Source organism: Nonomuraea sp. NPDC050733 (assembly GCF_040654215.1).
Classification (GTDB): domain Bacteria; phylum Actinomycetota; class Actinomycetes; order Streptosporangiales; family Streptosporangiaceae; genus Nonomuraea.
On record NZ_JBFAHO010000039.1, the window covers coordinates 1 to 57,671 of the forward strand.

Annotated in this window: 45 protein-coding genes and 2 pseudogenes (1 of these 47 running past the window's edge); 27 read left to right on the top strand and 20 right to left on the bottom strand. The window is 71.0% G+C overall.

The window, feature by feature from the left end; genetic code table 11:
• From AB0H64_RS36650 to fdhA, 4 genes and pseudogenes are all read left to right on the top strand, one after another.
• Positions 1-269 (top strand): annotated as a pseudogene (locus AB0H64_RS36650) (hypothetical protein); the annotation flags it as partial.
• Positions 266-2,428 carry a SelB C-terminal domain-containing protein gene (locus AB0H64_RS36655; protein ID WP_357634081.1) on the top strand — a complete coding sequence of 721 codons (2,163 nt, stop codon included), beginning with the start codon at positions 266-268 and terminating at the stop codon, positions 2,426-2,428. The pseudogene AB0H64_RS36650 and the gene AB0H64_RS36655, both read left to right, overlap by 4 nt.
• 85 nt (positions 2,429-2,513) lie before the next feature.
• The gene (locus AB0H64_RS36660) at positions 2,514-2,828 is read left to right on the top strand and encodes an aquaporin (protein ID WP_357634083.1); all 315 of its coding nucleotides are present in this window, start codon (positions 2,514-2,516) and stop codon (positions 2,826-2,828) included.
• A 59-nt stretch (positions 2,829-2,887) separates the two neighbouring features.
• Positions 2,888-4,111: a formaldehyde dehydrogenase, glutathione-independent gene (gene fdhA / locus AB0H64_RS36665; RefSeq protein WP_357634085.1), complete on the top strand. Its 1,224-nt coding sequence runs from the start codon at positions 2,888-2,890 to the stop codon at positions 4,109-4,111.
• Between the two features lie 121 nt (positions 4,112-4,232).
• Here the strand turns inward: fdhA and AB0H64_RS36670 are convergent, their stop codons facing one another.
• Positions 4,233-6,623, bottom strand: coding sequence for an excinuclease ABC subunit UvrA (locus AB0H64_RS36670; RefSeq protein ID WP_357634086.1), 2,391 nt, complete (start codon positions 6,621-6,623; stop codon positions 4,233-4,235).
• A gap of 289 nt (positions 6,624-6,912) precedes the next feature.
• Between AB0H64_RS36670 and AB0H64_RS36675 the strand changes: the two genes are divergently transcribed.
• Genes AB0H64_RS36675 through AB0H64_RS36685 form a run of 3 tightly spaced genes read left to right on the top strand, consistent with a single transcriptional unit; the run spans position 6,913 to position 8,074 of the window.
• Positions 6,913-7,287 carry a helix-turn-helix transcriptional regulator gene (locus AB0H64_RS36675; RefSeq protein WP_357634239.1) on the top strand — a complete coding sequence of 125 codons (375 nt, stop codon included), beginning with the start codon at positions 6,913-6,915 and terminating at the stop codon, positions 7,285-7,287.
• Between the two features lie 20 nt (positions 7,288-7,307).
• Positions 7,308-7,739, top strand: a complete 432-nt coding sequence (locus tag AB0H64_RS36680; protein WP_357634242.1) for an NAD(P)-dependent oxidoreductase — start codon at positions 7,308-7,310, stop codon at positions 7,737-7,739.
• Positions 7,740-7,744: 5 nt separating this feature from the next.
• Positions 7,745-8,074, top strand: a complete 330-nt coding sequence (locus tag AB0H64_RS36685; protein ID WP_357634089.1) for a hypothetical protein — start codon at positions 7,745-7,747, stop codon at positions 8,072-8,074.
• 39 nt (positions 8,075-8,113) lie between these two features.
• On the opposite strand, the gene AB0H64_RS36690 is transcribed toward AB0H64_RS36685, so the two are convergent.
• Positions 8,114-9,022, bottom strand: coding sequence for an oxidoreductase (locus AB0H64_RS36690; RefSeq protein ID WP_357634091.1), 909 nt, complete (start codon positions 9,020-9,022; stop codon positions 8,114-8,116).
• A gap of 105 nt (positions 9,023-9,127) precedes the next feature.
• Between AB0H64_RS36690 and AB0H64_RS36695 the strand changes: the two genes are divergently transcribed.
• Positions 9,128-9,712, top strand: a complete 585-nt coding sequence (locus tag AB0H64_RS36695) for a GNAT family N-acetyltransferase (protein ID WP_357634094.1) — start codon at positions 9,128-9,130, stop codon at positions 9,710-9,712.
• Positions 9,713-9,852: 140 nt separating this feature from the next.
• Here the strand turns inward: AB0H64_RS36695 and AB0H64_RS36700 are convergent, their stop codons facing one another.
• A complete protein-coding gene (locus AB0H64_RS36700; RefSeq protein ID WP_357634096.1) occupies positions 9,853-11,178 on the bottom strand; it encodes an MFS transporter in 1,326 nt (441 codons plus the stop codon).
• A 166-nt stretch (positions 11,179-11,344) separates the two neighbouring features.
• Positions 11,345-11,869: a DUF4142 domain-containing protein gene (locus AB0H64_RS36705; RefSeq protein ID WP_357634099.1), complete on the bottom strand. Its 525-nt coding sequence runs from the start codon at positions 11,867-11,869 to the stop codon at positions 11,345-11,347.
• 205 nt (positions 11,870-12,074) lie between these two features.
• On the opposite strand from AB0H64_RS36705, the gene AB0H64_RS36710 reads away from it, so the two are divergent.
• Positions 12,075-13,568, top strand: a complete 1,494-nt coding sequence (locus tag AB0H64_RS36710; RefSeq protein WP_357634102.1) for a mannitol dehydrogenase family protein — start codon at positions 12,075-12,077, stop codon at positions 13,566-13,568.
• A gap of 19 nt (positions 13,569-13,587) precedes the next feature.
• Here the strand turns inward: AB0H64_RS36710 and AB0H64_RS36715 are convergent, their stop codons facing one another.
• Positions 13,588-15,009 carry an FGGY family carbohydrate kinase gene (locus tag AB0H64_RS36715; RefSeq protein ID WP_357634104.1) on the bottom strand — a complete coding sequence of 474 codons (1,422 nt, stop codon included), beginning with the start codon at positions 15,007-15,009 and terminating at the stop codon, positions 13,588-13,590.
• 172 nt (positions 15,010-15,181) lie between these two features.
• On the opposite strand from AB0H64_RS36715, the gene AB0H64_RS36720 reads away from it, so the two are divergent.
• The 6 genes from AB0H64_RS36720 to ugpC are packed head-to-tail and all read left to right on the top strand — an operon-like array spanning position 15,182 to position 21,475.
• Positions 15,182-16,651, top strand: a complete 1,470-nt coding sequence (locus AB0H64_RS36720; protein WP_357634105.1) for an extracellular solute-binding protein — start codon at positions 15,182-15,184, stop codon at positions 16,649-16,651.
• On the top strand, positions 16,652-17,584 hold the full coding sequence (locus tag AB0H64_RS36725) for a sugar ABC transporter permease (RefSeq protein ID WP_357634108.1): 933 nt from the start codon (positions 16,652-16,654) through the stop codon (positions 17,582-17,584).
• On the top strand, positions 17,581-18,486 hold the full coding sequence (locus tag AB0H64_RS36730) for a carbohydrate ABC transporter permease (RefSeq protein ID WP_357634111.1): 906 nt from the start codon (positions 17,581-17,583) through the stop codon (positions 18,484-18,486). The genes AB0H64_RS36725 and AB0H64_RS36730 overlap by 4 nt, the downstream gene beginning before the upstream one ends.
• Before the next feature lie 8 nt (positions 18,487-18,494).
• Positions 18,495-19,508, top strand: coding sequence for an NAD(P)-dependent alcohol dehydrogenase (locus tag AB0H64_RS36735; RefSeq protein WP_357634113.1), 1,014 nt, complete (start codon positions 18,495-18,497; stop codon positions 19,506-19,508).
• Between the two features lie 4 nt (positions 19,509-19,512).
• The gene (locus tag AB0H64_RS36740; protein ID WP_357634116.1) at positions 19,513-20,349 is read left to right on the top strand and encodes a DeoR/GlpR family DNA-binding transcription regulator; all 837 of its coding nucleotides are present in this window, start codon (positions 19,513-19,515) and stop codon (positions 20,347-20,349) included.
• 10 nt (positions 20,350-20,359) lie between these two features.
• A complete protein-coding gene (ugpC, locus tag AB0H64_RS36745; RefSeq protein WP_357634118.1) occupies positions 20,360-21,475 on the top strand; it encodes a sn-glycerol-3-phosphate ABC transporter ATP-binding protein UgpC in 1,116 nt (371 codons plus the stop codon).
• A gap of 22 nt (positions 21,476-21,497) precedes the next feature.
• Here the strand turns inward: ugpC and AB0H64_RS36750 are convergent, their stop codons facing one another.
• From AB0H64_RS36750 to AB0H64_RS36770, 5 genes are all read right to left on the bottom strand, one after another.
• The gene (locus AB0H64_RS36750; protein WP_357634120.1) at positions 21,498-22,139 is read right to left on the bottom strand and encodes a TetR/AcrR family transcriptional regulator; all 642 of its coding nucleotides are present in this window, start codon (positions 22,137-22,139) and stop codon (positions 21,498-21,500) included.
• Between the two features lie 126 nt (positions 22,140-22,265).
• The gene (locus AB0H64_RS36755; protein ID WP_357634122.1) at positions 22,266-23,921 is read right to left on the bottom strand and encodes a beta-xylosidase; all 1,656 of its coding nucleotides are present in this window, start codon (positions 23,919-23,921) and stop codon (positions 22,266-22,268) included.
• Between the two features lie 21 nt (positions 23,922-23,942).
• Positions 23,943-24,758, bottom strand: coding sequence for a carbohydrate ABC transporter permease (locus AB0H64_RS36760; RefSeq protein WP_357634125.1), 816 nt, complete (start codon positions 24,756-24,758; stop codon positions 23,943-23,945).
• A gap of 88 nt (positions 24,759-24,846) precedes the next feature.
• The gene (locus AB0H64_RS36765) at positions 24,847-25,785 is read right to left on the bottom strand and encodes a sugar ABC transporter permease (protein ID WP_357634127.1); all 939 of its coding nucleotides are present in this window, start codon (positions 25,783-25,785) and stop codon (positions 24,847-24,849) included.
• 89 nt (positions 25,786-25,874) lie between these two features.
• Positions 25,875-27,188 carry a sugar ABC transporter substrate-binding protein gene (locus tag AB0H64_RS36770; protein WP_357634129.1) on the bottom strand — a complete coding sequence of 438 codons (1,314 nt, stop codon included), beginning with the start codon at positions 27,186-27,188 and terminating at the stop codon, positions 25,875-25,877.
• Positions 27,189-27,363: 175 nt separating this feature from the next.
• Here AB0H64_RS36770 and AB0H64_RS36775 point away from each other — a divergent pair, with 175 nt between their 5' ends.
• On the top strand, positions 27,364-28,407 hold the full coding sequence (locus AB0H64_RS36775) for a substrate-binding domain-containing protein (protein WP_357634131.1): 1,044 nt from the start codon (positions 27,364-27,366) through the stop codon (positions 28,405-28,407).
• A 129-nt stretch (positions 28,408-28,536) separates the two neighbouring features.
• Here AB0H64_RS36775 and AB0H64_RS36780 read toward each other — a convergent pair whose 3' ends face one another.
• Both AB0H64_RS36780 and AB0H64_RS36785 read right to left on the bottom strand, forming a co-directional pair.
• Complete coding sequence (locus tag AB0H64_RS36780) at positions 28,537-29,517, bottom strand: aldo/keto reductase (RefSeq protein WP_357634134.1); 981 nt, start codon at positions 29,515-29,517, stop codon at positions 28,537-28,539.
• A 112-nt stretch (positions 29,518-29,629) separates the two neighbouring features.
• The gene (locus AB0H64_RS36785; RefSeq protein WP_357634136.1) at positions 29,630-30,475 is read right to left on the bottom strand and encodes an SDR family oxidoreductase; all 846 of its coding nucleotides are present in this window, start codon (positions 30,473-30,475) and stop codon (positions 29,630-29,632) included.
• A gap of 150 nt (positions 30,476-30,625) precedes the next feature.
• Between AB0H64_RS36785 and AB0H64_RS36790 the strand changes: the two genes are divergently transcribed.
• Positions 30,626-31,576, top strand: a complete 951-nt coding sequence (locus AB0H64_RS36790; protein WP_357634137.1) for a helix-turn-helix transcriptional regulator — start codon at positions 30,626-30,628, stop codon at positions 31,574-31,576.
• A gap of 60 nt (positions 31,577-31,636) precedes the next feature.
• Here AB0H64_RS36790 and AB0H64_RS36795 read toward each other — a convergent pair whose 3' ends face one another.
• Positions 31,637-32,137: an NUDIX domain-containing protein gene (locus AB0H64_RS36795; protein WP_357634139.1), complete on the bottom strand. Its 501-nt coding sequence runs from the start codon at positions 32,135-32,137 to the stop codon at positions 31,637-31,639.
• Positions 32,138-32,327: 190 nt separating this feature from the next.
• Between AB0H64_RS36795 and AB0H64_RS36800 the strand changes: the two genes are divergently transcribed.
• The 5 genes from AB0H64_RS36800 to AB0H64_RS36820 all read left to right on the top strand — a co-directional run bounded on the left by AB0H64_RS36800 (position 32,328) and on the right by AB0H64_RS36820 (position 38,115).
• Positions 32,328-33,317, top strand: a complete 990-nt coding sequence (locus tag AB0H64_RS36800; RefSeq protein WP_357634141.1) for a LacI family DNA-binding transcriptional regulator — start codon at positions 32,328-32,330, stop codon at positions 33,315-33,317.
• 94 nt (positions 33,318-33,411) lie between these two features.
• Positions 33,412-34,776, top strand: coding sequence for an extracellular solute-binding protein (locus AB0H64_RS36805; protein WP_357634144.1), 1,365 nt, complete (start codon positions 33,412-33,414; stop codon positions 34,774-34,776).
• Positions 34,777-34,781: 5 nt separating this feature from the next.
• Positions 34,782-35,660, top strand: a complete 879-nt coding sequence (locus tag AB0H64_RS36810) for a sugar ABC transporter permease (protein WP_357634147.1) — start codon at positions 34,782-34,784, stop codon at positions 35,658-35,660.
• A complete protein-coding gene (locus AB0H64_RS36815; RefSeq protein ID WP_357634149.1) occupies positions 35,657-36,586 on the top strand; it encodes a carbohydrate ABC transporter permease in 930 nt (309 codons plus the stop codon). Before AB0H64_RS36810 ends, AB0H64_RS36815 begins: the two co-directional genes overlap by 4 nt.
• A gap of 2 nt (positions 36,587-36,588) precedes the next feature.
• A complete protein-coding gene (locus AB0H64_RS36820; RefSeq protein ID WP_357634151.1) occupies positions 36,589-38,115 on the top strand; it encodes an alpha-amylase family glycosyl hydrolase in 1,527 nt (508 codons plus the stop codon).
• A gap of 20 nt (positions 38,116-38,135) precedes the next feature.
• Here AB0H64_RS36820 and AB0H64_RS36825 read toward each other — a convergent pair whose 3' ends face one another.
• Both AB0H64_RS36825 and AB0H64_RS36830 read right to left on the bottom strand, forming a co-directional pair.
• The gene (locus AB0H64_RS36825; protein ID WP_357634154.1) at positions 38,136-38,441 is read right to left on the bottom strand and encodes a hypothetical protein; all 306 of its coding nucleotides are present in this window, start codon (positions 38,439-38,441) and stop codon (positions 38,136-38,138) included.
• 84 nt (positions 38,442-38,525) lie between these two features.
• On the bottom strand, positions 38,526-38,975 hold the full coding sequence (locus AB0H64_RS36830; RefSeq protein WP_357634156.1) for a hypothetical protein: 450 nt from the start codon (positions 38,973-38,975) through the stop codon (positions 38,526-38,528).
• A 429-nt stretch (positions 38,976-39,404) separates the two neighbouring features.
• On the opposite strand from AB0H64_RS36830, the gene AB0H64_RS36835 reads away from it, so the two are divergent.
• Genes AB0H64_RS36835 through AB0H64_RS36845 form a run of 3 tightly spaced genes read left to right on the top strand, consistent with a single transcriptional unit; the run spans position 39,405 to position 50,158 of the window.
• Positions 39,405-42,878, top strand: coding sequence for a LamG-like jellyroll fold domain-containing protein (locus tag AB0H64_RS36835; protein WP_357634158.1), 3,474 nt, complete (start codon positions 39,405-39,407; stop codon positions 42,876-42,878).
• 51 nt (positions 42,879-42,929) lie between these two features.
• The gene (locus AB0H64_RS36840; protein WP_357634160.1) at positions 42,930-49,907 is read left to right on the top strand and encodes a polymorphic toxin-type HINT domain-containing protein; all 6,978 of its coding nucleotides are present in this window, start codon (positions 42,930-42,932) and stop codon (positions 49,905-49,907) included.
• Between the two features lie 5 nt (positions 49,908-49,912).
• Positions 49,913-50,158 (top strand): hypothetical protein, encoded by a 246-nt coding sequence (locus AB0H64_RS36845; RefSeq protein ID WP_357634163.1) that lies wholly within the window; start codon positions 49,913-49,915, stop codon positions 50,156-50,158.
• 197 nt (positions 50,159-50,355) lie between these two features.
• On the opposite strand, the gene AB0H64_RS36850 is transcribed toward AB0H64_RS36845, so the two are convergent.
• A complete protein-coding gene (locus tag AB0H64_RS36850) occupies positions 50,356-50,628 on the bottom strand; it encodes a hypothetical protein (protein WP_357634245.1) in 273 nt (90 codons plus the stop codon).
• Between the two features lie 46 nt (positions 50,629-50,674).
• Positions 50,675-50,815 (bottom strand): annotated as a pseudogene (locus AB0H64_RS36855) (hypothetical protein); the annotation flags it as partial.
• A gap of 381 nt (positions 50,816-51,196) precedes the next feature.
• Between AB0H64_RS36855 and fusA the strand changes: the two are divergent.
• Entirely contained in the window at positions 51,197-53,239 is a 2,043-nt protein-coding gene (gene fusA / locus AB0H64_RS36860) for an elongation factor G (RefSeq protein WP_357634166.1), read from the top strand.
• A gap of 35 nt (positions 53,240-53,274) precedes the next feature.
• Here fusA and AB0H64_RS36865 read toward each other — a convergent pair whose 3' ends face one another.
• The 3 genes from AB0H64_RS36865 to AB0H64_RS36875 all read right to left on the bottom strand — a co-directional run bounded on the left by AB0H64_RS36865 (position 53,275) and on the right by AB0H64_RS36875 (position 56,748).
• The gene (locus tag AB0H64_RS36865) at positions 53,275-54,255 is read right to left on the bottom strand and encodes a helix-turn-helix domain-containing protein (protein ID WP_357634169.1); all 981 of its coding nucleotides are present in this window, start codon (positions 54,253-54,255) and stop codon (positions 53,275-53,277) included.
• 180 nt (positions 54,256-54,435) lie between these two features.
• Entirely contained in the window at positions 54,436-55,188 is a 753-nt protein-coding gene (locus AB0H64_RS36870) for a DUF427 domain-containing protein (RefSeq protein ID WP_357634172.1), read from the bottom strand.
• 219 nt (positions 55,189-55,407) lie between these two features.
• Positions 55,408-56,748, bottom strand: a complete 1,341-nt coding sequence (locus AB0H64_RS36875; RefSeq protein ID WP_357634175.1) for a hypothetical protein — start codon at positions 56,746-56,748, stop codon at positions 55,408-55,410.
• A gap of 143 nt (positions 56,749-56,891) precedes the next feature.
• Here AB0H64_RS36875 and AB0H64_RS36880 point away from each other — a divergent pair, with 143 nt between their 5' ends.
• A protein-coding gene (locus tag AB0H64_RS36880) for an ROK family transcriptional regulator (RefSeq protein WP_357634178.1) crosses the window boundary here: on the top strand, positions 56,892-57,671 show its 5' portion. 432 nt of this gene lie beyond the right edge of the window; only the first 780 of its 1,212 coding nucleotides appear in the window; the start codon lies at positions 56,892-56,894; its stop codon lies beyond the right edge, outside the window.

Consider the following 57,671-nt stretch of genomic DNA (forward strand, 5'->3'; position numbering starts at 1 on the left):
TGGCGACCGTCGCCGCCGTGGGCGGGGGCGGCGCACCCGGCGTGACGCTGCCGAGCGCCGCCGTGAGCCTCCCCGAACGGCTCGCCGCCCCGCTGCGGACCGGCGACCCGCCGGTCGTCGGCCGGGTCGAGGACGGCCGCCTGCTGCTGGACCTGCGCGCCGTCCCGCCCGAACACGACGACGACCTCGTACGGGCCGTGCTGGCGTGCGCGGCGACGGCACGGCCGTCAGGAGGAGCCGGAGGGCGCCGAGGGGGAGCGCCGGGATGACGCACGTCGTCGCCACCGCCGGACACGTCGACCACGGCAAGTCCACCCTCGTACGGGCGCTCACCGGCATGGAGCCCGACCGGCTGGAGGAGGAGCGGCGGCGCGGGCTCACGATCGAGCTGGGGTACGCCTGGACGGTCCTGCCCTCGGGGGAGCGCCTCGCGTTCGTGGACGTGCCGGGCCACGAGCGGTTCCTGGCCACGATGCTGGCGGGGGTGGGGCCCGTGCCGGCGGTGATGTTCGTGGTGGCGGCCGACGAAGGGTGGATGCCGCAGTCGGAGGAGCACCTGGTGGCGCTGGAGGCCCTGGGGGTGCGGCACTGCGTGCTGGTGGTGACCCGGGCGGACCTGGCCGACCCGGGGCCGGCGGCCGAGCAGGCCCGCGCCCGCCTGAACGCGGCCGGTCTGGGTGGCGCCGGTCTGGGCGGCGCCGGTCTGGGTGGGGCGGCTTCTGGTGGGGCCGCGTCGCGGAGGGCTGCTGCGTGGGGAGCTGCTTCTGGAAGCGGCGGTTCGGGCGGGGTCGAGGCGGTGGTGGTCAGTGGGCGTACCGGGGAAGGGCTGGACGGGCTGCGGGCGGCGCTGGACCGGCTCGTGGCCGCGCTGCCGCCGCCCGATCCGGCGGCACCGGTCCGGCTGTGGGTGGACCGGGCGTTCAGCGTGACCGGCAGCGGGACGGTCGTGACCGGCACGCTGCCCGCCGGCACGATCACGGTGGGCGACGAGCTGCTGCTCGGCGGGGAGCCCGTGCGGGTCAGGGCGCTGGAGTCGCTGAAGGAGCCGCGTGACGCGGTGTCCGCGGTCGCCCGGGTGGCGGTCAACCTGCGCGGCCATGACGTCCCCGGACGGGGGCAGGCACTCGTCACGCCGGGCCGGTGGACGTACACGCAGGAGCTGGACGTGCGGGTCTCCCCGGTCGGCGCCCCGCGCCGCACGGACCGTCCCCCCGCGGGTGACGACCTCGGCGCGGACGGCGGTGTGGGCGGTGAGCTGGGCGACGACCTCGACGGCGGGCCGGGCGGACGGCCGGGCGGACAGGTGGGCGGACGGGCGGGGTGGGCGTTGCCGGGGCGGTTGACCGTGCATGTGGGGTCGGCGGCGGTGACGTGCGAGGTGCGGCCCCTCGGCGGGCCGTTCGCGCGGCTGCGGCTGGCCCGGCCGCTGCCGCTTCGCCTCGGAGACGTGCTGCTCCTGCGCGACCCCGGCCGCGACCCCGGGCGGGACCGCTCCGAGGTGCGGGTGCTCGCCGGCGCGACCGTCCTCGACGTACGCCCTCCGCCCCTGCGCCGCCGGTGCGCGGCCCGTCAACGAGCCGCCCTGCTGGCCACAGCCCTCCAGGAGACAGGCCTCCGGCCGACGGCCGCCCCCGGGGGAGCCGCCCCGCGGACGGCGGGGCTCGTCACGGCCGCGCCCGAGGGAGCCGCGCCGCGGACGGCCGGGCTCGACGCGGCCGCGCCCGAGGCGGGCTCGCCGGACGGTGTGGTGCCTGGGGCGGCGTTCGCCCTGCGTCTTCACGGGCTGCTGCGCGCCGCCGACCTGCGCGCCATGGGCGTCGATCCCGCCGCCGTCGAGGAAGGAGCGCCGCGGCCCGTGTGCGACGACTGGTACGCCGACCCCGGCCGCTGGGCCGAGGAGGGCCGGCGGCTGGAGGACGTGGTGCGGCGGCACGCGGCAGCGAACCCCCTGGAGCCCGGCATGCCCGTCGAGGCGGCTCGCCACGCGCTCGGCCTGCCCGACCGGCGGCTGGTCGCCGCGCTGGTACGGCCGCCGCTCAGCGTGGCCGCGGGCCGGATCGCCGCCGGGCCCGCGGGCCTGCCCGCGCCCGTGGCCAGGGCGGTCGAGCGGCTGAGGAGGGAGCTGGCGGACCGGCCGTTCCAGGCGCCGGAGGCGGGCCGGCTGGCCGAGCTGGGGCTGGGCGCGCGCGAGCTGGCCGCGGCCGAGCGGGCCGGGGCGCTGCTGCGCGTGGGGGACGGGATCGTGCTGCTGCCGGGCGCCGACGCGCGGGCGGCGGAGCTGCTGGGGCGCCTGCCGCAGCCGTTCACGGTCAGCCAGGCCAGAACCGTCCTCGGCACGAGTCGCCGGGTGGCCGTCCCGCTGCTCGAACACCTCGACAGGGCCGGGCTCACCGAGCGTCTGGACGACACGCATCGGCGTCTCGTCTGACCTGCTCAGGGGCCCGATCCGGGTATATATTCGAAGTTGAGGGCTCGCCTTTCGGGGATTTGAACCATCGTCATCGGGGGTTGCGATGGTTGGCGACCTACCGTGGCGTCTCGTCGCGGAAGCCATCGGAACGATGCTGCTGGTGCTCTTCGGAGCCGGCGCCGTGGTGGCGGCGCTGCTGATGGGGCGCGGCACGCTCACCTACGCCGCCCTCGGCTTCGTCTCGCTGCCGTTCGCCGTGGTCATCGCGCTCGTCATCTACGCCTTCGGCAGCACCTCCGGCGCCCACATCAACCCGGCCGTCGCCATCCCGGCGGCCCGCAGCCCGGAGCACGACCACATCGACGAGGGCGTGGGGCACGGAATTCGCCGCCGCTGGCGCCACGGCCACGGGAGGTGATGCCCGTCTTCGCACATCACACGACCATTCGCACAAAGCGCTAAGGGAGGGGGCTCGTCATGCCTGGTAACAGGGGCGTTTCCTACGAAGGTCCAGGCAGGGTCGAGGTACGCGAGACCGATTATCCCGATTACGAGCTCAAGGACGGCCCGGGGGTCAACCCGGCCAACGTGGGACGCAAGCTGCCCCACGCGGCGATACTCAAGTCTGTCGCCACGAACATCTGCGGAAGCGACCAGCACATGGTCCGCGGACGCACCACCGCCCCGCACGGGCTCATCCTCGGCCACGAGATCACCGGTGAGGTGGTCGACACCGGTTCCGACGTCGAGTACATCAAGACCGGCGACCTCGTGTCCGTACCGTTCAACATCGCCTGCGGACGCTGCCGCAACTGCAAGGAGGGCAAGACCGGCGTCTGCGAGAACGTCAACCCGGACCGTCCAGGGTCCGCCTACGGCTATGTCGACATGGGCGGCTGGGTAGGCGGTCAGGCCGAGTACGTCCTGGTGCCGTACGCGGACTGGAACCTGCTGAAGTTCCCCGACAAGGAACGGGCGATGGAGAAGATCCTCGACCTGGCCATGCTCGCGGACATCTTCCCGACGGGGTTCCACGGCTGCGTGAGCGCCGGGGTGAAGCCGGGCTCGACCGTCTACGTCGCCGGCGCGGGCCCGGTCGGGCTCGCCGCCGCGTGCTCGGCGTACCTGCTCGGCGCCGCCGTCGTCATCGTCGGCGACCTGAACAAGGAACGTCTCGACCAAGCGCACAGCTTCGGCTGCGAGACCGTCAACGTGGCCATGGGGGAGCCGAAGGACCAGATCGAGCAGATCCTCGGCGAGCCCGAGGTGGACTGCGCCGTGGACGCGGTCGGCTTCGAGGCCCGCGGCCACGGCCACGAGTCGGAGGTGGAGCGGCCCGCGACCGTGCTCAACACGCTGATGGACGTCACCCGTGCGGGTGGCGCGCTCGGCATCCCGGGGCTGTACGTGACCGGCGACCCGGGCGCGGCGGACGAGGCCGCCAAGCACGGCTCACTGTCGATCCGCATCGGCCTCGGCTGGGCGAAGTCGCACAGTTTCGTCACCGGCCAGTGCCCCGTCATGCGGTACAACCGCCAGCTCATGACGGCGATCCTGCACGACCGGGTGCAGATCGCCAAGGCGGTCAACGCCACGCCGATCTCGCTGGACGACGCCCCGCGGGGCTACCACGAGTTCGACGAGGGCGCGGCGCGCAAGTACGTGCTCGACCCGCACGGCATGATCACCTCATCCCGGTGAGGTCCCGGTGAAGTCACGGTGAGGGAGGCGGCCGCGGGCGGCGGAACCCCGTCGCCCGCGGCCGCCTGCTCGGCTCTCCGGTCCTTCTCGCCGCGGGTTCTCCTCGGCGAGGGCCCCTCGGTCAGGCGCCGACGTAGGCCGCGAGATGCCGGCCGGTGAGGGTGGAGCGGGCGGCGACGAGGTCGGCGGGTGTGCCCTCGAAGACGATCCGGCCGCCGTCGTGGCCGGCCCCGGGGCCGAGGTCGATGATCCAGTCGGCGTGCGCCATGACCGCCTGGTGGTGCTCGATGACGATGACCGACTTGCCGGAGTCGACGAGCCGGTCGAGCAGGCCGAGCAGCTGCTCGACGTCCGCGAGGTGGAGGCCGGTGGTCGGCTCGTCGAGGACGAGGACACCGCCCTTCTCGGCCATGTGGGTGGCCAGCTTGAGCCGCTGCCGCTCGCCGCCGGACAGCGTGGTGAGCGGCTGGCCGAGACTGAGGTAGCCGAGCCCGACGTCGGCGAGCCGGCCCAGGATGGCGTGCGCCGCCGGCGTGCGCGCCTCGCCGGCGCCGAAGAACTCCTCGGCCTCGGTCACCGACATCGCGAGCACCTCGCTGATGTCGCGTCCGCCGAGGTGGTGGTCCAGCACCGACGCCTGGAACCGCTTCCCGTCGCACTCCTCGCAGGTGGTGGCGACGCCGGCCATGATCGCCAGGTCGGTGTAGATGACGCCGGCGCCGTTGCAGTTGGGGCAGGCGCCCTCGGAGTTGGCGCTGAACAGCGCCGGCTTCACGCCGTTGGCCTTCGCGAACGCCTTGCGGATCGGGTCGAGCAGTCCGGTGTACGTCGCCGGGTTGCTCCGCCGCGAGCCGCGGATCGGGGTCTGGTCGACCGACACCACATCCGCGCCGGCGGGGATGGACCCGTTCACGAGCGAGCTCTTGCCGGAGCCGGCGACGCCGGTGACGACCACCAGCACCCCGAGCGGGATGTCGACGTCCACGTCGCGCAGGTTGTGCGCCGTCGCGCCGCGGATCTTCAGCATGTCGGTGGGCGTCCGCACCGTCTCCTTCAGGGCGGCCCGGTCGTCGAGGTGGCGGCCCGTGACGGTGCCGCTGGCCCGCAGCCCCTCGACGGTGCCCTCGTAGCAGAGGGTGCCGCCGGCCGTGCCGGCGCCGGGGCCGAGGTCGACGACGTGATCGGCGATCGCGATCGTCTCCGGCTCGTGCTCCACGACGAGCACCGTGTTGCCCTTGTCGCGCAGCCGCAGCAGCAGGTCGTTCATCCGCTGGATGTCATGGGGGTGCAGGCCGGTGGTCGGCTCGTCGAAGACGTAGGTGACGTCGGTGAGCGAGGAGCCGAGGTGGCGGATCATCTTGACGCGCTGCGCCTCGCCGCCCGACAGCGTGCCCGACGACCGGTCGAGGCTGAGGTAGCCGAGCCCGATCTCGACGAACGAGTCGAGCGTCTGCCGCAGCGTCGCCAGCAGCGGCGCCACCGACGGCTCGTTGAGGCCGCGGACCCACTCGGCCAGGTCGCTGATCTGCATCGCGCACGCCTCGGCGATGTTGATCCCGCCGATGCGCGAGGACCGGGCCCCCTCGTTCAGCCTGCTGCCGTCGCAGTCGGGGCAGGTGGTGAAGGTGACCGCCCGGTCCACGAACGCCCGGATGTGCGGCTGCATCGACGCCCGGTCCTTGGACAGGAGCGACTTCTGGATCTTCGGGATCAGCCCCTCGTAGGTCAGGTTGACGCCGTCGACCTTGATCTTGGTCGGCTCCTTGTGGAGCAGGTCGTGCAGCTCGGCCTTGGTGTAGGCGCGGATCGGCTTGTCCGGGTCGAAGAGGCCGCAGCCGCGGAAGATGCGGCCGTACCAGCCGTCCATGCTGTAGCCGGGGATCGTCAGCGCGCCCTCGTTGAGCGACAGGGCGTCGTCGTACAGCGCGGACAGGTCGAAGTCGGTGACCGAGCCCGTGCCCTCGCAACGGAGGCACATGCCGCCGGTGATGCTGAAGCTGCGTCGCTCCTTCACGGACTTGCCGCCGCGCTCCAGCGTGACCGCGCCCGCCCCGCTGATCGAGGCGACGTTGAAGGAGAACGCCTTGGGAGAGCCGATGTGCGGCCGGCCGAGCCGGCTGAACAGGATGCGCAGCATCGCGTTCGCGTCGGTGGCGGTGCCGACGGTGGAGCGGGGATCGGCGCCCAGCCGCTGCTGGTCGACGATGATCGCGGTCGTCAGTCCGTCGAGGACGTCGACCTCGGGCCGCGCCAGCGTCGGCATGAAGCCCTGAACGAAGGTGCTGTAGGTCTCGTTGATCATCCGCTGCGACTCCGCGGCGATCGTGCCGAACACCAGCGAGCTCTTGCCCGAGCCGGAGACACCGGTGAACACCGTCAGCCGGCGCTTCGGGAGCTCGACGGTGACGTCCTTGAGGTTGTTCTCCCGCGCGCCGTACACGCGGATCAGACCGTGGCTGTCGGCGGCGTGCGGCGCGGTCGACGGCGTGTCCGTCCTCGTGGCCATGCTCATCGTGTCTCCATCTGTCTGTCTGTCTGTCGGTCCAGCTGTTGGACGGGCCCGCCTGCCCTGACCTGACGAGCTGTGAGCAGTATGTCTGATTTCCAGCGGCCATCCCGCTCCCGCGCGTGACCGCCATGACGCTCACGTTAGGGGCGGCTCGCCGACCGGCGCTTCTCGATTCCTGACCGGTCCGCGACCTGTCCCGCCCCGCCTCCGGCCGCGGGTGGTGTGGGAAGCTGGTCAGGTGAAACGGCAGGACCTCGGCGACCTCGTGCGGCTGCGGCGGGCCCGCGACCGGATGGACCGCGACTACGCCGCGCCGCTCGACGTCCCGGCGCTGGCGCGTGACGCGCTGATGTCGCCGGGCCATTTCTCCCGCAGCTTCCGCGCCGCTTTCGGCGAGACGCCCTACAGCTACCTGATGACCCGCCGCATCGAGCGGGCCAAAGCGCTGCTGCGGCGCGGCGACCTCTCGGTGACCGAGGTCTGCTTCGCGGTCGGCTGTACGTCGCTGGGGTCGTTCAGCTCGCGCTTCACCGAGCTGGTCGGCGAGAGCCCGAGCGCCTACCGGGCCCGGAGCCATGACCAGGGCGCGGCCATGCCCGCGTGCATGTCCAAGATCCACACGCGACCGGTCAGGAACGGAGCCGCGAGCCCCGCCGCTGAGTCCTGAGATGGACTGCGGCCGGCACCATCGGGCAGGCGCTGAGGCGCGGCCTGCTGCCCGAGATCGCCCAGGTGCGGCTCTCCGACGTCCGTCCCATCGACGGGCTCGCCGCGCACGAGGAGTTCGTCCCGGCCGACCTCACCGACCTGGAGCAGGTGCGAGCCGCCGTGCGCGGCGTCGACGCGGTGGTGCACCTGGGAGGCGTCGCCGACGAGACCGGTTTCGACACCATCAAGGGGCCCAACCTGGAGGGCGTCCACAACGTCTTCGAGGCGTGCCGCAGGGAGGGTGTCCGGCGCGTCGTCAACACCAGCTCCAACCGGATCACCGGCTTCTATCCGATGGGGACGCTGCTCGACGGGCGGGAGCCCCCCGGCCCGACGGGCTCTACGGCGCGGCCAAGGCCTTCGGGGAGGCGCTGGGCAGCCTGTACGCCGACCGCTTCGGCCTCGACGTGATCTCCGTGCGGGTCGGGTCCTTCGAGGAGCGTCCCACCGAACCGCGTCATCGGCACACCTGGCTGAGCCACGGCGACGCGGCACGGCTCTACCGGGCCTGCCTGACGGCGCCGGCCGGGCTGGGACACGTGGTCGTCTACGGCGTCTCGCGCAACGCGCGGTCGTGGTGGACGCAGAGCCCCGGGGCGAGGGCTCTCGGGTACGCGCCGATGGATGACGCGGAGGACTTCGCGGACGACCTCGGACCGTACACCGAGCGCTGTCAGGGCGGCCGGTACACGGATTACGAGTACGGCGGCTGGGCCGCCAGACCGGCCGGTGACCCCGAGCGGTAGACCCGAGCGGGTAGAACGGTCACCGGCCGGCGCCCTGCCCTACTCGCTGTCCTGCCGAAGGGACGAAAGGCGCTCCATCTCGTCCTCCGAGAGCCGCAGCCCGCCCGCGGCCACGTTGTCGGCCAGGTGATCCGGGTCGCCGGTGCCCGGGATGGCCAGCACATGGGGCCCCTGGTGGAGGATCCACGCCAGCCGGACCTGCGCGGGCGTCACACCGTGTGCGCGTGCGACGGCGAGCACCGTCTCGTTGTCGGTCGCGCTCGCGCCCGCCTCGCGCCCGGCACCGGCGATCGCGAAGAACGGCACGAAGGCGACGGCCTGCTCACCACAGGCCCGCAGGAACTTCTGCGCCTCGGCCGGCGCGCCGACCCCGTAGGGGTTCTGCACGCAGACCACCGGCGCGACGGCCTGGGCCTCGGCCAGTTGCTCGGGCGTGGCGTTGGATATCCCGAGATGGCGTACGAGCCCGGCGTCGCGCAGCTCGGCCAGCGCCCCGAAGTGCTCGGCGATCGAGCCGGTCCTCCGGCTCGGGGGGATGCGCAGGTTCACCACGTCCAGGTGGTCGCGGCCCAGCTGGCGCAGGTTCTCCTCGACCTGGCCGCGCAGCTGCTCCGGCGTGGCCCACCACCACGCGCCCGACGGGTCCCGGCCCGGCCAGACCTTGGTGGCGATGACCAGGTCGTCCGGGTACGGCGCCAGCGCCCGGTTGATCAGCTCGTTGGCGGAGCGCAGCGAGGAGAAGTAGAACGAGGCGGTGTCGATGTGGTTGACGCCCAGCTCGACCGCGCGCCGGAGCACCTTGATCGAGCGGTCGCGGTCGCTCGGCGTGCCCAGGTCGAACGCGGCACTGCCCGTGAGACGCATGGCGCCGAACCCGAGGCGATTGACCGTCAGGTCGCCCAGCCTCCAGGTGCCCGCGGCGGCTGCGGGGTTGATGTGTGAAGTCATGAAAAAAGCCTCCTCGGGTCGCGAATGCGCGCCGAGCAGGCTCAGGTGATGAAGGAGATCATATCAGGCCCCGGACCCAGCCAGGATGGCCGCTATTGTCCCTCCATGGCACATCACGACGAAGCTCCCCAGGCGGACGGCTCTCCCCGGGTGACCCTGCGCCCGCTCACCGGCGGCGACCAGGACGAGTTCCTCGAGCTGGTGAACGCCAGCACCGCCCTGCACGGGCCGTACATGTCGCTGCCCGCCACTCCGGAGGCGTTCGGTGCCTACCTCGCGCGCTACGAGCAGCCCGGGGAGGAGGCGCTGCTGGTCTGCCTGCGGAGCACCGGCGCCATCGCCGGCGTCGTCGCCATCAACAGCATCATCCGCGGGCGCTTCCAGTCCGCCTCCCTCGCCTACGCGGCCTTCGCGCCCACCGCGGGCCGCGGGTACATGTCCGAAGGGCTCGCCCTGGTGGTGCGCCACGCCTTCGAGGAGCTGCGCCTGCACCGGCTGGAGGCCCAGATCCAGCCCGACAACCACGCCTCCCTGAAGCTGGTCGAGCGCGCCGGCTTCCGCAGCGAGGGCTGCTCGCCCGAGCTGCTGTTCATCGACGGCGCCTGGCGCGACCACGAGCGCTGGGCCATCACCACCGCCATGGCCGGCCTGGCCCACATCGCGCCGCACCCCACCCTGCCCGAGCGCTGAGCCCGCGCGCACCGTACGACATTGCCCGATCTTGAGCGGGGATGCGATGCTTGCCCCTCGCGTGCCCGCTGGATCGCGCGCCAGAATGTCCCGAGACTCCCGGGCAGGCGGGCGAAGCCCCGGCGGCGGAGGCCGGCGTGTCACGCGGGAGTGGCGCCGTAGGCGGTGTCGTCGGAGATGTCGATCTTCGAGCGGTCCGGCAGTGCCAGGGTGGCCGCGAGCCCGACCACCGCCCCGACCACCATGAAGATGGAGATCGCCTGCCAGCCGTGGTCGTGCAGCAGCCACGTGGCGATCAGCGGGGCGGGGCCGCCCGCCACGACCGAGGCCAGCTGGTAGCCGAGCCCGGCGCCGCCGTACCTGAGGCCGGTCGGGAAGTTCTCGGCGATGAGCGACGCCTGCGGGCCGTACTCCATCGAGTGCTGCAACTGCGCGACGATGATCGTGAGCAGGATGACGATCGGGATGGCGGTGTTCAGCAGCGCGTAGTACGGGAACGCGATGACCGCGAGCAGGATCGCCCCGAGCGCGTAGAGCCGCCGGCGCCCGACCCGGTCGCTGAGATGGCCGAAGTACGGGATCGCGATCAGCTCGATGGCCGCCGCGCAGGTGACGGCGGCGAACGCGAACGTCTTGGACATCCCGATGTGGGGCGCGGTGATGTAGGTGATGACGAACGTCGTGAAGAGGTAGAACGGCATCTGCTCCGAGACGCGCAGCAGCGCGCTGAGCACGACCTCCTTCGGGTGCCGCCTGAGCACCTCGACGACGGGCAGCTTGGCCACCTGCCGCGTCTGCAGGAGCCGGCTGAACAGCGGGGTCTCCATCACGCGCAGCCGCACCCACAGGCCGACGGCCACCAGCACCAGGCTCGCCAGGAACGGCACGCGCCAGCCCCAGGTCTGGAACGCGTCGCCCGCGGTGGCGGCCAGCAGGGACATCGCGCCGGTGCCGAGGATGAGGCCGATCGGCACGCCGATCTGCGGCCAGCTCGCCATCAGGCCGCGCCTGCGCTGGTCGCCCCACTCCATCGACAGCAGCACCGAGCCGCTCCACTCGCCGCCCACCGCGATGCCCTGCAGGATGCGCAGGACGACGAGCAGGATGGGCGCGGCCACGCCGATGCTGGCGGTGCCCGGCAGCAAGCCGATGAGCGCGCTCGACACGCCCATCATCACGAGTGTCACGATCAGCGTGGCCTTGCGGCCGATCCGGTCGCCCCAGTGCCCGAAGATGGCGGCGCCGACCGGGCGGGCCGCGAAGCCGACCGCGTACGTGGCGAACGCCGACAGGGTGCCCGCGTAGGGGGTCGACTTGGGGAAGAAGACCCCGGCGAAGACCGTGGCGGCCGCCGTGCCGTACAGGAAGAAGTCGTACCACTCGATGGCGGTGCCGACGACACTGGCCGTGGCGGCCTTCCTGATCTGGGATCGCTGCTCTTCCGCTGACAGTCTGCTCTCGGCCATCACCGCGCCTCCTCAGGCCGGTCCGTCCGATCCCGTACCCCGGCTGAAGGAGATCATCGTGGCTTTTGCCAGATCATTACGATGTGTCGGTTTCAGCTCACACGTTGCCGAGCGCCCGGGCCACCCGGATCGGCCACCCCGAGGGGGGTTGGGCCCGGGGCGGCCGTCACTTCTGGGCGCTCAGCAGCTCGTCCAGGTGCCGGCGGATGACGGGCGCCCCGGACTTCGCGACCTCCTTGGCCGTCGTCGACGAGCCCTCCCGGAGCTCCTTCCGGCCCAGCCGCAGGGCCGCGCGGTGGCCTTCGATCATCGCGGTGACCCAGGCGCGGTCGAAGGCCGGGCCGGACAGCGCGGACACGCGCTCCAGCATGGCCCTGTCCCGCTGGGCGGCGCGGGTGGGCAGCGCCACGTCCAGCCGCCGCGCGGCCTCCCGCACCGCCGCGTCGAGCTTGATGTGGTCGGCGACGAGTGTGGCCCCGATCGAGCGGACCGCGTCGGACACCCCCTTGGCCTGGGCGACCTTCCCGGCGGCGATCTCGGCGAGGTTGCCCCGGTGGGCCGCCCGCAGAAACGCCGTGTCCTGCTGGGAGACCGCGGTCCCCCGTGCGGTGGCCGCCGGCACCGGCGACCCGCCCAGCACCACCACCGCGGCGACCGTGGCGACCCCGGCGAACGTGACACGTAGCGACATCACTACCCCCGTACATGAGCGTGGACGGCTGTCCGTCCTCCGGGGCGATTCCCGGCAGAAGCGGGCGTATGTTGGCGAAAACCCAGAAAGTGGCAGAAAGCGAACAAGTGATTACTTTCCGCTACATAGTGGCGTACGTTTGAAGCGGGTGGAGCCCGGCCATGCTGAGCGTAGAGGCGGCGCGGGGGCCGCCCAGGGGGAGATCATGGCGCTGACGGCACTGACGCAGGACACGCTGGCGAGCCTGCCCGGGGAGGTCGCGGTCCCCTCCTACGACCGTTCGGGGCTCACCGCCGGCATCGTGCACTTCGGGGTGGGCGGGTTCCACCGCGCGCACCAGGCGATGTATCTCGACCGGCTGATGAACGACGGCAAGGCGCGCGACTGGGCCATCTGCGGCGTCGGGGTCCTGCCCGGCGACGCGCGGATGCGCGACGCGCTCGCCGCCCAGGACGGCCTCTACACCCTCGTGCTGAAGCACCCGGACGGGACGCGCGAGGCCCGCGTCATCGGCTCGATCGTCGACTACCTCTTCGCCCCCGACGACCCGCGGGCGGTCGTCGAGAGGATGGCCGATCCGGCCGTGCGCATCGTGTCGCTCACCGTCACCGAGGGCGGTTACAACATCGACCCCGTCACCGGGGAGTTCGACCCGGAGACGCCCGCGATCCGGGCGGACGCGGCGCCCGGCGCGGTCCCGGCCACCGTGTTCGGGCTCGTCACCGAGGCGCTGCGGCTCAGGCGCGAGCGGGGGATCCCGCCGTTCACGATCATGTCGTGCGACAACATCCAGGGCAACGGGGACGTGGCGCACCGCACGTTCACGGCGTTCGCCCGCCTCGCCGACCCCGGTCTCGCGGCCTGGATCGAGACCGAGGTCGCCTTCCCCAACTCCATGGTGGACCGCATCACCCCCGTCACCACGGACGAGGAGCGCGAGTCCGTGGCGCGGCTGTCCGGCGTCCGCGACGCCTGGCCGGTGGTCTGCGAGCCGTTCACCCAGTGGGTGCTGGAGGACCGCTTCACCGCGGGCCGGCCGCCCCTGGAGGAGGCGGGGGTGCAGGTCGTCGCCGACGTGGAGCCGTACGAGCTGATGAAGCTGCGCCTGCTCAACGCCGGGCACCAGGCGCTGTGCTACTTCGGCCACCTCAGCGGGCACCGCTACGTCCACGAGGCCGCCCGCGACCCCGCGATCGCCGCGTTCGTCCGCGGCTACATGGACGCCGAGGCCACGCCGACGCTGCGCCCCGTGCCGGGCGTCGACCTGGACGCCTACAAGAGCACCCTCATCGAGCGCTTCTCCAACCCCGAGGTGCGCGACACGATCGCCCGCCTGTGCGCCGAGTCGTCGGACCGGATCCCCAAGTGGCTGCTGCCCGTCGTGCGCGAGCAGCTCGCGCGGGGCGGCGAGGTGACCCGCTCGGCCGCCGTGGTGGCGAGCTGGGCGCGCTACGCCGAGGGCGTGGACGAGCGCGGCGAGCCGATCACCGTCGTCGACCGGCTGAGCGACCGCCTGACGGCCATCGCCAGGACGCAGCGCGAACGGCCCTCGGCCTTCATCGAGAACCGCGCGCTCTTCGGTGACCTGGCCGACGACAAGCGGTTCGCGGAGCCGTACCTGCGCGCCCTCGAATCGCTGCACACCCGGGGGGCCCACGTGACGGTGGAGGAGCTCGCCCGCCACGACGAGCGCCGGTGACGCGCCGCCCGCGGCGTGATCACAACGGCTGAGCGGTCGGCGGCGGCGCGTGCCGGGCGTACTGCTCGCGGATGAGCGGGCGGTGGTCGGGCGGCGGCTCGGCCGCGACGGAGCGCGGCCAGTGCGGGCGCTCGCCCGTGAGCGCCCAGGCGGCCTGGGCCGCGGCCCCGTCCGCGACGTACTCGCCCGGCCGCGGCACGACCACGGGCGGCTCGAACGTCTGGGCGGCGATCCGCTGCACGGCGGTGTTCTGGGCGGCCCCGCCGATCAGCAGCACCCGGTCCGCCTTCACGCCCTGCCCGCGGATGGCGTCGAGGCCGTCGGCCAGGCCGCACAGCATGCCCTCGAAGGCCGCGCGGGCCAGGCCCGGCCGGGTCGCCGACGCGAGCGTCAGCCCGAAGAGCGTGGCCGTGGCGTCGGGCAGGTTCGGCGTGCGCTCCCCTTCGAAGTACGGCTGGAGCACCAGGCCGTCGGCGCCGGGAGGGGCGTCGAGGGCCAGCAGCCCCAGCTCCTCGTGGCCGACGTCGAGGAGGCGCGCCACGGCGTCCAGCACGCGGGCCGCGTTCAGGGTCGCGATCAGCGGCAGGAACTGGCCGGTGGCGTCCGCGAACCCGGCGACGGTCCCCGTCTCGTCGCACGCCGGATGGTCCGTCACCGCGAAGACGGTGCCGCTCGTCCCGATCGACACGACGACGTCGCCGCGGGCCGCGTCGAGGCCGAGCGCCGCCGCGGCGTTGTCGCCGGCGCCGGGGCCGACGACGATGGGCGTCCCCGCGGCCGTCCCCGCGCGCTCGCCGGGCCCGAGGACCCGGGGCACGATCACCGCCCGGCCCAGCGCCCGTTCGAGGAGCTCCTGGTCGTACTCGCCGGTGAACGGGTTCCAGTACGCCGTACCGCTCGCCTCGGAGCGGTCGGTGACCAGCTCGCCGAGCTCCGGCCCGAGCGAGCTGGACGCGGCCGGGCCGAACCCGCGCAACCGCCAGGTCAGCCAGTCGTGGGGCAGCGCGACGGCGGCGACCTCGGCGGCGTTGCCCGGCTCGTGCTCGCGCAGCCAGCGCAGCTTGGCGGCGGTGAAGGAGGCCACGGGCACGCTTCCCGTCCTCCTGGCGTAGGGGCCCGCGCCCACCTCCTCGACGAGGTCGCGGGCCGCGGCGGCCGAGCGCGTGTCGTTCCAGAGCAGCGCCGGCCGGATGACGCGGCCGGCGGAGTCGAGCGGGATGAGGCCGTGCTGCTGGCCCGCGACCGAGACGGCCGCGACCTCGTCGAGCCCGCCCGCGCGGGAGAACGCCGCCCGCATCGCCTCCCACCAGCGCGCGGGGTCCACCTCCGTGCCGGGCGGATGACCGGCCCTGCCGGAGCGGACCAGCTCTCCGGAGCCGGCGTCCCGGAGTGCGACCTTGCAGTTCTGGGTCGACGAGTCGACGCCCGCGACGAGTGTCATGGCAGCCCCACTCGCTGAGCCTACGAGCCGGTGACCAGCCAGAACCCACCAGAAAAGCAAAGATCTCATATGAAATGCGAGAAAATCTCACATATGCGTTTACATCAGCATTTATGGCGGATAAACCGGCCTCATTGCCCTTACCTGTCGCACGACCGTGGGGGAGGGGACAGTGGACCGGAACCCGCTCGAACCGAGCAGGCGTGACATCCTGCGGGGCGCGCTGGCCGCGGGCGCCGCGGTCACGCTGGGCGGGAGCCTCAGCTCCTGCGGATCCCACCCCGACGCGCCGCACGTCGCCGTCGCCGCCGGGGACCAGTGGCGCCAGTTCAAGGGCGCCACCCTGAACTTCATCTCGGAGAACACCGCTCCCACCGCCGCCATCGCGGCCGACACGCGGCCCTTCACCGACCTGACCGGCATCAACATCAACATCGTCACGCTGGAGCTGACCGCGCTCGTCCAGCGGGTCGCCCTGGACCTGGCCTCCGGGCACGCCCAGTACCAGGTCATCTACGCCGACCCGTACCAGGTGCTGGCGCCGTACCAGCGCGGGCTGGTGGACCTGCGCACCATGCAGGCGGACCCGAACCTGCCCGACCTGCCCGGCGGCGTGGCCGACTTCATCCCCGCCCAGCTCGACGCGGCCGGCCGGTTCGTCGACCCGCAGGCGATCTACACGCTGCCCTACGACGCGCCGACGATGATCTGGCAGTACCGCCGCGACCTGTTCGACAAGTACCACGACCGCATGGCCAACGACCTCGGGTTCGACCCGACGCCGGGCGGCGACCGGACCTGGGAGGAGTACTACAGGATGGCGCGGTGGTTCAACAAGAACGCCACCGCGGACGTCAAGTACGGCACCGGCCACCAGGCCCGCCAGCACGACTCCCTGATGAACGACTTCAGCAACGTCCTGTGGTCCTACGGCGGCGCCTACTTCGACAACGGCAAGCAGGTGGGGCGGATCGGCTCGCGCGACCCCGGCCCCTGCCGGCTCGACTCCGAGGCCGCCATCGCCGGCGCGGAGTTCTACCAGCGGCTGCTCGCCATCGCCGACCCCGCCTCCACCACCTGGGACTGGGACGGCGTCGGCGCCGCGTTCCGCGCCGGGCGGCTGGCCATGTGCCCCAACTGGCACGAGTTCGCGGCCAGCAACGAGCAGGTGCTGCCCGGCAAGGTCGGCTACGCGCCGCTGCCCAAGGGCCCGGCCGGCACCGCCAACATGTACGGGGGCACGGGGGTGGCCATCAGCGGCAACACGCTGCCCAACGAGCGCGGGGCCGCCTGGCTGTTCATCGCCTGGGCCACCTCGCCCCAGACGCAGCTCGCCAACCTCAAGAGCAAGGCGGGCGGCGGCACCCCCACCCGGACCTCGGTGTACGAGCTGCCGGAGGTGCGCGAGGCCGAGCACCGGCCCTCGCCGATGCCGAACATGCTCACGGCCGCCGCGGTCCGGCAGGCCTGGGAGCCCGACAAGATCGGCCTGCGTCCCAAGATCCCGATGTGGAACGAGTGCAACACCGCGATCTTCACCCAGCTGTCCCGGATGCTCACCGGCGGGTCGTCGCCGGAGGAGGCGATGCGCTCCATCAAGGGGCGGGTGGACCAGATCGTGGCCCGAGGGTGGGTGGCGTAGATGACGCACGCAGCGGATCACTCGCCGGTGCTGGAGCGGTCCCGGCCGGACACCGCCGCGCCCCGGGAGCCGCGGATCGGCTTCGAGGGCAGGATGATGTCGCCCGGCCTGCTCCTGCTGGCCGCCCTGTCCATCGTGCCGTTCATCGCGCTGATCGCCATGAGCTTCGCCCACGTCCGGCTGCTCGGCGGGGTGCGGCTCGACCTGATCGGCCTGCGCAACTGGGCGCGCTTCTTCACCGACGCCGACATGTGGATGTCGTGGCTGCGGACGATCGTCTACTTCGTCCTGACCGTCGGGCTGGAGATGGTGCTCGGCGTGGCCGTCGCGCTGTGCCTGTTCCGGGTGCTGCGCGGCCGCAACGTCCTGCTCGGGCTGCTGCTGCTGCCGATGTTCGTCGCCCCGTCGATCGTCGGACTGCTGGGCCGCTACCTCACCGACTCGACCTTCGGCCTCTACGCGTGGGTGCTGCGCTCGCTCGGCTACACCGGCGACATCCTCGGCAGTCCCGTCAGCGCCTTCGCCGCCGTCGTGCTGATGGACGTGTGGGAGTGGACGCCGCTGATCGCCCTGATCACCCTGGCCGGCCTGTCCAGCGTGCCGCAGTCGGTGCGCGAGGCCGCCGCCGTGGACGGCGCGCCGGGCTGGATGACGCTGCGGTACATCGTCTTCCCGGCGATCGCGAACGTGCTGCTCGTCGCGCTGCTCATCCGCTCCATGGACGCGATCCGGTACTTCGACATCATCTGGGTCACCACCAACGGCGGCCCCGCCGACGCCACCAAGATCGTCCCTGTCCGGCTGTACGAGACCGCGTTCCGCTTCTTCGACCTCGGCTACGCCGCCGCCATCGGGCTGGCGATGCTGGCCTTCTCGATCTTCATCGCCCGTACCTTCGTCCGGCTGCTGGACGTCAGGGGGTTGACCCGATGAGCGCCACACAGGTCGAGCGGCGCACCGCGCCCGTGACGGCCGCCCCGCGCGGGACGCCGCAGTCGCCGCTGGAGGAGACCGGCAGGCGCACCCGCTGGGTGGTCGGGCTGGTCGTCGTCGTGGCCATGCTCTGGACGCTGGTGCCGCTGGCGTGGATGCTGATGTCCTCGTTCAAGAACCGCACGGACGTCACCTCGGGCACGCCGCAGGTGCTGTTCCAGCCGACCCTGGACAACTACCGGGGCCTGTTCTCCGGGCCGAACAACCTCGTGCCCTACATCTGGCACAGCGTGCTCGCGGCCGGGATCTCCGCGGTGCTCGCCGTCTGCCTGGGGGCGCTGGCCGGATACGGCCTGGCCAGGACCCAGATGCGCGGGAAGAAGCACCTGGCGTTCTGGATCATCTCGACCCGCATGGCGCCCATCGCGGCGGTCGTGGTGCCCCTGTTCCTCATCTTCCGCGGGCTCGGCCTGATCGACACGATCCCGGGGCTCGTGCTGGCGTACCTGACGTTCAACCTGCCGTTCGCCATCTGGCTGATGAGCGCGTTCTTCGCCGAGGTGCCGCCGTCGCTGGAGGAGTCGGCGCTGGTCGCGGGCTGCACCCGCTGGCAGGCCTTCTGGACGGTCATCCTCCCGCTGACGAAGGCCGGGCTCGTCACCACCTTCATCCTGTGCCTGGTCTTCGCCTGGAACGACTACGCCTTCGCCGTGGTCTTCTCCGGGCCGAGCTCGCAGACCCTGCCGATCGCCGCCTCGCAGCTCGTCACGCAGACGGGCGTCGACTGGGGGCAGCTCACCGCGATCGGCACGATCGTGGTCGTGCCCATGATGCTGGCCGGCCTCGCCGTCCGGCGCTGGCTGGTCACCGGGCTGACCCTCGGCGCCGTCACGGGAGAGTAGGAGGGGTCATGCGCGCAGCCGTGCTGCACGGGGTCGGCAAGATCGTCATGGAGGAGCGGCCCCGCCCCGAGCCGGGGCCCCGCCAGGTGCTCGTCCAGGTCACCTCGGTCGGCACCTGCGGCTCCGACGTGCACTACTACGAGCACGGGCGGATCGGTGACTTCGTCGTGCAGTCCCCGCTGGTGCTCGGCCACGAGCCGGCCGGGATCGTCGTGGAGACCGGGCCGAGGGCGGCCCGCCACCACCCGGGGCAGCGCGTCTCTCTGGAGCCGGGGATGCCCGACTTCACCTGCGCCCAGTGCCGGGCGGGCCGCTACAACCTCTGCCCGCGGATGCGCTTCTTCGGCACCCCGCCGATCGACGGCGCCTTCTGCGAGTACGTCGTCACGCACGAGGAGTTCGCCCACCCCATCCCCGACACCGTCTCCGACGACGCGGCCGCGCTGATCGAGCCGCTGTCGGTGGGGGTGTGGGCCTGCCTCAAGGCGCGGGTCGGGCCGGGCACCCGCGTGCTCGTCACCGGCGCCGGCCCCATCGGGCTGCTCTGCCTCCAGGCCGCGCGGGCCTTCGGCGCCACACAGATCATGGTCACCGACGTCAACCCCGCCCGGCTCGGGCGCGCCCGCGACCTGGGCGCCACCGCGACCCTCGACGTGCGCACCGAGAGCCTGACCGACGCCTTCTTCGAGCCGGACGCGCTGCTCGAATGCTCCGGCCACCCGGCCGCGACCGCGCAGGCCGTCCGCACGATGGCGCGGGCCGGGCGCGTGGTCCTCATCGGCATGGGCGGCGACGAGATCCCGCTGCCGCTGACGTACGTGCAGACGCGCGAGCTGGAGGTGACCGGCACCTTCCGGTACGCCAACACCTGGCCGCGGGCCGTCGCGCTGGCCGCCGCGGGCCGTGTCGAGCTGGACGCCCTGGTCACCGGCCACTACGGCCTGGACCGGGTCGAGGAGGCGCTCACGGCCGGCACGCGCGACCCCGAGCTGGTCAAGGCAGTGGTACGGCCGCAGGAGTGAGGACATGGCCAGGGCTCGGGCCACGACCGCCGGTCTCGAGGAGCGGAGGCGGGCGGTGCTCGCCCGCGTCGCGGAAAGGGGCGAGATGGGCATCGCCGAGCTGGCCGGCGAGTTCGGGGTCAGCGTGATGACCATGCACCGTGACCTGGACGCCCTGGCCGGCGGCGCGCTGCTGCGCAAGTCCCGCGGCCGCGCGGCGGCCGTCGCGGCCGTCACGATGGAGGTCGCGCCGGAGCTGCGCCGGCGGACGCGGCCGGCGGAGAAGGAGGCGCTGGCCGAGACCGCCCTGTGGGAGCTGCCGCCCCGGGGCGTGATCCTCATGGACGACTCGACCACCCTGTTCCCGCTGGCCCGGCGCCTCGACGAGCGCGGCGGCTACACGGTGGTGACCAACTCCGTCAGCGTCGCCCGCATCGTCGCGGCCACCCAGCACAGCCAGGCGATCCTGCTCGGCGGCGACTACGACGGCGCCTTCGACTCGACGACCGGGCCCGAGGTGTCCCGCGCCCTCCAGCGCATCCACGCCGACGTCGCCCTCATGTCGGCGGTGGCGATCACGCACGGCCGCCTCTACCACCCGGTCCAGAAGTACGCCGCCGTCAAGGAGGCCATGCTCGACACGGCCCAGCGGCACGTGCTGCTCGTCGACTCCTCCAAGTTCGGGCGGCACGCCCCCTTCAGCCACCGCGACGCGAGCGCGTACGACACGGTGATCACCGACAGCGGCGTGCCGCGCGAGGAGGAGCGGATCCTGCGCGAGCTGACCGGCCACGTCCTCGTCGTCGACGTCGAGCTCCGCCGGCCCGTCACCCTGACCGAACCTCTACCCGTGAGTCACTAAGGAGAGACCGATGGCCAAAGTTCTCTACGACGAGGCGACCCGCGTGTACCCGGGCACCGAGCGGCCCGCGGTGGACGCCCTCGACCTCGACATCAAGGACGGCGAGTTCCTGGTCCTCGTCGGCCCGTCCGGCTGCGGGAAGTCCACGTCGCTGCGTATGCTCGCCGGGCTCGAACGGGTCGACGGCGGCCACATCAGCATCGGCGAGCGGGACGTCACGCACCTGCCGCCGCGCGACCGGGACATCGCGATGGTGTTCCAGAACTACGCGCTCTATCCGCACATGTCGGTGGCCGACAACATGGGCTTCGCCCTGAGGGTGATGAAGACCCCCAAGGAGGAGCGCGACCGGCGGGTCCACGAGGCGGCCCGGCTGCTGGACCTGGAGGAGTTCCTCGACCGCAAGCCCAAGGCGCTGTCCGGCGGTCAGCGGCAGCGCGTGGCCATGGGCCGGGCGATCGTCCGTGAGCCGAAGGTGTTCCTCATGGACGAGCCGCTGTCGAACCTGGACGCCAAGCTGCGTGTGCAGACCCGCACCCAGATCGCCGCCCTGCAGCGCCGGCTCGGGGTGACGACGGTGTACGTGACCCACGACCAGGTCGAGGCCATGACGATGGGCGACCGGGTGGCCGTGCTCAAGGACGGCATCCTGCAGCAGGTGGACACGCCGCTGCGGCTCTACCAGCACCCGGCCAACGTCTTCGTCGCCGGCTTCATCGGCTCGCCGTCGATGAACCTGGCCGAGTTCCACGTCGAGGGCGAGGAGGCGGTGCTGGGCGCGCAGCGGATCCGGCTGAGCCGCGAGACGCTCCAGGAGCTGCGCAAGGAGGGCGGCGACCGCGTCATCCTGGGCTTCCGGCCCGAGGCGGTCGAGGTGACCGGCGACGGCGGGGCGGACCCGTCGACGTTCCCGATCACCGTCACCGTGGTCGAGGAGCTCGGCTCGGACGCCTTCCTCTACGGCGAGTACGCCGACGCCCGCGACCCGGCGCTGGCCGGTCAGACGGTCATCGCCCGGGTCGACCCGAACGCGCCACCGGCCAAGGGCGACCGCGTCAACCTGCGGATCGTGCCGGGCAAGGAGCGGCTGTTCTCGGTGGTCTCGGGCCGCTGCCTGCCCTCCTGAGCACGGCCGGGCTGACCCCGCCTCAGGCCTCCGGCGCGGGGTCGGGGGCGGGGGCGGTGAGCGGGTCGAAGCGGCGGATCAGCGCGACGGCGGCCTCGACCACGTCCCTGGCCTCGTCCTCGCTGTCGCAGGTGGCCACCTCGCGGGCGGCCTCGCCGATCACGCTGGTCAGCACCGCGACCGTGAGGCGGCCCATCGGCGTGTCGCCCGCGCCCAGCAGGACGGCGTTCTGCCGCACCCATTCCCGGCCGCGGGTGCGGCGGATCAGCTCGAAGCCGGGCGGTCCGTCGCCGTCCATGAAGAGCATGGCGAGGTCGCGCCGCGCCCACGACCCTTCGAGGAACGCGCGGGCTCCGATGATGAACAGCTCGACGGGGTCGCGGACGCCCGCCTTCCGCGCCGCGGCCACGCTGGAGGCGGCGGCCTCCTCGTGGGCGGCCTGGTGCTCCTCGAACAGCGCGAGGAAGAGCTCGGTCTTGCCGCCGAAGTGGTGGTAGAGGCTGCCCACGCTGGAGCCGGCACGGGAGACCACGTGGGAGACGTTGGCGTCGGCGAAGCCGTGCTCGGAGAAGACCTCGCGGGCCGCCTGGAGCATGCCCCTGCGGGTCTGGGCGGTGCGGCTCCACTCCCACGACCCGCCCTTGCCCGTGGACCTGCGCGCCATGGTGGCTCCTTCGCGTGCGGGGACGGCCCCATGGTACCTCCACATTTCTAGAAATGTGTTCTAAACGCAGGGTCGACCCCACTGGTGCGCGGGCCCGTCCGGAGCCGATTCCCAGCGGTGGTGCGGTCAGGCCGATTGCCGCAGCGACATCACCGCCCAGGGCGCGAGCTCGACGTCGAGGTCGAGCACGCCGTCGTCGGGCACGGTCAGCGTGAATCTGAGCAGCGAGTCGGCGACTCTGCTCAGGTACTCGCTCTGTTCCTTCGACAGATTGAGGGGGGACCCGAGTCGGTGCCAGGCTTCGGCGGCGTTCCCGTGCTCCCAGTCCACGATCTCGACGAGGAACGTCGTGCCGGGCTCCAGCCCGCCGATCTCGTGCTGGATCCTGCGGCTCGGCCCCAGCTCGGCCAGCGCGCGTGCCGCCGGGTACGAGCTCGCCGAGCCGACGCCCTTCATGGCCATGTCCTCGGGATAGTTGTGGAACACCGCCGACACGGCCGACGTCCGGCTGTCACGGGTCACGACGCCGTCGGGCGTCGCGAGGAGCAGCCGGTCGCCGAGCCGCCCCAGCATCGTGAACGCGTGGAACGTGGGTTTGTGGATGCCGCCCTCGTTCACCAGGCCGAACCCGCCGTGGAACGGTCCGATACCGGCGCCTCCCTCCTCGAACACGTCTGTGAAGGTCCAATAGGAGATGGAGTCGGCGAGGGTGGCGCATTTCAGGTACGACCTCGTGATGGAGGTCGCCGCGAACGGCGTGTCGTGGATGAAGTCGCGGGCCGACGGCGACGTCGACCACTCGGTGATGTGGATCTCCGCCTCGGGATACGCGCTGTTCTTCACGAGCTCGCGCAGGACGGTCAGGTCGTCGAACGTGGCATCGGCGTACCGGGTGATGTGCACGGCCTCGCCGTTGGCGCCGTACGCGAAGTCGGTGGGGTACAGGTGTGTCGAGATGAAGTCGATCGGGAGCTCGCGTTCCCCGCACCAGGCGATGAAGTCCTCGATCCAGACCGGGCGCCAGTCGAGCGCGTCCACGTCGGTCGCGGCAGCCGTCGCGAGCGTCGCGGAGCGGTCCTCGGTCTCGCCCTTGTAGCGGTCGTCGGGCACGAAGACGCTGGTTGCGGGCCCGCCCACTTTCAAGGCCGGATCGATCTTCTTGATCGCCCGGACGGTCTGCTCGTAGAGCTCGAAGTACTCGGTCTTCGTGCCGGTCCAGAAGTGGGGAACCAGGTTCGGTTCATTCCACACCTCGAAGCGCCATTCCCGCACCTCGTCGAGCCCGTACCGGTCGATCCAGTGCTCGACCGATCTCGTGACCAGCTCGACCCAGCGCGCCATGTCCTTGGGCGGGCTGCAGTGAGCGCCCCACCAGAACACGGTCCCGGTCTGTGTCGCCAACTCCCGCGGCATGAAGCCCAGCTCGACGAAGGGACGGACCCCGCAGTCCACAAGGAAGTCGAACACCTTGTCCACATAGCTGAACGTGTACACGGGCGAGGCAAGGGGCGTGTCCGGGCCGAAACCGCCGCCGTAACTCTCCCGGTACACGAACATGTCGTCATGAAAGACGCCGTGAAAGCGGACATATCGGACGCCGAGTGCGGAGACGGCCTCGGCGAACTGCTGCTGCCAGTCCGCGCGCAATGCCTCGTTCGCCCGCCCGGCGCCGATGCATCTGCTCCAGACATGCGGGAGCACACGCTCCTCGCGCGGCTCACCGTCGATCAGGTATCGGGACTCGCTCTTCATGGCCTCACCGTTCTTCACGAAATCGTTCAAGGAAGGAAAGGGACGACAGTTCTAGCCCTTGACGGCGCCCAGTGACAGGCCCGACTGCCAGTACCGCTGCAGGCCGAGGAACGCGATGATCAACGGGACGATCGTCAGCAGCGCGGAGGTGATCACGAGGTTCTGGACGAGGGCGCCGTTCCCGGCCGTCGAGCCCAGCTTGTTCCACTGGTTGATGCCGACGGTCAGCGGATACCAGTCGGGATCCTTGAGCATGATCAACGGAAGGAAGTAGTTGTTCCAGATCGAGACGAACGAGAAGAGCAGGACCGTCACGCTCGCCGGCGCGAGCAGCGGGAGCGCGATCTGGAGGAAGGTCCTGAACTCCCCGGCGCCGTCGATCTTCGCGGCCTCGAGCAGGCCGGTCGGCACGGCTTCGGCCGTGAACACCCAGATCAGGTACAACCCGAACGGGTTGATGAAGGACGGAATGAGAATCGCCCACGGGGTGTCGGTCATGCCGAGCTGCGCGAACAACAGGAACTGCGGGATCGCCAGGGCGATGCCGGGCACCGAGATCGACCCCAGCACGACCAGGAGGAACACCCGCTTGCCGGTGAAGTCGAGCTTCGCCAGGGCGTACCCGCCGAGGGCGGCCAGGAAGGTCGACACGGTCGCACCCACGACGACGTAGAGAACGGTGTTGAGCAGCCACCGGGAGAAGATCCCGTCCTGGTAGCTGAACACCTCCACGACGTTGTCCCAGAGGGCGAACTCCCGGCCGGGAGCGAGCCCGAACGACGACACGAAGTCGGCTTGCGACTTGGTCGCGTTGATCACCAGCCACACCAGCGGCAACAGGCAGTACAGGGTGAACAGGCCCGTCATCACGGTGAGAGTCGTGCTCTTCCGGGGATTGCCCACCGTGTGGAGCCGGTCCCCGCGACCGGAGGTCTGCCGGGCCCCGCCCGGCCGGCTAGTGGTCCGACGCATTGCGCAACCCCCTGATCTGGACGGCGTAGGCGACGGCGATCGTGATCGCTGCCATGACGAGTGCGAGTGCTGCCGCGTAGCCCTGCTGGGACCCGGTGAACGCCAGGTTGTAGGCGTAAAGGTTGGGCGTGTAGAAGGTGGTGACGCCGCTGTTGGCCACCATCGAGGGCAGGATCTGCGGCTCGTTGAACATCTGGAACGTGCCGATGATCGAGAAGATGACCGTGACGACCAGCGAGCCGCGCAGCGCCGGCAGCTTGATCCCGCGGACGATCTGGAGCTCGTTCGCTCCGTCGATCGCCGCCGCCTCGTACAGCTCGCGCGGGACGGCCTTGAGCGCGGCGTAGAAGATGAGCATGTTGAAGCCGGTGAACGCCCACGTCACCATCACCCCGATGGAGATGAGCGTGGTGTCGGGAGCGAAGGGGTCGAAGTCCGTGCCCAGGGCCTTGTTGAGGCTGCCGAACAGGCCGTACTTGATGCCCAGCAGGAAGCCCCACATGAGCGTCGCCACGATCGCCGGCACCGCGTAGGGCAGGAAGACCGTCACCCGCAGGAACCTGGTGCCGTGCAGGCGCAGGGAGTCCAGCGCGAGCGCCAGCGCCATGGCGAAGACCAGCATGACCGGCACCTGGACGAGCGTGAACCCGAAGACGCGCACCACGCCGTCCCAGAACTGCGGATCCTGGAACAGCTTGCCGTAGTTGGCGAACCCGACGAACGTGTTGCCCCCGACGAGCTTGTCCTGGAAGAAGCTGAGGTAGGCGGCGTACAGGATGGGCACGACGAACACGAGCGCGAACAGTGCCCCGAAGGGCGCGATGAAGGCCAGCCCGATCTGTGACTTGCGGCGCTTGCGGGCCGGCGCCGGATGCCGTCTCGCGTCCGGCAATGCCATGGCCGAAGCGGTTGCCTGGTCCATGTCGTGTTCCTTCCGATCCCCTTGTGATGCCCGGCTGGTTCGGGTGGGGCCGCCACCGAGCGCGGGACGGCCCCCCCGATGCGGAGCCACTAGTCCACCTGGAAGCCCTGCTCGTTGCCGTACTGGATGCAACGCTGCCGCCACTGCTCGAGGATCTCGGCGAGCGAGCCCTTGCCCGTGGTGTAGAACGGCGAAGCCAGGTCGCCGTAGATCGAGCGTGCCCATTCGAAGAACGGCGGGTACTGCCAGCCGCTCCCGACGATCTCCGAGGCCTCGGCCAGCACGGCGCCGACCTTCTGCTCGCCGAAGTACGTGTTGGGCTTGCTCTGGAACGCCTTGTCGTTCAGCACCGACATGTTGGGCACGAAGGCGCCCGCGTCGACGCGGGACGAGAGACCGCCGCCGTGCGTGAAGTACTCGAGGAACTTGAAGGCCGCTTCCTTGTGCTCGGCCGCGGCCGGGATGCCGAAGGAGCTTCCGCCGTTCGCCGCTCCGACCTTGTCGCCCTGCTGCCACTCCGGCATCAGGGCGACCCTGAAGTCACCGGCGGCCTTCGGCGCGCGCTCGGGCAGCGTCGAGGTCAGCCAGCCGCCCATGGTCTGGGTGGCGAGGGTTCCGTCGTTGAGCGCCCGGTTCCAGTCGTCGGACCATCCCGTGATCTTGGTGTTGATCAGGCCCTCGTTGAGCATCTTCTGCCAGAAGGCCACGGCCTTGGTCGTGCCGGCGTCCTTGAAGTCGATGTGCACCTTGTTGCCGTCGACCTTGAACGGGCGGCCGCCGGCCTGCCAGATGAGCGAGAGCAGGAAGAAGATGTCGCCCGTGTCCTGCGCGATGTAGTAGTCGTCGCCGAGGGCGTGGATCTTCTTGGCGGCCTCGTAGTACGCGTCCCAGGTGGCCGGGGGCTCCTTGATGCCGGCCTTCTTGAGCGTGGCCGCGTTGTAGAACATCGCTGACGGACCGTAGTCGGAGGGCAGCGCGTAGACCTTGCCGTTGACCGTCACGTCGCTCCACGCGGCCGGGACGTAGTCCTGCTTGAGCTTGTCCACGCCGAACTCCCCGAGGTCGGCGAGCTTGCCGGGAACGGCGAAGTAGGGCACCGCGAAGTACTCGAACATCACGAGGTCGGGTACGCCGGAACCGGCCTGGATGGCGTTGTCGAGCGCCTTGTACTCGTCCTGGGACGAGCCCCCGTTGACGACCTCGACCTTGATGTTCGGGTTCGCGGCCTGGAACCCGGGAACGGCCCGTTCGACGGTGCCGTCCCAGCTCCAGACCTTGATCTTCACCTGCTCGTCACCACCACCGCCACCGCCGCCGCCGGCCGCGCTGCCGCTGCATGCGGACAGCGCGAGCATCGGCACGAGTACCCCGGCAAGAAGCCTGACCCTCTGGGAGAGCCGCATGGGCCTCTCCTCTCGTCCTGAGCTGGTTACGAAAATATTTCGCAACTTGTTCGTTGTTGCGAGGACATTAGGTGGGGGGTTTGTCCCGTGTCAACAAACGAACCATCGAGAAACTCTGGCGAGAAGGGTTCGTGGTAGGTTTCGAAATAATTTCGTAGCCTCGAAGGGAGACCTGATGCGACGGCGAGGTCGTTCGGAGCGAGCCACCTTGGCGGACGTCGCCCGGCTGGCCGGCGTCTCGCCCGCGACCGCCTCGAAGGTCCTCAACGGCCGCAGCGATGTGGGGGCGAAGACGCGCGACCTGGTGCTCAGAGCCATGGCCGAGACCGGCTACAAGCCGACGGCGGTGCGACACGAACCGCCACAGGGCCGCACCCTCGTCACCGTGCTCGACATCGTGGAGTCCCGTTATGCCGGAACGGTGCTCCAGGGAATCCTCATGGCCGCGACGTCCGCGCAGGCCGAGCTCCTCCTCCGCCTGCCGCCCGACGAGCCGATCAGCACGAGCCGCACGGCGGCCCGGACCTGGATGGAGCAGCAGAGGGCGTCCGGCGTCGTCGGCATCATCGCGCTCGCCGTCGCCGTGCCCGACCCGGTGCTCCTCGCCGCCGAGGATCTCGAGATGCCCGTGGTGACGATCGACCCGATCGACACGACCGAATCACGTCTCGTCAGCATCGGCTCCACGAACTGGGCGGGTGGCCGCTCGGCGACGGAGCACGTCATCAAGCTCGGTCACCGGAGGATCGCCTGGATCGGCGGACCGCTGGGCTCGGCCCCCTCGCTGGAACGCTTCCACGGGTACCAGGCCGCGCTCGACTCGGCCGGCATCACGCCGGACCGCACGCTGATCCACCACGAGGCGTTCTCCGTCGAGGCCGGGCAGCGGCACGGCCATGACATCCTCGCGCTCGACGAGCGGCCGACCGCGATCGTCGCGGGCAACGACGAGATCGCCGTCGGGGTCCTCGCCGCGGCCAAGGAACTCGGCATCTCCGTCCCCGGCGAGTTGTCGGTCACCGGGTTCGACGACACGCCGCAGACCCAGTGGACCACGCCCCGGCTCACGTCCGTCCGGCAGCCCCTCGTCGGCATGGGCCGGATGGCCGTCGAGACGATCCTCGGCATGGCGGACGGCGTGCAACCTGCCTCCCGGCACCTCCAGCTGGCGACGACCCTCAGCGTCCGCGACTCCACGGGCCCAGCCCCGTCATCCTGATCCGGGAGCACCCGATCCGGTCCGGCAGCGTGTGCGCGTGGCGTCGGCCGATGATCTCCAGTTCGGCGAGCCCGAACAGCTCCTGAGAGCGCTGCCGCCACCCGTGCCGAGCAGGTGCGCCGCCTGCGGTCACCGGTCGATGCTGGCCATGTTCGCCTCGTCATGGCGCTCGCCCGCGGCCGGAGTGAGGTTGTCCAAGCGGTCGAGCTGAGCGGCGCTGAGTTCGATGCCGTCGGCGGCGGTGTTCTCTTCGACGCGCGAGACCCGCCGCGTTCCGGGGATCGGGGCGATGTCGTCGCCGCGGGTCAGCAGCCACGCCAGCGCGGTCTGTGCCGGGGTGGCGCCGATCTCGGCGCCGATGGCCGCTACTTCGTCGACGATGCGCAGGTTGCGCTGGAAGTTCTCTCCGGTGAACCGCGGGTTGGACTTGCGCCAGTCATCGTCGGCGAAGTCCTCGACAGTGCGGATCCGGCCGGTCAGCAGGCCGTGGCCGAGCGGGGAGTAGGGCACGAACCCGATGCCGAGCTCGCGCAGCAGCGGGAGGATCTCGGCCTCGACGTCGCGGGTCCAGAGAGAGTATTCCGTCTGGAGCGCGGCCACCGGATGCACGGTGTGCGCACGGCGGATCGTCTCGGGGCCGGCCTCCGAGATCCCGATGTGGAGCACCTTGCCTTCGGCGACCAGCTCGGCCAGCGCGCCGACGGTCTCCTCCATGGGCGTGTTCGGGTCGACGCGATGCTGGTAGTAGAGGTCGATGTGGTCGGTGCCGAGCCGTTTGAGCGAGCCTTCGACCGCGGCCTTCACGTTGCCGGCGCTGCTGTCGATCACGCCGGGGCCGCCGCCGGAGTGGGAGACCAGGCCGAACTTCGTCGCCACGACGACGTCGTCGCGCCGGCCCTTGATGGCCTTGCCGACGATTTCCTCGCTGTGGAAGGGGCCGTAGATCTCGGCGGTGTCGATGTGGGTGACGCCGAGGTCCAGCGCCCGGTGGATGGTGCGGATCGACTCGGCGTCATCGAGCCCCCCGCCCGTGGTGTAGGTGCCGGCCATGGTCATGGCTCCCAGGCCGATGCGGGAGACATCAAGCCCGCCCAGTGATACGTGCTTCATCAGGTACTCCTTGTCGTTGCGGTCGTCAGACCCGGTCGGTGGTCTTCTGGCGTCCGGCATGGTCCGGGAACGCCTCGACGGCTCAAGCCCACCACGCGGCCTTGCGGGTCGCTCAGGCGTGGGTGTCGTCGTAGGCCAGATCGCCGCCCAGCGCGCGTGAGGCCCCGGCCTGGGCGAGGAGTTCCCGAGCCTTGGCCTCGACGGCCTCGATGGCGTCCGCGCCGGCGACGAAGCGCTGCGGGGGCTTGTCCTGGTCGATGATGGTGAGCAGGGCGCGGGCGAGTTTGGCGGGGTCGCCGGGCTGCCGGCCGTTCATGTTCTTCAGGCCCTCGATCCTCGGGGCGGTGCGCGGGGCGTAGTCGTCGATGGACAGCTCGGGCCAGGTGGTGGAGCCGTCCACGAGGAGTTCGGTGCGGAAGTAGCCGGGTTCCACGACCGTGGTGTGGATGTCGTACGGCTCGACGTCGTGGCGAAGGGACTCCATCCAGCCCTCTTCTGCGAACTTGGAGGCGGCGTAGGCGGCGGTGAATTCCATGCCGACCAGGCCGGCGGTCGAGGTGATGGTGATGACGTGGCCGGCGCGCTGCCGGCGCATGAGGGGCAGGACGGCGCGGGTGACGTTCATCGGGCCGAAGAGGTTGGTCTCGAACTGCTGGCGCATCTGCGCGGGCGAGATCTCCTCGAAGTAGCCGGTGAAGAGGCTCCCGGCGTTGTTGATCAGGACGTCGACGTGGCCGAAGCGGTCGACGGCGGCCCGGGTGGCGGCCTGGGCGTCCTCGAGGCTGGTGACGTCGAGCTTGGTGACCAGGAGGTCGTCCTGCGGTCCGCCCAGGGTCTTCTCGACCTCCTCGGGGCGGCGGCCGGTGGCGACGACCTGGTGGCCGGCGGCGAGGGCCTCGCGGGCGATGTCCGTGCCGAGACCCCGTCCGGCGCCGGTGACGAGAATGACCTTGCTCATGGGTTCCCTCCTCGGGTGCCGTGGCCCGGCACCCGGTGTGTGCGGTGCACCATCAACAGAACCGGTTGCCGCGGCAGTGTGGGAGTCCCTGATGAGGGGGTCACTGAGAGGGACCCCCAGGCAGAGGGAAGCGCCCGTAGAGTGGAGCACATGGCAGGCGGAAACGGCCCTGACGACACCAATCGCGACGTTCGTGGTGATTTTCGGGCGGAGATCCGTGAATTCCTGGGCACACGACGGGCCAAGGTCACCCCCGAGCAGGCCGGACTGCCCGCCTACGGCGGAGAGCGTCGGCGGGTCGCCGGGCTGCGCCGCGAGGAGGTGGCCCTGCTCGCGGGCATCTCCAGCGAGTACTACACCCGGCTGGAGCGCGGCGACGCCACCGGCGTCTCCGAGAGCGTCTTCGAGGGCATCGTGCGAGCGCTGCAGCTCGACGAGGCCGAGCGGACCCACCTGCTCGACCTCCTGCGCGGCGCCGGCACGACCCGTCCGCCGCGCCGCCGGCCGGCTCAGCAGCGCGTCCGGCCCGCGGTGCAGCGCGTCCTGGACTCCATGACCGGCACGCCCGCGTTCGTCCTCAACGGGCGCGGGGACATCCTGGCCGCCAACCCCCTTGGGCGCGCTCTGTTCTCCCCGGTCTACGCCGACCCGGCGCGGCCGCCCAACAACGCCAGGTTCGTCTTTCTCGACCCGTGCGCGACCGAGTTCTTCCGCGACTGGGACAAGGTCGCCAACGACACGGTCGCCATGCTGCGCGCCGAGGCCGGCCGCGATCTCCACGACCGGCGGCTGACGGACCTGATCGGGGAACTGTCCACCCGCAGCGAGGGCTTCCGTCGCCGCTGGGCGGCCCACAACGTCCGGATCCACACCACCGGCGTGAAGCTCCTCCATCACCCGGTCGTCGGCGACCTCGACCTGCCGTTCGAGACCTTCCCCCTGGGCACCCACCCCAGCCAGTTCCTCCTCACCTACACGGCCGAGCCCGCGTCGCGTTCGCAGGACGCCCTGAACCTGCTGGCCAGTTGGGCCGCGACCAACGGTGACATCGACGAGTACGCGTCGGCCAACGACGCCGAGTCGGCCGAGACTCCCGACTGACGGCCGGCACACTGCGCACCGCACTCGGGCGAACACGTGGAAGACCAGGCGCCGGCGCGCTCACGAGCTTCTCGTTTCGCGGCGCGGACGGGAGGTCAGGCGGACCGGGCCATCGCTTGCGACGGGCGCGGCCAGGAGATGCGCGCTGGCCGGAAAGAGCGGGGCGGGCAGCCGATCGGGGTGGAACCAGCGCCAGCCGGTGAATCGATGCGGTTCGGTGACGGTGGGCACTCCCTGCCCGGCCTGCATGGTGACGGCCGCCGTGACACGGATCATGGTGTCGGTGGGGTGGTCGAGGAGCACAGCCCGAACGTGTGGGCTATGGGCGTCGGTGATGCCCGTCTCCTCGGCGAGCTCGCGTACGGCGGCGGCCACGAAGTCTTCGCCCGGTTCCAGGGCGCCCCCCGGCAGGCACCAGCAGGCGGGCACCCCGGGCTCGATGCGGTGACCGAGCAGGAGCTGGCCGTCCGGGTTGGTGAGGATGACGCCGACACCGACCAGGTAGGCGGCGGACACGGCATGCGTTGAGGACATCGGGTGGGCTCCCAGCAGGTCGATCAAGATCGAGGACCGCGCATATAGCCCAAGATATCTGAGTGATCATTCCCGCGCGGAGAGTGTGCCGTGGGCGTCGATCCGGGCGGTTACGTCGGCGGGGTCGCCGTCGAGCGGCAGCGAGACGAATCGGGCCTCGGCCACGCACTACGTAAGTGGTTGCAAGAATTTGCGTGATCCGCCGTATAGTTTGCGTATGACGCGACGACTGGCAGACGTGGCCAAGAAGGTCGGGGTGAGCGAGGCGACCGTGAGCCGCGTGCTCAACGGCAAGCCCGGCGTGTCCGGCGCCACCCGGGAGGCCGTGCTGACGGCGCTCGACGTGCTCGGCTACGAGCGGCCCACCCAGTTGCGCGGCGACCGGGCCCGCCTGGTGGGGCTGGTGCTGCCGGAGCTGCAGAATCCGATCTTCCCGGCCTTCGCCGAGGTCGTGGGCGGGGCGCTGGCCCAGCAGGGGTTCACCTCCGTGCTGTGCACCAGGACGGTCGGCGGCGTCTCCGAGGCCGACTACGTCGACCTGCTGCTCCAGCAGCAGGTCAGCGGCGTGGTCTTCGCCGGCGGCCTGTACGCCCAGGCCGACGCCTCGCACGGGCACTACGAGCTGCTGCACGAGCGCAAGCTGCCCACGGTCCTGGTGAACGCGGCCGTGGAGCGGCTGGACTTCCCGCAGGTGTCCTGCGACGACGTGGTGGCCGCCGAGATCGCCCTGGCCCACCTGCGGGCGCTCGGCCACGAGCGCGTCGGCCTGCTGCTGGGCCCGAAGGACCACATCCCGTCACGGCGCAAGCTGGAGACCTTCCAGGCGGGCGGCGGCGACCCGGCGCTGGTGGAGCACACGATGTTCTCGCTGGAGGGCGGCCACGCGGCGGCCGCCCGGCTGGTGGCGCGCGGCGTGACCGGCGTGATCTGCGCCAGCGACCTGCTGGCGCTGGGCGCGGTCCGGGCGGTGCGGCGCGCCGGGATGTCCGTGCCCGCCGACGTCTCGGTCATCGGCTTCGACGACTCGGCGCTGATGAACTGCACCGACCCGCCGCTCACCACCGTGCGCCAGCCGATCGACGCCATGGGGCGGGCCGCCGTGGACCTGCTGGTCGCGCAGATCGACAAGGCCGTGGTGCCCGCCGACGAGCTGCTGTACGAGCCGGAGCTGGTGGTACGGGCGTCCGCGGCCCGCGTACGTGCGTGATGGAGTCGTTATCTTGCAATAGTCAGTCGGGATATTGCAGTGCACGGTCGACGATCCTATGGTGTGGGCACCTCGCACCAGAAGGGTCGAACCCATGCAGACATTCACCGGGCAGAAAGCGGCAAGGCTCTTACTGGCCACCGTGCTCACCCTCTCCGCCACGGCGTGCGGCGGCGGCGATCCCGCCGAGCCCAGCCCGGGCGGCGCCGCGCCGGTGACGATCACGGTCGCGTGCCGGCCCGCGAAGTCCGCGCCCAAGGAGCGCGCCGCCTGGGACGACGACGTCGCCGCGTTCATGAAGGCGCACCCGGGCGTGACGGTCAGGAGCACCGACCAGCAGCCGTGCTTCGACCCCAAGACGTTCGGGCCGAAGCTGGCGGGCGGCCAGATGGAGACCGCCTTCGTGGTGCCGGTGACCAACTACGCCGACGTCATCGGCAAGGGCCAGGCGCTGGACGTCTCCCCGCACACGAGCCTGATCAAGAACTGGAACGACCTGCGCGCCGACGTCCGCGAGCTGGTGACCAAGGACGGCAAGGTGTACGGCGTCCCCAACGTCCACTACAGCGTCGGCCTCGTCTACAACCGCAAGCTGTTCGCCCAGGCCGGGCTCGACCCGGACACGCCGCCCGCCACCTGGGCCGAGATCCGCGAGGCCGCCAGGAAGATCGCCGGCCTGGGCCCCGGCTACGTCGGCTACGGCGAGTACTCCGGAGGCAACACCGGCGGCTGGCACTTCACCCAGGCCCTCTACGGCCGCGGCGGCGCCGTCCTCACCGACGACGGCAAGAAGGCCGCGTTCAACTCGCCCGAGGGCCGCGCCGTCCTGCAGACCCTGCACGACATGCGCTGGACCGACGACAGCATGGGCAGCCGGCTGCTGGTCGGCTGGGAGTCGCTGATGATGGCGATGGGCAGCGGCAAGGTCGGCATGATGCTCGGCGCCCCCGACGTGGTCACCGACGTCGTCAACAAGTTCAGGGGCAACGTCGCCGACTACGGCATCACCGGCTTCCCCGAGGCCAAGGCGTCGCTCAGCGGCGGCGAGGCGTTCATGATCAACCCCAGGGCCACCCCCGAGCAGGCCAGGGCCGCCGTGCAGTGGCTCGACTTCCGCTACAACACCGTCGGCAAGGGACGCTTCGACTTCGCCCGCGGCAAGGCCCTCGGCAACCCCGTCGGCGTGCCCGACAACGACGTCTACGGCGACTCGCCCACCGGCAGGGCCATCCAGGCCGACCGGGAGAAGAACGCCACCCTGCCGGTCGCCAACTACGCGCCGTACGTGGCCGCCGCCTCCTCCGTGCCGCCCAAGGCCGAGCCCGCCCACGCCCAGGAGCTGTACGCGATCCTCGACGTGGTCATGTCCGGAGTGCTCAGCCGCCGCGAGGCCGACCCCGGCAAGCTGCTCGCCGACGCGGAGGCCAAGGCCGACGCGCTGCTGCCCGCCAAGGGCTGACCCGCGTGGGAGTCCTGAGACGCAACCTCACGGCCTATGGGTTCCTGTGCGCGGCGCTGGCCTGCTTCGCGGTGTTCGCCTGGTACCCCATGGTCAGGGAGTTCGTGCTGAGCTTCCAGCGGACCAACCTGGTCGATCCGCCTGCCTGGGTGGGCCTGGACAACTTCCGGGCGGTCTTCCAGGACCCGGCGTTCGGCACGGCCTGGCTGAACACCCTGCAGTTCACGGTGCTCGCGCTGGTCTGCGGCTACGCCGTGCCGTTCGTCACCGCGCTGGTGCTCAACGAGCTCCGTCACGCCCGGGGCTACCTGCGGTTCGTCGTCTACCTGCCGGTCATGCTGCCGCCGATCGTGGCGGTGCTGCTGTTCAGATGGTTCTACGACCCCGGCCCCGGGCTGTTCAACCAGCTCCTCGACCTCGTCCACCTGCCCCCGCTGGCCTGGCTGGACTCCTCCTCCACCGCCCTGATCTCCCTCGTCCTCGTCTCGACGTGGATGAACATGGGCAGCGCCACGCTCATCTACCTGGCGGCCCTGCAGAACATCCCGCCCGAGCTGTACGAGGCGGCCGAGCTGGACGGGGCCGGCATCCTCGCCCGCATCAGGCACGTCACGATCCCGCAGACCCGGCTCATCCTGCTGCTCATGCTGATGCTGCAGATCGTGGCCACCATGCAGGTCTTCATCGAGCCGTACATGCTGACCGGCGGCGGCCCGGAGAACTCCACGGTCACCGTCGCCTACCTGATGTACCAGTTCGCGTTCACCTACGGCGACGGGTACGGCCAGGCCGGGGCGCTGGGCATGATGCTCATGCTGGCGCTGCTCATCTTCGCGGCGTTCCAGCTCCGGCTCACCCGCGACGACCGGGGGGAGAGCGCATGATCTCCATCGGGGCCCGCGCCGCCGCGGGCCGGGCGCGCGGGCGGAGGCGGCCCAGGCCGATCGAGGTGCGCTTCCGGACCATCGTCTCGCCGCAGCAGCTCAACAGCCGGTGGGGGCGGCGCGTCTACTGGGCCGTCCTGCTCACGGTGCTGGCCGGCTCCACCCTCGCCTTCGTCCTCCCGCTGTACTGGATGGTCACCGGCGCGATGAAGACCGGCGAGGAGCTGGCCCGGATGCCGCCCACCGTGGTGCCCGAGGCGCCCACGCTGGACGCCTTCGCCGAGGCGTGGGAGCTGTTCGACATCGGGCTGCTGCTGCGCAACACCGCGTTCTACGCGCTGGGCGGCTGGCTGGTCTCGATGGCGGTCGACGTCAGCGCGGCCTACGCGCTGTCGAAGCTGCGCCCGGCGTTCGGCAACGTGGTGCTGGGCGCCATGCTGGCGACGCTCATGGTGCCGCCCATGGTGGTGCTGATCCCGCTGTACGTCACGGTCGCCGACCTCGGGCTGCTCAACGACCCGTGGGGCCTGTGGCTGCCCGCGGCGGCCAACGGGTTCAACATCTTCCTGCTCAAGCGCTTCTTCGACTCCATACCGAGGGAGCTGATCGAGGCGGCGCGCATCGACGGCGCCGGGCCGCTGCGGGTGCTGTGGTCCGTGGTGCTGCCGGTGTCGCGGCCGATTCTCGGCGTGGTCTCCATCTTCACGATCGTCGCCTCGTTCAAGGATTTCGTCTGGCCGCTGCTGGTCATGACGGAGAGCGACAGGATGACCGTCAGCGTCGGCCTGTCGCAGACGGCCGGAGCGGTGTCACAGAACGCGATCATGGCCGGGCTCGTCATCGCGAGTGTCCCGACGATCATCGTGTTCTTCTTCTTCCAACGGCACATCATGGCGGGCCTGACCGCCGGAAGCATCAAAGGATGAGCATGTCGCGAACGTGGTGGCGGGGGGCCGCGATCTACCAGGTGTACCTGCGCAGCTTCGCCGACGGCAACGGTGACGGCTGCGGGGACCTGGCCGGGCTGCGCTCCCGCCTCGGGTACCTCAAGGACCTCGGCGTCGACGCCCTCTGGCTGAATCCGTGGTACCCGTCGCCGATGGCCGACGGCGGCTACGACGTGGCCGACTACCGGGACATCGAGCCGGCCTTCGGCACCCTGGCCGAGGCGGAGGCGTTCATCGCCGAGGCGCACGAGCACGGGATCAGGGTCATCATCGACGTCGTGCCGAACCACGGCTCCACCGCCAGCGCCTGGTTCCAGGAGGCGCTGGCCGACCCCCGGACCAGGGACCGGTTCTGGTTCCGGGACGAGCCGAACGGCTGGTCGTCGATCTTCGGCGGGCCGGCGTGGACGCGGGTGCCCGACGGGCAGTGGTACCTGCACCTGTTCGCCCCGGAGCAGCCCGACTTCAACTGGGACAACCCGGAGGTGCACCAGGAGTTCGAGGACGTGCTGCGCTTCTGGTTCGACCGGGGCGTGGACGGCGTCCGCGTCGACTCGGCCGCGCTGCTGTACAAGTCGGACGACGCGTACGAGGACCTGGACGGCGTGCACGAGGTGTACCGGCGCTGGCGCCGGATCGCCGACGAGTACGGCGAGCGGGTGCTGATCGGCGAGGTGTGGCTGCCCGACCAGGAGCGCCTCGCCCGCTACCTGCGGCCCGACGAGCTGCACACGGCCTTCAACTTCGACTTCCTGTCCTGCCCGTGGGACCCGGCGGAGCTGCGCCGGGTGATCGACCTGACGCTGGCCACGCACGTGCCGATCGGCGCCCCGCCGACGTGGGTCCTGTCCAACCACGACGTCACCCGCCCCGTGACCCGGTACGGCCGGGCCGACACGGGCTTCCAGCACGGCGGCCGGCTGCACGGCAGCCCCACGGACCTGGAGCTGGGACGGCGCCGGGCCAGGGCGGCGGCGCTGCTGGCGATGGCGCTGCCCGGAGGCGTCTACGTCTACCAGGGCGAGGAGCTCGGGCTCCCGGAGGTGGAGGACCTGCCCGACGAGGCGCGGCAGGACCCCATGTTCGCCAGGTCGGGCGGCGCCAACCCGGGCCGGGACGGCTGCCGCGTGCCGCTGCCCTGGTCGGGGGAGGAGCCGCCGTTCGGCTTCGGCGGTCCCGGCCCGTCCGCCCCGCCGTGGCTGCCGCAGCCGGAGAGCTGGCGCAAGCTCACGGCGCAGGCGCAGCTCGCCGACCTGGACTCGATGCTCACCCTCTACCGCTCGGCGCTGCGGCTGCGCCGTGACCTGCTCGGCGACGGCACGCTGACCTGGCTGCCGCCGGGCGGGGACGTGCTGGCCTTCCGGCGCGACTCGGGCCTGGTGTGCGTGTCGAACCTGGGCCCGGCCCCGGTGCCGCTCCCGCCGGGCGAGGTCGTGCTGGCCAGCGGCTCCGTGGAGGGGGGAGCGCTGCCGCCCGACACGACCGCCTGGCTGGCCCCGCCGGTGTGACGTCTCGATCGGGGTGACGGTCAGCGGACGTCGAAAGCGGTGTCCATGCCCAGGGCCCGGTGGTCGTCCACCGGGCACCACACCTCGTATCGGCCCGGCAGGAGGGCGACGCTGAGCAGCGTCCCCTCCCCGGGTGTGATCGTCTCCGACCGCCGCACGCCGCTGATGCCGGGGCCGGCGATCGCCATGGCGTGCGCCGACTCGCCCTCGTTGCTCAGCCGGAACGTGTAGGAGCCGGACGTCAGGTCGTGCCGGGGCAGGGTGAAGGAGAAGTCGTCCATGGTCACGTCCACCCTGGTGACCTCGGCGGCGGCCGTGGCGGGCACCCGGGCCGTACACGGATCGGCTCGCGTCCCGGTTCACTGCGCGCGGGGCGCGTCACGCGCTCACCCGGGGCGGGGGTCGCCTGCCTAGCAGGAACGGCTCGGCGACAATTTCTTGGTGGCGGAATAGAGACCCGCCGCGCCAGGATTCCCGTCCGAATAGGTCCAGGTCGCCCAGGCATACGTCATGTACTTGTAGCAGAGCCTCTCCGGTACGGGATGTATCCACTTCTGAACGTAACCGTACCGCGAGACGCCTACGGTTCCCCAGGAGACGGACTTCTTGTCCGCCACGTGCCACCCTGATTTGAACTGATACAGCTTCACGCCGACGCGAACGTTACGCACCCGGCCCTTGCAGCTCGCCGAGTTGGTGGCCACGACGCTGTAGTGGCTCTCCACGCGGGGTGTGAACGGTACGACCGAGCAGCCCGACTTCGCCGCCATGGCGGGCGCCGGCGAAAGAACGGACGTGGCGGCGGCCGCCGCCACAGCCACCGTGAAAAGCCCTCGCGACAGACGCGATCTCCTGGTCATGACCAGCCTCCTCCTCGGACGTGCAGACTTGCTTCTGCGCCTGGATGTATTCGTTCAGGATCGTGGACCGACAAAAGGCACCCTGCCGGAAACCGCGGGTGTGCAAAAGCCTTTGCATCTGAATGCAAACAGCCAGGAACAGTTGCCGGCACCCGTACCGTGCCCGGCTGAACCGCCGCCGCGAAGGCGTACAAGAGCCAGGCGCCGCTGATCGCGCGGCGGACGGGGTGCCGCTACCAGGGCATTTGCATCCAGATGCAAACAATTGCCCCCTCATTGGCTCACGCCGAAAATGATCGCGTATTGAGATCACCGGCACTCTCGGGGACTTGACCTGCGTGCATGAGGGCGGCAGGCGCCCTCGCAAACGCGGCGGGAACCGACGGGTGCTCCGTGAACACGCGATCACGCAGACGCCCTGGAGGCTTGATGCGCCGTTCCCCCCGCGGGTTGTCCCTCGCCGCGGTCATGTCGTTACTGGCCGGTTCACTCGTGGCCGGTGGTGTCCTCACCAGCGGGGACACCGCAGCTGCGGCGGTCACAGGTGATCCACCGGCGCAGACGGAGCAGGAGGCGCTGGAGCGGGCCCACCGCGGTAAGCAGCGGGTGGAGGCGCTGTCCCTGCGTACAGAGAACCGCCAGGTGTTCGCCAACCCCGACGGCTCGTTCACCTCGGAGACCTCGGCCCTGCCCGAGCGGGTGCGCAGGGAAGGCGGCTGGACCGACGTCGACACCACCTTGACCTTCGCGCCGGACGGAACGGTGAAGACCGTGGCCACCCCGCTGGAGCTGACGTTCTCCGGCGGCGGGACGGCCCCGCTGGCCCGGCTGGGGGAGGCCGGACGCTCGGTCGAGATGAGCTGGCCGGGAAACCTGCCGAAACCGGCGCTCAAGGGGAGCACCGCGACGTACGGCGAGGTGCTTTCGGGTGTCGATCTGAGGGTGACCGCGTCGGTGCTCGGCTTCTCCGAGGTGCTGGTGGTCAAGAACAAGGAGGCGGCGGCCAACCCCGCGCTGGCCAAGCTCGTCTTCGGCATGCGGGCGAACGGTCTGGCGGTGCGCAGGACGGCGACCGGCGGTCTGAGCGCGGTCAACGACCAGGGAATCGAGATGTTCCACTCGCCGGCGCCGCGCATGTGGGACTCCTCCGGATCCGCCGCCCGCTCGTCCCTGGCCACAGGTCCGGAACGCGAGGCGCGGCAGGCCGTCATGGGCGTCGAGGTGGCCCAGAACCAGATCGCGCTCACGCCGGACCGGAACCTGCTGAGCGCTCCCGACACCACCTACCCGGTCTACATCGATCCCCAGTGGTCGGGATCGAAGCTGCACTGGACCTACGTCGACAAGTCCTATCCGTCCGAGTCGTACTGGGATTCCACCCACACCCCCGAGATCGGGTACTACGGCGGCGGGGTGAAGCGGTCGTTCTTCCGCATGGACTCCGACAACGTCAACGGCAAGCACATCCTGAAGGCCACGTTCCGGATGACCCAGAACAAGTCATGGGGGTGCACCGACAACCCGCAGGCGGCGCAGCTCTGGCTGACCGGCGGGATATCCACGTCCACGACCTGGAGCCACCAGCCGTCCTGGGCCGACCACCTGGACAGCGTCGCCTCCGACGCCGGCTACAACTCCTCCTGCCCCGACAAGGGCATCGAGTTCGACGTCACCGGCGCGATCGTCAAAGCCGCCAAGAACGGCTGGTCGAACACGACCTTCGGGCTGCGGGACTACAACGACGACGCGGGGAGCGTGTGGGGCTGGAAGGGCTTCAGCGGCTCGCCGAAGCTCGTGGTCGACTACAACACCCCGCCCGCCGCGCCGTCCGGAGTCGGCACCTACCCGGGCACGCCGTGCGTCACGGGCGCCGGCCGGCCGTCAGTGAACGCCGGGGACGCCCAGAACCCGATCAAGCTCAAGGCGAAGATCTACGACCCGGACAAGGCGAACGACGGCGTGCGCGCCGAGTTCATGATGAACCGCTACAACGCCTCCACCGGCGCGTGGGAGAGCGTCACCTCCTCACTGCCCGCGGGCGGCAAGACGGCCTACAAGTACACGACCACGGCCACCGACCACGAGATCACGCTGTCCGCTCTGGTCACGGGCGAGACCTACTCGTACAGAGTGCGGGCCTTCGACGGCACCGACGCCAGCGCGTGGAGCGCGTGGTGCGAGTTCACGGTCGACACGGTCGACCCGGCGAAGCTCCCCAAGGTCACCTCCCCTGACTATCCGGCGGGCACGCCAGACGACTGGAAGGGCGGCGTCGGCGCGGCCGGCGGGTTCACCCTCGCCCCTGGTGACGGCGAGAGCGATGTGACGCGCTTCAGGTACGCGCTCGACGACCCCAGCCTCGCCACGGCCGCGACCCAGGTCAGCGTCCCCGCCGGGCAGACCTCGGTGACCGTGCGGGTCGCGCCGCGTCATGACTGGCTGAACACGCTGTACGTCTACCCCGTCGACACGGCGGGCAACGTGGGCAAGACCCCCGCCGTCTACAGCTTCTACGTCAAAGCCGGTAAGGACGCGATCGGCCAGTGGCACCTGGACGAGACGTCCGGCGCCACCGCCGCCGACTCGGCCGAGAGCCCGCACCCGGTGACGCTGGCCGGTACCACCGGCTGGACGGGCGGGCGGGTGAAGGGCGCACTGCACCTCGACGGCTCCACCGGCTACGGCGCCACCAGCGGCCCCGTGGTGCACACCGACAGGGGCATGTCGGTCTCCGCGTGGGTACGCCTGAACGACAACTCCAAGAACTCCACGGTGGTGAGCCAGGTCGGCAACAGGGGCGCCGGCTTCCAGCTGTACTACTCCTGGGGCTACAAGCGCTGGATCTTCAACAAGTACGACGCGGACAAGGACAACCCCGCGATCGCCCGGGCCTTCAGCGACGCAGAACCGCAGGTCGGCGTGTGGACCCACCTGGTCGGCGTCTACGACGCCCCGGCCAGGCAGCTCCGCCTCTACGTGAACGGCATCCGCCAGTCCACCCCCGCCGCCTACACCTACACGCCCTGGGACGCCACCGGCCCGCTGCAGGTCGGACGGGTCAAGGCCAACGGGACCTTCCAGGAGAACTTCGCCGGCGACATCGACGAGGTGAAGGTCTGGGACCGGATCCTGTCCGACGACCCCCGCACCGTGAACGACTCGGCACTCGGCAACGAGATCGCCGCCATGGCCAAGCAGCCGCCCGCCCAGCTCGGCCGCTGGATGTTCGACGAGGGGACGGGCACCACCGCGGCCGACTCGTCCGGCTACGCCAGGACCGCGACGCTCAAGGGGAACGCGGGCTGGTCGGGCGACGGCTTCGACGGCTCGAACGTGCTGAGCCTCAACGGCACCACGGCGTACGCGACCACCGCGTCCGCTCCGCTGCGGACCGACCACAGCTACACCGTGACGGCCCGGGTACGCCTGACGGGCGACGACAGCTGCGCCGTGCCGGGCCAGAACATGACCATGGTCAGCCAGGACGGCGACAAGTTCAGCGGCTTCTACCTCGGCTACCGCTGGTTCCTCGACAACGGGCAGAAGGTCTACCACTGGTCGTTCGCCACGACGAGCGAGGACGCCGGCACCGAGGTGATGACGCAGACCAAGTCGGTCGACGTGGTCGACTGCATGTCGCTGAACACCTGGACACACCTGGCCGGCGTGTACGACGAGGTCGCCAAGGAGCTCCGGCTGTACGTCAACGGCCAGCTCGCCGACGTGCGGCCCTTCGCGACGGCCTGGAACGCCGGCGGCCCGCTCGAGATCGGCCGCCCGAAGTACAAGGGCGACGTCGTCGACTACTTCACCGGCGATGTGGACGACGTCCAGACCTACGCCGGGACTCTCACTGACCGGCAGATCGTCAGCCTCGCCATGGGTCAGCCGCTGGACGGCTGAGCAAGCCGAGTTTCCGCCCCCCTTGCACCGACGTTCATCCGGAGGTAAGTCGTGCTCGCTTCCTGGCGAGGCTGGGTTCGGATCGCCGGACTGCTGGCGGTCGTGGTGCCCGCCACGCTGGCCGTCCCGTTGCCGGAGGCCCAGGCCTCCGGCGACCCGGCGTGGCACCAGGCACAGGACCAGCATCCTGTACCCGGTCATCAGCGCAAGGCCCGTCCCGCCCCGCCGGATCCGGGGGCGGCGTTCGACCTCAAGGGCGCCCCCGCCGTGACCTGGCCACATCCGGGTACGGCGGTGGCGCGGCCGGCGCAGGCCGGCTCCACCGGCGACAAGTCCGTGGCGGGACGGGCGCCGAAGGTACAGGCGGGAGACCTGCCCGTCTGGGTCGGCCCGCCGTCGTCCGCCTCGGGCAAGGCGGCCACCTCCGGGAACGGGACGGTGAAGCCGTCGCAGGCGCCGGTGACACCTTCGGCCAGTGCGCCGGTGGTACCGAACGTCCAGGTCCGGGTGCTGGACGCCCGGACGGCCGACCGGTCACGGATCACGGGGCTCGGCATCCAGCTGACGCCCCAGGGCACGCCGGGTGGCGCGTCACACCGCGCGGCGGTCGAGGTGGACTATTCGGGCTTCCGGTACGCCTACGGCGGCGACTGGGCGTCCCGTCTGCGCCTGGTCCGGCTCCCCGCGTGCGCGGCCACCACGCCCGACCTGCCGCAGTGCCAGGCCCGGACGTGGTTGCCCACCAGCAACGACGTGAAGACCGGGCGCCTGGTTGCCGACGTCGACCTGGCCGCCGGCGCGACCACCCTGGCGGCCGAGGCGGGGCCGTCGGGCTCGGCGGGCAGCTACGAGGCGACCTCCCTGTCGCCCTCGGCCACCTGGAACGTGAGCAACCAGAGCGGCGCCTTCTCCTGGTCGTATCCGCTGCGCCTGCCACCGACCCCGGGCGGCCCCACCCCCAACGTCGCCTTCGTCTACTCGTCCGGCGGCATCGACGGCCGTACGGTCGCCACCAACAACCAGGCCTCCTGGATCGGCGAGGGCTTCGACTACTGGCCCGGCTTCATCGAGCGCCGCTACAAGCAGTGCGCCGACGACGGCGTCACACCCAAGCGCAACGACCAGTGCTGGCGCTACAGCAACGCCACCATGTCCCTCAACGGGCAGGCCACCGAGCTGGTCCTGGACGACGCCACCGGTACCTGGCAGCCCAAGGACGACGACGGCACCAGGGTCGAGAAGCTGTCCGGCGCTGACAACGGCGACAACGACGGCGAGTACTGGAGGGTCACCACTCCCGACGGCACCCAGTACTTCTTCGGCCAGAACCACCTGCCCGGCTGGGCGAGCGGCAAGGCGGAGACCGACTCCACGTGGACCGTCCCGGTCTTCGGCAACGACTCCGGCGAGCCCTGCCACAAGGACACCTTCTCCGACTCCTGGTGTCAGCAGGCGTGGCGGTGGAACCTGGACTACGTCGTGGACCCGCACGGCACGGTCAGCACGTTCTGGTACGGCAAGGAGACCAACTACTACCGCCGCGACGTCACCACCCTCACCGACGGCGTCCCGAACGGCACCCCCACGGTGTACGACCGTGGCGGCTACCTCAAGCGCATCGACTACGGCCAGCGCTCCGAGGCGATCTTCTCCTCCTCCGCACCCGCGCGGATCGTGTTCGCAACCACCGAACGCTGCGACCCGACCTCGACCTTCGACTGCGCGGAGACCAAGTTCACCAAGGACAACGCCAAGTACTGGCCCGACGTCCCCTACGACCAGAACTGCGACTCCGGCGAGAAGTGCATCGACAAGTACTCGCCGACGTTCTGGACCCGCAAGCGGCTCGCCTCCGTGACCACCCAGGTCCTGGCGTCGGGCAGCGCATACAAGGACGTCGACACCTGGACGCTTCAGCAGAAGATGCGTGACCCGGGCGACGGGACGGCCGCGACGGTCTGGCTCGAAGGCATCCAGCACAAGGGCAACGTGAACGGTACGGCGTCGCTGCCGTCGGTGCACTTCGCGGGCGTCCAGAAGCCCAACCGCGTGGACTCCCTGGAGGGGCGGCCGCCGCTCACCAAGTGGCGCATCTCCGCCATCGACAACGAGACCGGCGGCTCCCTGTCCATCGCCTACTCCGACCCGGACTGCAAGGCCGGCGACACGCCCGAACCCGACTCCAACACCCGCCGCTGCTACCCCCAGTACTGGTCACCGGAGGGGGCGACCAGCCCGAAGCTGGACTGGTTCCACAAATACGTCGTCACCCAGGTGCGCGCCATCGACCGCACGGGCGGCGCGCCCGACGAGGTGACCGGCTACGAGTACCTCGGCGGCGGCGCCTGGCACCACGATGACGACGACGGACTGACCAAGGAGAAGTACAAGACCTGGTCGCAGTGGCGCGGCTACGGCAAGGTGCGGGTCGTCCACGGCGAGGCCCCCGAGCAGCGCTCGCAGGCGGAGTACACCTACTTCCGCGGCATGGACGGGGACGAGAAGTCCGGCGGCGGTACGAAGGATGTCCAGGTCACCGACTCCGAGGGTGCGGCGGTGCCCGACGCCGAGCCCCTGCAGGGACGCGTCCGCGAGGAGGTCCACTACGACGGGCCCGGCGGACCCGCCATGAGCGGCACCATCACCGGCTACTGGACCAGGCAGACCGCCAAGCGCGCGCGCTCGTGGGCCACGACCACCGCGCACCTGGTCGAGGTCGACAAGGTGCGCACCCGCACGGCGTTGGCGTCCGGCGGCTGGCGGTACACCACCACCGACACCGACTACAACGCCGACGGCCTGCCCACCCAGGTCGACGACCTCGGCGACGAGTCGACCGCGAGCGACGACCAGTGCACCCGCACCGAGTACGCCCGCAACGCCGCCAAGTGGATGATCTCGTACGTCTCGCGCGTCGAGACGGTCACCAAGGCCTGCGCCGTCACGCCTGACCGGCCGGACGACGTGGCCTCCGACGTGCGCAAGTACTACGACAACCAGGCCTACGGCGCCGCGCCCACCAGGGGCGACGTCAGCAAGACCGAGAAGCTCGGATCGTGGAGCGGTGGCCCGCGGTACGTCACCGTCGGCAGCACCACCTTCGACGTGTACGGCAGGCCGCAGGTCGTCACCGACGCCTCGGGCGGCAGGACCACCACCAAGTACACCCCGGCGACCGGCCCCGTCACCGGCACCGAGGTCACCAACGCGGCGGGCCACGTCACCAGGACCGAGGTGGAGCCGGCGTGGGGCGTCCCGACGGCCACCATCGACGTCAACCAGAAGCGCACCGACCTGACCTACGACCCTCTCGGCAGGCTCACCGGAGTCTGGCTGCCGGGACACGCCAAGTCGACGTACCCGTCCGCCCCGAACATGAAGTTCGGCTACCAGATCCGCACCGGCGGCTCGACCACGGTGTCCACCGCGACGCTTCGCAACGACGGCGTCCACTACACCACCGGCTACGCCCTCTACGACGGCATGCTGCGCCCCCGCCAGACCCAGCAGCCCGCGCCGGGCGGCGGCCGGGTCGTGGACGACACCCTCTACGACACGCGTGGCCTGGTCTACAAGACCAACGACGACTACTACGCCGAAGGCGACCCGGGCAGCACGCTCTGGACCCCGGCCAGCGACGACGACGTCCCGGGCCAGAACGTCACGGTCTACAACGGCATGGAGTGGCCCACCGCGCAGATCTTCCGCAAGCGCGGCAGCGAGCAGTGGCGCACCACCACGACCTACGGCGGCGACCGCGTCAGCGTCGACCCGCCCGCCGGATCCACGCCCATCACGAAGATCATCGATGCCGACGGCCGGCTGGTCGAGCTCCGGCAGTACAAGGGCGACGGCCCGACCGGCGACTACGACGCCGTCACCTACACCTACACACCGACCGGGCAGCCTGCGACGATCAAGGACGCGGCGGGCACCACCTGGACGTACCACTACGACCTGCGCGGCCGGCTCTCCCAGCTCGACGACCCCGACAAGGGCACCGCGAAGCTCACCTACGACGACAAGACCGACCGCCTGCTGACGACCACCGACGCGCGCGGCAAGAGCATCTTCTTCACCTACGACGCGCTCGGCCGCAAGAGCGCCGAGTACGAGGGCACCTCGGCCGCCGGCACCAAGCTCGCCGAGTGGACCTACGACAAGCTGTCCGACGGCACCGTCGTGAACGGCCAGCCGACTGCCTCGACCCGGTACGTCAAGAACGCCACCACCGGGGCGATGGACGCCTACACCACGGCGGTCACCGGCTTCGACGACGCCTACCGGACCCTCGGCGCCAAGACCACCATCCCGGCCGCCGAGGGAGGGCTGACCGGCACCTACGAGACCAGCACCGACTACAACCTCGACGGCACCGTCCACCGCGCCGTGCTCCCCGCGGCCGGCGGTCTGCCGAAGGAGACGCTCCTCCACGACTACGACGAGCTCGGCAACCCCACCACCACCCGGGGACTGACCAGCTACGTCACCTCCACCACGTACTCCAAGCTCGGCCAGACGCTCGACATGATGATGTCGACCGGCGGCAAGCGGGTGAAGGAGACCAACTTCTACGAGGAGGGCACCGGCCGGCTCACCCGCTCCCTGTACGAGCGCGAGACGTCGCCGATCTCGGTCGCGGACGCCAACTACACCTACGACCAGTCCGGGAACATCACCAAGATCGCGGACAAGCCGGCCGGCCAGACGCCTGACGTGCAGTGCTTCCGCCAGGACCATCTGCAGCGCCTGACCGAAGCATGGACGGCCACCGACGACTGCGCCTCGGACCCCTCACAGAGCGTCGTCGGCGGACCGGCACCGTATTGGCAGTCCTTCTCGTACGACATCGTCGGCAACCGCACGAAGGAGATCGACCACCAGGCGTCGGGTGACGTCACCAAGACCTTCGCCTACGCGGGGCCCGGCAAGCCGCAGCCGCACACGCTGACCTCGGTCGAGTACAAGGGCGGCACCCGCGACGGGCAGATCGACAGCTATGGCTACGACGCCGCCGGCAACACCACCGAGCGCGGCTCCGGCCGAGCGCTGGAGTGGGACGTCGAGGGGCACCTCGCCAAGTCCACCGACCCGTCCGGCGTCAGCACCTTCCTCTACGACGCCAACGGCGAGCGGCTGATCCGCCGGGACCCGACGTCCACCACCCTGTACGTCGCCGGGATGGAGGTCCGGCTCGACACCAAGACCGGCGCCAAGACGGCGACCCGCTACTACTCCCACGGCGGTCAGATCGTCGCCGCCCGCACCAGCAAGGGCGTCACCTGGCTCGCCTCCGACAACCACGGCACCACCGACGCCTCGGTCAGCGACGACGACACCCAGACCCCGTTACGCCGGTACTTCACCCCGTTCGGCCAGCTCCGCGGCTCACCGCCGTCGTCCTGGCCCGGCCAGAAGGGCTTCGTCGGCGGCACCATCGACGAGGCGACGTCCCTGACCCACCTCGGGGCCCGCGAGTACGACGCCGAAACCGGCCGCTTCATCTCCGTCGACCCGGTCTTCGACACTACCGACCCGCAGAGCTGGAACGGCTACGCCTACGCCGACAACAACCCGGTCACCAAGTCCGACCCCTCGGGCCTGCAACCGGACGGCCCCTGGACCGGTACCGACGGCCGTCACCACAAGGGCTCGATGGACCCTGGCGCCGGCAGCGACGGCAGCTGGCCTCATCCCAACCACCCCGGCCGCTCCGGGTCTTCCGGATCGGGCGGTGGCGGCGGCTCACGGCACTGCGGCACCTGGGACTTCGGCTGCAAGGCCGGGCACTTCTGGAACCAGCACAAGGCCACCATCGTCAACGTCACCGTCACGATCGTCGTCACGATCGGCTGCGAGGCGGCGACGGCCGGGGCGGGAAGCATCGGCTGTGCGGCAGCCGGCGGAGCCGCCGGCAACCTCGCGGGCTACCTGGTCTCCACCCCACGTGACCAGTGGAGCCTGGGCGGCGCCTTCCAGGCTGCGGCGGTAGGAGCCGTAACCGGCGCAGCCGGAGGCTTCCTCGGCAAGGCGGCATCGGCGGCACTGGGCAAGGTCGCGAGCACGGCAGCAGGCAAGGCCGTCACGGGTGCGATAGCCAAGGCGGCCGGCAAGGCGAGATCCGCGCTGGGCAAGATGGGCGGCGCCGCCGAAGACGCAGCCGGGGCCGAAGGAACCGCGGCCAAAGCGGCCGGCAGACCCCGTGCCGGATCCGGACCACGGCCAGGCTGCAACAGCTTCGTCGCGGGGACCAAGGTCCAGCTCGCCGACGGCACGTACAAGGCCATCGAGAAGATCAAGCCAGGAGAGAAGGTCCTCGCGACGGACCCCCTCACGGGTAAGACGGGGCCGAAGCTCGTCGTCGCCGCCTTCTCGGGCGTCGGCTACCTCAACCTCATCCAGATCACCGTCGACACCGACGGCAAGAAGGGCGACGAGACCGGCGTCATCCTCGCCACCGAACACCACCTGTTCTGGGACGCCAAGGACCACCAGTGGGTCCGCGCCGACCACCTGACAAGCACCGACCACCTCCGTACCCCAAACGGCACCACCGTCCAGGTTGTCAGCTCCACGAAGCAGCGCAACCACCCCACGGTCTACGACCTCACCGTCGCCGACACTCACACGTTCTACGCAAAGGTCGGTGCCGCGCCGGTCTTGGTGCACAACTGTCCGGAACTGGATCTGGAGCGGGCTTCCGCAACGGGGAGGAATATCGACCCCTCGGACAAAAAAGCGAAGCTGCAGATGGCCGGGCGCGCGCTCCAAAAACATGCGTACAGGATCACGAATAATGGCCAATGGCCGAAACCCAGTGGCACGCAGAACCCTCAGGCCTGGAACACACTAGGGGCGAATATGCTGGACGACATCCTGACTCATCCCGAGTCTGTCATCGAGCAGGGTTGGGGGAGAATCGGAGGGGTCTGGCAAGACACGATTGATGTCCGTGTCCCAACAGAGGGAATAGGCGCTAGGTTCTCGATGAACAGCAATTTCTCGGGATTCCTCGACGATATGGGGTAGAGGACTTGAAAGAACACTTCGCCGGGAGGGACATCGAAGTCATTGATTTCCAGGACGTCGTGGCCGGGGAGCATGTCATCGAATTCCGAGACACGGCATGGCGCCGAAACGAGGCGATCCTCGCCATCTCGGTTCCGGACGATGGATCTTGGGACGACGCGATGATCAGCGTAAATCCTCACAAAGGAGATGTCTCCGTCTCATTCGCCACCTGGGCAATCGTGATCGCACGGAAGAGGTTGGCCGACTAAAGAGAGGCCGCTCTGAATAGCGCCATAGCTCTGCCCGGCCGAGGCGGTCCTTGCTGGACCGCCTCGGCCGGGCAGAGCGCAGAGCATGGTGCCTGCCGGACGGGCTCACGGCGGGACCGACGACAGGCCATCGGCAGTGATTACTGGTGAGGTCTTGCCTCTGTGCGCGGATCGCGGGCGGAGGCCCGTTCCGCCTGCTACTTGTGATCGTGCAGTTCCCGCACATTGGCGCGTACCCGGTTTTCGGCCAGTCGCGCCAGGGCCCTGCGGGCTTCCAGCCGTCTGCTGGTGGGTGCGGCTGGCCGTACGGGGGCGAAGAGTGTGACCTCCACGGTCAGGTCCCGGGTCGCGGCCACCCGGACGATGGAGGCGAGCAGCGAGTCGTCCCCGACGTAGCAGGCGCGGGTGGAGGTCGCCGTCCCTTCGCGGTAGCGGAGCACGGCCGGGCGTACCGGGGCGCCCGCGTCCATCGCGTACGAGGAGGTGGTCGCTGGAGGTGTCGAACCGGTCCACGTCGAGGCCGGAGACCGGGCTGTCGAGCCGCGCCCCCATCTCCCCGGCGAAGACCTCGTGGCGGAGCCGCTGGGCGGCCTGCACGTCGGCGGCGCTGGTGGCCATGCCGACCGTGTACCGCCCGGTGTCCACGATGATCGTCATGGGCGCGTCCTTCCATGAAAGCGTCTCGCGCCTGTGCCGACATGCCGAAATGACGGCTGTGTCTCTCACCGGGGCAGTGAGGCGGCCGCGTGGTGAACCTCGCGCACGGCCGAAACAAATCGCTTTCTTCGCTCTCTTGCCCTTCGCTACACTCGCCACTGATCATCGACGAGGGGAAGGAGAACGGCCGTGCGCCACAGCACCGCTGCCGTCGTCCCCCCGTCGCGCCACGAGGTGATCCTGGTGTCTCCGTCGCCCCGGTGCCGGCTGCGCGGCCGCCACTGGACGACGCCCTGACGAGTACCTGACCCGCCACCCGAGGCTGGCTCGTCCGGGAAATCGCGCTGTCCCCTTCTTTTCCGGACCGAAAGGTCATGGGCTGTGCGTGCTCACCTCTCGAAACAAGAACAGGCCGACCTGCCGGCCGTCGTACGCAATCTCGGCATCCTCGCCCACGTCGACGCCGGCAAGACCACCGTCACCGAGCGGATGCTGTACCTGGCCGGCGCCACGTACAAGCGCGGCGAGGTGCACGACGGCACGACCGTCACCGACTTCGACTCCCAGGAACGTGACCGCGGCATCACGATCTTCGCCGCCGCGGTGAGCTGTGTCTGGGACGGGCACCGCGTCAACCTGATCGACACCCCCGGCCACGTCGACTTCTCCGACGAGGTGGAGCGCTCGCTGCGGGTGCTCGACGGCGCGATCGCGGTGTTCGACGCCGTCGCGGGCGTCGAGCCGCAGAGTGAGTCGGTGTGGCGCCGGGCCGACCGGTACGGCGTGCCGCGCGTCGCGTTCGTCAACAAGCTGGACCGGGCCGGCGCCGACCTGGACGCCGCGGTCGAGTCGATCCGCCGCCGGCTGCACCGGGCCCCGCTGGTGGTGCAGCTGCCGATCGGGCAGGAGGACCGCTTCGCCGGTGTCGTCGACCTGGTCAGGATGCGCGCGCTCGTCTGGGAGTGCGACGCGTGCCAGGAAGGACCGGTGCCGGAGGACCTGCTGGACGAGGCTCGGCGGCGGCGCAGGCTGCTCGAGGAGTCGGTGGCGGAGCTGCACGCGGACGCGCTGGAGGAGTTCTGCGCGCTGCCGTCGATCTCCGACCGGACGCTGGCCGCCGCGCTGCGCGACCTGACCGCGAGCGGTGCGGGCCTGGTGGTGCTGTGCGGGTCGGCGTACCGCAACCGCGGGATCGAGCCGCTGCTCGACGCCGTGGTGGCGTACCTGCCGTCGCCGCTGGACGTGCCCGCGGTGCGCGGCGTGGACGGCGCGGAACGGGCCGCCGACCCGGAGGCGCCGCTGGCCGCGCTGGCGTTCAAGGTCAGCTCGACCGCCACCGGGCGGCTGACGTACCTGCGGGTCTACTCGGGAACGATGCGGAAGGGGGACGTGGTGCTGGACGCCGGCACAGGCCGCACCGAACGCGTCAGCCGCATCCTGCGGGTGCAGGCCGACCGGCACACCGAGGTGGACCGGGCGGTGGCCGGGGACATTGTCGCGGTGGTCGGGCTGAAGTCGGCCCGCACCGGGAGCACCCTGTGCGCGCCCGAGGCTCCGCTGGTGCTCGAACCTCCGAGCACGGCGGACCCGGTGGTGTCCGTGGCGATCGAGGCCCGCCGGAGCGTGGACGCCGACCGGCTGGCCTCGGCGCTGGCGCGGCTGGCCGAGGAGGATCCGTCGCTGGCGGTCCGTACGGACGCCGAGACCGGGCAGACGCTGCTGTCCGGGATGGGCGAGCTGCACCTGGAGGTCGCGGCGGAGAAGCTCCGGCGCGACCACGGGCTGGACGTCGCCGTGGGACGCCCGCAGGTGGCGCTGCGGGAGACGGTGACGCTCGGCGTGGCCGGGCTGCTGTACCGGCACGTCAAGCAGGACGGCGGCGCGGGGCAGTTCGCCCACGTCGTGCTGGACGTGGAGCCGCTGGACGGCGAGCCGGGCAGTGAGGGCTTCGAGTTCCGCTCGACCGTGGTCGGCGGCCGGGTGCCGCGCGAGTACGTGCGGGCGGTGGAGGCCGGTTGCCGGGACGCCCTGGCTGACGGACCGCTCGGCGGCCACCCGGTGACCGGCCTGCGGGTCACGCTGACCGACGGGGCCACTCATCCGAAGGACTCGTCGGACCTGGCGTTCCGCACAGCCGGGCGGCTCGCGCTGCGCGAGGCGCTACGGGCCTGCGCGGTGGAGCTGCTCGAGCCGGTGGTGGAGGTCACGGTCACCGTGCCCGACGATACGGCAGGCGGCGTGCTGGGCGACCTGGCGGCCCGGCGCGGCCGGATCTCGGGATCGTCGGCGCGGGCCGGCACGGTGGTGATCACCGCCGTGGTCCCGCTGGCCGAGGTGTTCGGGTACGCGACCCGGCTGCGTAGCCGTACACAGGGCCGCGGCACGTTCACCACCAGGCCGGCCGGTTACGCCCCGGCACGATAGAGGACGGTCCCGCCCGCGCGGGCGGGACCGTCCTCTCAGGAGAACGACCGGCCGTTGAGCAACGCCCTGCCGAGAGCGGTGATGTGGTGGAAGACGGTGTTGCCGTCACGCCTGGAGTCGACGAGGCCGGCATTGCGCAACACTGCCGCGTGCCGGCTCGCCATGGCCAGCGAGATGTCCAGGCGCTGGGCCAGCTCCGTCGTGGTCATGGGCCGGGCGACCTGCTCCAGGACGTACGCGCGGGTCCGCCCGAGCAGAGCCACGACCGGTTCGTGGTCCGGCGCGTCGTCCGCTCGCACGCGCGGGAGCCAGCCGACGGGCGGCTGTACGGGAAAGCACAGCAGAGGCGGCAGATCGGTGTCCCGCAACGTGATCGGGTGGCGGCGGCAGAACGCCGACGGCAGGAGAACGATCCCGCGCCCCTCCAGGTGCACGTCGTGCTCCACATAGTCGAGCACGCAGAGGACCGGTGGCTCCCACACCACGTCCGGATGAAGCTCGCTCAGCAGGCGATCGACGCCGCCGTCGGCGAGCGCCTGCAGCCGCCGGGCGTGGTCGGCCTGCAGGTGCGGGCGCAGCATGCGTTTGTACGGGGCTATTCCGGCATGGTGGTACTCGGTGATGGCCTTGCCCAACCGGTGGAGCATCGGAGCTCCTCCGTCCAGCAGCGCCCTGATCGACGCGGAGTTCGGTTGCTTGTCATTGAAATAGCTCAGCTCTTCGCGGAACCGTGGTGTGGGGGTGGACAGCAGCCAATCCAGTTGCTCCTCCAGCGGGCCGTCCCCGCGCCCCGGGGTCAGGAGGTCCGGTGAATATCCTTGAGGCGGCGTCAACGACAGCAGCAGGCGCATATCGGCGACTTTCACCTGCCGCGTCCGCCGCCACCACTCGCCATAAGTCAGCTCCCTGCCTTCCTGCAGCACATGGAGGCTCAGTAACACGTCCCACAACGGGTCCGTGTCCTCGGCCAAGGTAATACGCCGCAAGTCCTCGCTGGTGAAGTGGATGCGCAACACTTCCTGCCCCCTGTCCCGTCTGTGCAGACCTCATCGTCCTTCGACTACCGACCGGACAGAATGGTTGGGCGCTGCTGGGGCCGGCCCATCCGCAGGCGTGCTCGACGCTACCTGCGACCGTCCCGACCTGACCACGTTCGCCCGGCCCGTCGGCCGCCAGCCGGGCGGGCGCGGTCGTGGTCAGCGCTTCAGTCCCTCGCTGAACGGGGTGACCGGGCGGTCCTGCCTGACGCCGTCGACGACGATGTCCACGGCCTCGTTGTAGAAGGCCACGTACCCCCGGATCGGCGAGGCCGCGGGTACGGGGTCGGGGTAGGCCCAGGCGATGTCGGGCGGCGCGCCCCCGCCCTTGAGCGACCAGTAGGAGGCCAGCCCCTTGTACGGGCACCGCGTCCGCGTCGCCGACGCCTCCAGCAGATCGAACCGCACGTCGCCGGGCGGGATGTAGTACCGGGTCACCAGTCCGGTCTCGAACAGCAGCACCGGGCTGCGCGTCTCCGCGACCACCCGCCCGCCGATCTCGACCACGACGTGCCGGGAGCTGGGAATCGGGTCCACCCGCCTGTACGGGTCCCGCGGGTGCACGAAGATCTCCTCGTCCTCCTCGTACCAGTGGTCGAGCACCACCTCCGGATGCCCGAACCACGCGAAGGCGATGTGGCCGGGCAGCTCCGGATAACGCCAGGCGGCGTTGCGCACGAGGGCGTCCCCGATTGCGAGGTCGTAGAAGGTGCGCGCGCCGTCCGGCGGTTCGCCGGCGGCGCGCAGCAGGTCGGTGCGCACGTCACCGGCCGGGAAGGCGTAGCGGGGCGTCGGCCGGCCCGGCTCCCAGACGAGCACGGGAGCGCGGCTGTCGACGACCAGGACGTCGTCGCGGACGCCGCGCACCCAGCGCTCGCTCGGCTCCCAGGTGAAGGCTCCGGACGCGGGCATGGTCAGACCTCCGTCGGCTCGGCGACGCACGGGGGGCTTCCCACATTCAGACAGGGACAGCCGGATGTCAACGCGCGCGCCCGTACATCCGCCCCGGCGCGGCGAAGCGGGGCAGGGTGCCGGTGGCGGCCACGCCGGCATGTTGTGCTCTCGCGAGCCAGAGCGTGGGAGCGACGGAGGCGGGCCATCACCGGGACCGTGCCGTCTTCCTGTTCGCCCTCACCGGCGGGCGCGCGCGGCGGGAAGGGTGGCCGCGGCCAGCACGGCCGCCAGGGGCAGCACGGTCACCAGATACGCCGCCCGCAGGTCGAGCGCGGTCCCCAGCGCGGCGAGCACCGCGGGGGCGGCCAGGATCGCCGTGCCGGAGGCCAGCGCCCCGTACGCCGACGACCGCGCCACCGTGAGCCCCGGCACCTGGACCAGCCGCGCCAGCGTCACCGGGTAGAACGGCGCGATGCCCAGGCCGGCCACCAGGAGCCCCGCCGCGACCGGCAGGGGCGCGTCGGTGAGGGAGACCGCGAGGGTCCCGGCGGCCGTGAGGCCGCACCCCAGGGGGACGACGGGCAGGTCGCGGGCGAGCAGCCGCGGCGCCACCAGCCGACCGGCGGCCATCCCCACCAGGAAGGCGGTGGCCGCCGCGGCGGCGGTCCCCGGGGCCAGTCCGGTGACCTGCAGCCGGGCCGTGCCCCAGATCGTGAAGCAGAACTCCATGGACACGGCCACCACGATCACCGCCCACGCCTTCACCACCCGCCCCGGCGCGACATGCTCCGCACCGGCCGACCCGCCGGCTGGCTCATCGGCTGGCCCGCCGGCCGTGGTGTCGCGTCGTGGGCCGGGGGCGTCACGAGGCGGCCGTCCACGTCTCCAGGCGTCCACCGCGAGGAACAGCAGCGGCGGTACGGCCAGCAGCAGCGCGAGCCGGCCGTTCACGGCGAACCCGCCGGACCCGCCGGGGAGGCCCGAGCCGCTGAGGGCGTCGAGGGCGTCGAGGGCGTCGAGGGCGCCGATGGCGAGCGGGCCGAGCAGGGCGCTGACGCTGGCGGCGGCGTTGGCGCGGGTCAGCCGGGCCGCCGCGTCCGGACCGCTCAGCAGCGCGGGGGTGACCAGCACCAGGCCCGCCGCCCCCAGCCCGAGCAGCAGCGCCCCGGCCGCCGCCGACGGGGCGGTGGGCGCCGTCGCGAGCAGCGCGGCTCCGGCGGCGGCGACGAGGGCGGCGCCGAGCAGCGCCCGCTGCGGCCCCCACCTGAGCGCCCACCGCCCGGCGGCCCCCACGACGAGCAGACCCGCCCCGAACGACGAGGACAGCCACGCCAGCTCCCCGGCAGGCGTGTCCAGGTCGCGCGCGAGCAGCACCAGGCACGCGCCGAGACTGTTGATGGTGAATCCGAGCGCCACCTGCGCCAGCGCGACCTGCCGCACGATCCGCCGGGTGTCCGCTCGGCCCGTGTCGCCTCGGCCCGTGCCCGGCTGGGCCACGTCCGGCCGGCCCGTGGGCGGTTGCCCGGGGGTGAGCCGCTGCTCGTCCGGGAGGTCTGTGTCGTCCCGGAAGCCGGTCATCGGTCCGCCGGAGCGGTGCCAGGGCCCGGTGGGGTGCGATCAGGGCATGCTGTTCGGAGTGGGCCGGGGCTCGGTCGTCGTCGCCGCACAGGGTCTCCTCACGTTAAACTCGTGCAACGAGGATAAAGGAGGCACCACCGTCCATGGCAAGCCCCGCAGGTCGCGCCCGGCCCGTCCGCGCCCCCTCCGTACGAGCGCGGGACGCCCGGTGGCGTGGCGCGCTCGCCGTGCTGGACGAGATGCGCCGCGGGCCGGGCGTCACCCGGGCGGTCGTCGCCCGGCGGCTCGGCCTGTCCACCGGATCCGCCACCGAGATCACGGCCCGGCTGCGCGACCTGGCGCTGCTCTCCGAGAGCCCGGCCGCCGCCTCCGGGCGGGGCCGTCCGACGACCGTGCTCCACCCGCACCCGGCCGGCCCGGTCGTCGTCGCCGTCGACCTCCGCCAGGAGGACTGGCGGTGCGCGGTCGCGGAGCTCGACGGCACGCCGCACGTCGCCGAGGAGGGCAGGCACGGGAGCCGCGACCCGGACCGCGTGATCGGCACGATCGCCGAGGCGGTGGGCCGGGTCCACGCCCGGCTCGGTGACCGCGTCCGTGCCGTCGCCGTGGCGGTCGCCGCGACCGTGCGCGACGGGGGGGTCGTGCAGTCCGCGACGCTGGGCTGGGACGCGGTGGACCTCACCGCGCTGGCGCCCGTACCGCGCCTGCCGCTGCTGGTCGGCAACGATGCGACGCTCGCGGGCGCCGCCGAGGCGCGTTACGGCGCCGCCGCCGGGGCGGGCACGGCGCTGCACGTCACGATCGAGGTCGGCGTGGGCGGGACCCTGGTCGTGGACGGCCTGCCGGTCCGGGGAGCGACCGGCGCCGGGGGCGAGTTCGGCCACCTGCCGCTCGGCGACCCCGCGCTGCGCTGCCCCTGCGGA

Coding starts and splice junctions, on each gene's coding strand:
- AB0H64_RS36780 (WP_357634134.1), bottom strand. CDS start 29,517: ATGAAGCACGTATCACTGGGCGGGCTTGATGTCTCCCGCATCGGCCTG.
- fdhA (WP_357634085.1), top strand. CDS start 2,888: ATGCCTGGTAACAGGGGCGTTTCCTACGAAGGTCCAGGCAGGGTCGAG.
- AB0H64_RS36710 (WP_357634102.1), top strand. CDS start 12,075: ATGGCGCTGACGGCACTGACGCAGGACACGCTGGCGAGCCTGCCCGGG.
- AB0H64_RS36660 (WP_357634083.1), top strand. CDS start 2,514: ATGGTTGGCGACCTACCGTGGCGTCTCGTCGCGGAAGCCATCGGAACG.
- AB0H64_RS36815 (WP_357634149.1), top strand. CDS start 35,657: ATGATCTCCATCGGGGCCCGCGCCGCCGCGGGCCGGGCGCGCGGGCGG.
- AB0H64_RS36830 (WP_357634156.1), bottom strand. CDS start 38,975: ATGACCAGGAGATCGCGTCTGTCGCGAGGGCTTTTCACGGTGGCTGTG.
- AB0H64_RS36770 (WP_357634129.1), bottom strand. CDS start 27,188: ATGCGGCTCTCCCAGAGGGTCAGGCTTCTTGCCGGGGTACTCGTGCCG.
- AB0H64_RS36835 (WP_357634158.1), top strand. CDS start 39,405: ATGCGCCGTTCCCCCCGCGGGTTGTCCCTCGCCGCGGTCATGTCGTTA.
- AB0H64_RS36790 (WP_357634137.1), top strand. CDS start 30,626: ATGGCAGGCGGAAACGGCCCTGACGACACCAATCGCGACGTTCGTGGT.
- AB0H64_RS36820 (WP_357634151.1), top strand. CDS start 36,589: ATGTCGCGAACGTGGTGGCGGGGGGCCGCGATCTACCAGGTGTACCTG.
- AB0H64_RS36800 (WP_357634141.1), top strand. CDS start 32,328: ATGACGCGACGACTGGCAGACGTGGCCAAGAAGGTCGGGGTGAGCGAG.
- AB0H64_RS36765 (WP_357634127.1), bottom strand. CDS start 25,785: ATGGACCAGGCAACCGCTTCGGCCATGGCATTGCCGGACGCGAGACGG.
- AB0H64_RS36705 (WP_357634099.1), bottom strand. CDS start 11,869: ATGTCGCTACGTGTCACGTTCGCCGGGGTCGCCACGGTCGCCGCGGTG.
- AB0H64_RS36735 (WP_357634113.1), top strand. CDS start 18,495: ATGCGCGCAGCCGTGCTGCACGGGGTCGGCAAGATCGTCATGGAGGAG.
- AB0H64_RS36760 (WP_357634125.1), bottom strand. CDS start 24,758: ATGACGGGCCTGTTCACCCTGTACTGCCTGTTGCCGCTGGTGTGGCTG.
- AB0H64_RS36695 (WP_357634094.1), top strand. CDS start 9,128: ATGGCACATCACGACGAAGCTCCCCAGGCGGACGGCTCTCCCCGGGTG.
- AB0H64_RS36655 (WP_357634081.1), top strand. CDS start 266: ATGACGCACGTCGTCGCCACCGCCGGACACGTCGACCACGGCAAGTCC.
- AB0H64_RS36750 (WP_357634120.1), bottom strand. CDS start 22,139: ATGGCGCGCAGGTCCACGGGCAAGGGCGGGTCGTGGGAGTGGAGCCGC.
- AB0H64_RS36740 (WP_357634116.1), top strand. CDS start 19,513: ATGGCCAGGGCTCGGGCCACGACCGCCGGTCTCGAGGAGCGGAGGCGG.
- AB0H64_RS36700 (WP_357634096.1), bottom strand. CDS start 11,178: ATGGCCGAGAGCAGACTGTCAGCGGAAGAGCAGCGATCCCAGATCAGG.
- AB0H64_RS36715 (WP_357634104.1), bottom strand. CDS start 15,009: ATGACACTCGTCGCGGGCGTCGACTCGTCGACCCAGAACTGCAAGGTC.
- AB0H64_RS36670 (WP_357634086.1), bottom strand. CDS start 6,623: ATGAGCATGGCCACGAGGACGGACACGCCGTCGACCGCGCCGCACGCC.
- AB0H64_RS36805 (WP_357634144.1), top strand. CDS start 33,412: ATGCAGACATTCACCGGGCAGAAAGCGGCAAGGCTCTTACTGGCCACC.
- AB0H64_RS36785 (WP_357634136.1), bottom strand. CDS start 30,475: ATGAGCAAGGTCATTCTCGTCACCGGCGCCGGACGGGGTCTCGGCACG.
- AB0H64_RS36870 (WP_357634172.1), bottom strand. CDS start 55,188: ATGCCCGCGTCCGGAGCCTTCACCTGGGAGCCGAGCGAGCGCTGGGTG.
- AB0H64_RS36675 (WP_357634239.1), top strand. CDS start 6,913: ATGGACCGCGACTACGCCGCGCCGCTCGACGTCCCGGCGCTGGCGCGT.
- AB0H64_RS36850 (WP_357634245.1), bottom strand. CDS start 50,628: ATGGACGCGGGCGCCCCGGTACGCCCGGCCGTGCTCCGCTACCGCGAA.
- AB0H64_RS36875 (WP_357634175.1), bottom strand. CDS start 56,748: ATGACCGGCTTCCGGGACGACACAGACCTCCCGGACGAGCAGCGGCTC.
- AB0H64_RS36730 (WP_357634111.1), top strand. CDS start 17,581: ATGAGCGCCACACAGGTCGAGCGGCGCACCGCGCCCGTGACGGCCGCC.
- ugpC (WP_357634118.1), top strand. CDS start 20,360: ATGGCCAAAGTTCTCTACGACGAGGCGACCCGCGTGTACCCGGGCACC.
- AB0H64_RS36690 (WP_357634091.1), bottom strand. CDS start 9,022: ATGACTTCACACATCAACCCCGCAGCCGCCGCGGGCACCTGGAGGCTG.
- AB0H64_RS36725 (WP_357634108.1), top strand. CDS start 16,652: ATGACGCACGCAGCGGATCACTCGCCGGTGCTGGAGCGGTCCCGGCCG.
- AB0H64_RS36775 (WP_357634131.1), top strand. CDS start 27,364: ATGCGACGGCGAGGTCGTTCGGAGCGAGCCACCTTGGCGGACGTCGCC.